Raw genomic sequence first — 57,671 nt, forward strand, 5'->3', positions numbered from 1 at the left:
GGCGTCGCTCTCAAGCCGTGGCGCGCCCGCGCGACGGAGGCGGTGCTGGCCGGCGCGGAGCCGAACGAGCGGAGTTTCGGAGAGGCGGCCGATGCGACCCTGGCCGATGCCCATCCCTCCGGCGACAATGCCTACAAGATCGAGCTGGCCCGCCGCCTGATCGTACGGGCGCTGACGCTTGCCGCCGCAGGCACACCGGAGCGCATGCCGGCGCTTCCGGCCTCCGCCTTCTCGGGAGACGCGCTCCATGCCTGACATCGCCTACGAGCAGGCCCGGCACGGGTCGAGCATCGGGCAGCCGCTCACCCGCCGCGACGGGTTCCTCAAGGTCACCGGAGCGGCGACCTACGCCGCCGATAACCGGCCGGAGGGGCTACTCCACGCGGTGGTGGCGGTGAGCCGCATCGCCCGCGGCCGGGTGGCCAGCCTCGACGTCGCCGCGGCCAAGGCCCATTCGGGCGTGGTCGAGGTGATGACGGGCACCAACGCCCCGAGGCTCGCCCAGGACCCGGACGCGAAGCACAACCCCTTCATGTTCAGGCTGGACCTGCTGCAGAACGACCGGGTCCGCTACGCCCACCAGCCGATCGCGGTAGTGATTGCCGAGACGCTGGAGGCTGCGACCGAGGGCGCCGAGTTGCTGGCCCCGCGCTACGAGGTGGATCCGCCGCAGATCGGGCTCGATGCCGGCGAACCGCAGGAGCCCGAGGGCGTCGGCGCGGGCGACAAGGCGATCGTGTCCCGCGGTGATGTCGAGGCCGGGCTGGATCAGGCCGAGCGCCGGGTTGAGACGACATACGAGACGGCGGCGCAGTATCACAACGCCCTCGAACCCCACGCCATCGTGGCGCAGTGGGACGGCGACCGGCTCATCGTCGACACGCCGAGTCAGGGATTGGCCATGGCCAAGATGCGGCTTGCCGGCCTGTTCGGCCTCGACCCAAAGAGCATTCTGGTCCGCTCGCCCTATCTCGGCGGCGGCTTCGGCTCGAAGGGCTTCCTCTCCGGTCCCCAGGTTCTCGGCGTGATGGCGGCCAAGCTCGTCGGCCGCCCGGTGAAGCTCGTGCTGCGCCGGGAGCAGATGTTCGGTCCCGTCGGCCACCGCGCCGAGACGCGCCAGACGCTCCGGCTCGGCACTGACGCCTCCGGAGCGCTGACCGCCCTCGACCACCACACTCTGACCGCGACGAGCCGCTTCGACGAGTTCTACGAGCCGGCCAGCGCCATTTCCCGCTACCTCTATGCCGCGCCCGCAGTCTCGACACGCCATTCCGGCGTGCGGGTCGATACCGGCACGCCGCTCTTCATGCGCGCGCCCGGCGAGGCTTCGGGCAGCGTCGCGCTGGAGGGCGCCATCGACGAGATGGCGGAAGCCTGCGGCCTCGATCCGCTTGAATTCCGGCTGCGGAACTACGCCGAATCCGAACCGATCTCCGGCCGGCCCTTCTCTTCGAAAGCCCTGCGAGAGTGCTACGCGCAGGGCGCCGCTCGCTTCGGGTGGGACAAGCGCGGCCCGGTCCCTCGTTCCATGCGCGATTCCGCCGGCCGCCTCATCGGTTATGGCATGGGCACGGCCCTGTTCCCTGCTCTGATGATGCAGGCAGAGGCGCGGGCCGAGATCCGGGCCGACGGCACCGGCACGGTGGCCCTCGGCGCTCACGACATGGGGCAGGGCGCCTGGACCGCGCTGGCACAGATCGCCGCCGATGGCCTCGGAATCGACCTCGACCGGCTCGATTTCCAGAGCGGCACCTCGGACCTGCCGAATGCCGGCATCGCTGGCGGCTCTGCCCACACGGCTACCGCCGGCACAGCGATCCATTCCGCCGCCGCCGCGGTGCTCGCGCAACTCGCCGACCTCGCCACCAACGACGAGCGCTCGCCCCTCTACGGGGCCGGCAATGCCGGCGTTTACGCCCGCGGCGGCCGGCTGGTGCGCCGGGACGACGAGGGACGCAGCGAGGCGTTCTCCGAGATCCTGAACCGGGCCGGCCGGACCTCCGTCTCGGCGCAAGGACAGGGCGCCCCCGACCCGGCCTCCCGCGAAGCCTACGCCATGCACGCCCACGGCGCGGTCTTCGCCGAGGTCAGCATTGATCCCGATCTCGGTCAGATCCGCGTAACCCGCCTCGTCGGCGCCTTTGCCGCTGGCCGCGTCGTCAACCCGCGCCTCGTCACGAGCCAGTATTACGGCGGCATGATCTGGGGCGTGTCCTTCGCGCTCCACGAGAAGGCCGTAGTCGATCCTCGCTCGGGCCGCGTGATGAACGCCAATCTCGGCGAGTACCACGTGCCGGTGAATGCCGACGTGCCGTCGATCGATGCCATCCTCGTGGACGAGCACGACCCGCACGTGAACCCGCTCGGCATCAAGGGCGTCGGCGAAATCGGTATCACCGGCACGGCCGGCGCCATCGCCAACGCGGTGTATCACGCGACGGGGATCAGAGTGCGCAAGACGCCGATCACGCTGGACCAATTGCTGGGATAGGGGCGAGCGTCGTTGCGAGGCGGAGCCGAAGCAATCCAGCGCTGGCCCTATCCGGGGATGTCGCGGTGCTGGATCGCTTCGCCATTCGGCTCGCGATGACTGCGGAGACCAACCGCCTCCTCCAGCAACTCCACAGCTTGAGCTACCGAAAGGCGGCGGATCTCCGTCCGGCCCGGATCGCCGAAGCGCCGCTCGACGTGGCGGGTGGCTCCGCCCTTCGCCGCAAGCCCGAAATGCACCAGCCCGATCGGCTTGGCGTCGCTGCCGCCGCCCGGCCCTGCAATGCCGGTAATCGAGACCGTAACGTCGGCCCGTGACGCCTTGAGCGCGCCCTCCGCCATGGCGCGGGCCACAGGCTCGCTCACTGCGCCGTGCGCCGTGATGAGGTCTATCGGTACGCCGATCGACTCGACCTTCGCCTCGTTGGAGTAGGTCACGAAACCCCGCTCCACCACCGCGGAGGAGCCGGCTACCGCCGTGAGCAATCCGGCGACAAGACCGCCGCTGCAGGACTCGGCCGTCGCAATTTTAAGGCCCGCCGCCGCGTAGGCCCGCACCAGCACCTCGGCGCGGGCGAGCAGGGCGGCGTCGGCGATCACGAGCGGCGCTCGTTGGTCTCCGCCTCGGTCTCCAGCTCCGCACAGACCTCCGGCAGGCGCACCGTGGCGGCGGCCTGGGCGGCAAGCCCCTCGGCGCGGCCGACGAAGCCGAGTTTTTCCGTCGTCGTCGCCTTGATCGACACCGAGGAGAGCGGCACGCCAGCCACCTCGGCGATGCGCTGGCGGATCGCTTCGCGATGCGCACCGATGCGGGGCGCCTCCGCCAGCACGGTCACGTCGAGGTGGTCGATCTTGCCGCCGCGCGCCCGTACCAGCTCGCAGGCATGGGCCAGGAACTGGTCGGAGGCCGCCCCGCGCCACTTCTCGTCGGAGGGCGGGAAATGGGTGCCGATATCGCCGTCGGCGATGGCGCCGAGCAGCGCGTCGGTGAGCGCGTGCAGGGCCACGTCGCCGTCGGAATGGGCGAGCACGCCCCGGTCGGCGGGGATCTTCACGCCGCCGAGCCAGACATGGTCGCCCTCCGTGAAGGCGTGGACGTCGAAGCCGGTGCCGAGGCGGGTCACGTAAGTGGTCATGGGGTCATCAGATATCGCGGGTGCCGTGGCAGAGAAAGCCCGGTCGGAAAATGCCCGATCGGCCTCGACCAAGTCCGCGGCCTGGGTGATCTTGCGGTTTCGCGCGTCGCCCTCGAACACCACGACCGGCAGTCCGGCCCATTCGGCGAGCGCTCCGTCGTCGGTGAAGCCGTCGCGTCCTTCGGCCAACGCCCGGCGATGGGCGTCGAGGAGCAGACCGAAGCGGAAGCTCTGCGGCGTCTGCACCGCGCGGAGATTTTCGCGGGCCGGGGTCTCCTGAACGCGGCCGATGCCCGGCGCGATCTCCTCCACGAGCTTGATCGTATCGGAGACCGCGACGCCCGGCACCGATGCGCCGTGCTGGCTCCCCGCCGCGATTGCGCGGGCGATGAGCGCCTCATCCACGAAGGGCCGCGCCGCATCGTGGACGAGTACGAGGTCGGGTCCGCCTACGCGCGCGAGCCCTTCGAGTCCGGCCGCCACCGATTGCTGGCGTGTCGCCCCGCCCGGCACCGGTTCGGCGAGCTTCTCACGAAGAGCCGGTTCGAGGTCGGCGAGGCATTCGCGGTAGAAGTCCTGCGCGTCCGGCGCAATCACTGGCTGGATCCGGGCGATGCGTGGGGAGGCCGCCAGCGCCGCCAGCGTCCGCGTTAGGACCGCGCGACCGCCGACGCGGCGATACTGCTTCGGCAGGTCACCACCGACGCGCAGGCCCTTCCCGGCCGCCACGACGACCGCCGCCACCGTGTCATCCCCGGAGCCACTCGCATGCGGCCACGCGGCTTCATCGGACATGCTGGGGCCTCGAACAGAAATCATCTGGGGATGGATGGGGGTCGACGCGTCCTTATGCGTCAAGAAGCGCGAAGGCAAACGCCGAAGACGCTTGCGTCTGCCCGGCATTTGGCTATTTCTTGTGCACAATGACACCTGATCATTATTTAAGCGCGCTGCGCGGGGCTGACGACCGGGGGGGCGAAAGCCCACCCGTACTGCTGGCGCCGCTGTCGGGAGTCACCGACCTCCATATGCGCCGCCTCACGCAGCAGCTGGGCGCGAGTGCCGTCGTTTCCGAGATGGTTGCGGCGGCCGAACTTGCGAAGGGCGACGCCGAATCGCAGGTCCGGGCCGACGGCGCAGGCGTGAACCCGCACGTGGTGCAGCTCGCCGGCTGCGCGCCCGAGCCGATGGCGCAGGCCGCTCGCATCGCCGTGGCGAACGGCGCGGACGCCATCGACATCAACATGGGCTGCCCGGCCAAGACCGTGACCGGCGGCGAATCCGGCTCGGCCCTGATGCGTGACCTCGACCACGCCACACGCTTGCTCGGGGCGGTGCGCGGGGCGGTGGATGTGCCGGTCACCGTGAAGATGCGGCTCGGCTGGGATCACGCGAGCCTCAATGCCGCCGAACTTGCGCGTCGCGCCGAAACGCTCGGGTTGAACGGGGTGACCGTCCACGGTCGTACCCGGCAGCAATTCTACAAGGGCCAGGCCGATTGGTCGGCGATCCGGCCGGTGGCCGAAGCGGTGCGCATTCCCGTTATCGCAAATGGTGACGTGACGAGCCTGGACGAGGCCCGCGCCTGCCTCGCGCAATCCGGTGCAGCGGGCGTGATGGTTGGGCGCGCGGCGGTCGGCCGTCCCTGGCTCGTCGGCGAGATCGCCGCCGGGCTCGCCGGGCGCGCGGCCGTGCCGCTCACGGCCGAGCAGCGCGCGGCGATCGCCGCCGAGCATTACGAGGGGCTGATCGCGCTCTACGGCGCGGCGATGGGCGTGCGCCATGCCCGCAAGCATCTGGCGGCCTACGCCGATGAGGCCGGTGGATTGAGACCGGATGACCGGCGCCGCCTCGTCACCACTCACGACTCCGCGGAGGCGCTGCGTCTCCTGCGGCGTGCCTTTCTCGAACCGGCCGGGGCGGCGAAGACACCCCTCGGCGAGGCGGCCTGATGCCCTTCTCCGACGAGCCCGCTCCAGAATCGCTGCCGCCGGCCGAGGCGGTGCTGAATTCGCTGCCGCTGCCGGTTCTCACCATCGGGCCGGACGAGCGAATCCTAAGGGTCAATCACGCAGCCGAACTGTTCTTCGACGCCTCCGCCCGGCTGATGCTGCGGGGACGGCTTCGCGACATCATCCCATTCTCCTCGCCGATCATCGCGCTCGTCGCCGAGGTGCGCCGCCGCCGCTCCTCCGTGTCCGAATACCGAGTCGAGCTGGTCCAGCCGCGCTCGGGGCAGGAGCGCAGCGTCGATGTCTTCGCCACGCCGCTTCGCGATGAGGATGACTCCGTGGTGCTGATGCTCCAAGAGCGCACCATCGCCGACAAGATGAACCGCCAGCTCACCCATCGCGGCGCCGCCCGCTCGATGATCGCGCTCGGCGCCATGCTCGCCCACGAGATCAAGAACCCGCTCGCCGGCATCCGCGGTGCGGCACAACTCCTCGAACAGGAGCGCGACGAAGAGGATCGCCTCCTCACCCGACTCATCTGCGACGAGTCGGACCGGATCGTGCGTATCGTCGAGCGCATGGAGCTGTTCGGCGACGAGCGACCGGTGGAGCGCGGTCCCGTCAACGTCCACGGCGTGCTCGATCAGGTGAAGCGCTCCGCGCAGTCCGGCTTTGCCCGCCATATCCGCTTCGTCGAGAACTACGACCCCTCACTGCCGCCCGTCCTCGGCAACCGTGACCAGCTGATCCAGGTGATCCTGAACCTCGTGAAGAACGCGGCCGAGGCGATCGGCACGGACACGGTCGAGGGCGAGATCACCCTCTCCACCGCCTTCCGCACGGGACTACGCCTTCAGATCCCCGGCTCGCGCGAGCGCGTCAGCCTGCCCATCGAGGTGGCGGTACGCGACAACGGGCCGGGCATCCCGCCCGACATGCTGTCCGACCTGTTCGACCCCTTCGTCACCACGAAGGTGCAGGGATCCGGCCTCGGACTTGCATTGGTGGCCAAGATCGTCGGCGATCATGGGGGCATCGTCGAATGCGATCCCGTTCCCCGCCGCACCGCCTTCCGGATCCTGCTCCCCATGTCGAGCGCCCGCGACGGGCGTGAATCGGCTGCGGAGCGCTGAGTCGAGAGCCATGCCCAACGGCCACATCATCGTCGCGGACGACGACGCCGCGATCCGCACCGTGCTGAACCAGGCCCTCTCCCGGGCCGGCTACGAGGTACGCACGACCTCGAATTGCTCGACGCTCTGGCGCTGGGTCGCTCAGGGCGAGGGCGACCTCGTCATCACCGACGTGATGATGCCCGACGAGAACGTGTTCGACCTCTTGCCGCGCATCAAGCGTGTGCGGCCGGAACTGCCGATCATCGTCATGAGCGCGCAGAACACCTTCATGACCGCGATCCGCGCGTCGGAACGCGGCGCCTACGAGTACCTGCCCAAGCCCTTCGACCTGAAGGAGCTGACGGCGATCGTCGGCCGCGCGCTCTCCCGTCCCCGCGGCACGCCCGCGCCCGGTGCCGGGCCGGAGAACGAGGACATCCCGCTGGTCGGACGCTCGCCCGCCATGCAGGAGATCTACCGGGCGCTCGCCCGCCTGATGCCGACCGACCTCACCGTGATGATCACGGGCGAGTCCGGCACCGGCAAGGAGCTGGTGGCCCGCGCGCTGCACGATTACGGTCGTCGCCGCACCGGGCCGTTCGTGCCCGTGAACATGGCGGCGATTCCCCGCGACCTGATCGAATCGGAGCTGTTCGGCCACGAGAAGGGCGCCTTTACCGGTGCGCTCTCCCGCTCGGCCGGCCGTTTCGAGCAGGCGGAGGGCGGCACGCTGTTCCTCGACGAGATCGGCGACATGCCGATGGAGGCGCAGACCCGGCTGCTGCGCGTGCTTCAGCAGGGCGAGTACACCACGGTCGGTGGGCGCGTACCGATCAAGACCAACGTTCGCATTATCGCTGCGACCAACAAGGATCTGCGCGTCTCGATCCAGCAGGGCATCTTCCGCGAGGACCTGTTCTTCCGCCTGAACGTGGTGCCCTTGCGTCTGCCGGCCCTGCGCGAGCGCTCGGAGGACGTGCCGGACCTGATCCGCCACTTCTTCGTGCTGGTCGAGCGCGAGGGCCTTACGCGAAAAACCCTCGACGCCGACGCCATGGAGCGGCTGAAACGCTACCGCTGGCCCGGCAACGTGCGCGAACTCGAAAATCTCGTTCGCCGTCTCGCCGCCCTCTACCCGCAGGAGACGATCACCGGACCGGTGATCGAGGCGGAACTCGACACCCTGCCGCTCGCCCAGCCCACCGCCATCAACGGCAGCGGCGCGGCGCGCAAGAATGGGGCCTCCGATAGCGAGACGCTATCCGGCGCGGTCGAGCGGCACCTCGCCGACTATTTTTCCGGTTACCGCGACACGCTGCCTCCACCCGGCCTCTATCACCGCATCCTGCGCGAGATCGAAGGGCCGCTGATCGGCGCGGCGCTCGCCGCCACCCGCGGCAACCAGATCCGTGCGGCGGAACTGCTGGGGGTCAACCGCAACACCCTGCGCAAGAAGGTGCGGGATCTCGATCTGCAGGTGTTTCGCACTTCGCGGTGAAGCCCCCCGTCCGGCATTGACGACTCCCAACGAACCGATCCTTCACAGTCGTTCCGGGGCCGCGCAGCGGAACCCGGAACCCACCCGTGATGCAACGCCGAAGCCGGGCATCGGGGCCGGTGATGGATTGCACGCGTCCGGCGCGCCCCTTCGGGTCCGGGTTCGCTGATCAGCGACCCGGAATGACGCGCCGTAACAGGGTGATGGGTCTCTTGGATATCGTGAGCACCGAGCTCGCGATCACTCTGAGCCCCATGCGCCGCGTTTCTCCTCTGTTCTCCACGGCCGCGCTTCGTTAAAGGCGCGCCATGCTGCGCCTCCGTGAGTACCAGCGTGCCGCCCTCGACGCGCTTGATCGGCATTGGGACCAGGGCGGCGGCCCCGGCCTCGTCGTGCTGCCGACCGGCGCGGGAAAGGCGCTCGTCATCGCTGCCCTGATCCGCGAATGGTTGGCGCGGGCGCCGAGCGCACGGATTTGCGTCCTGACCCATGTCCGTGAACTCGTGGTGCAGAACCACGGCGAGCTGCTGGCCTACTGGCCCGACGCGCCCGCCGGCATCTTCTCGGCCGGCGTCGGGCGGCGCGAGGCCGACGCACAGGTCACCTTCTGCTCGATCCAGTCGGTGCGCGACCGGGCCGAGATGTTCGGCGCCGTCGACCTCGTCGTCGTCGACGAGGCCCATCTCGTGCCTCGCGCGAGCGAGACCGGCTACGGCCGATTCCTCGCTTCAGCGAGGGCCGGCAACCCGGCTCTCAAGGTCGCGGGCTTCACCGCCACGCCTTACCGCCTGGATTCGGGCCGGCTCGACGAGGGCCCGGGCAGGGTGTTCGAGCGCATCGTCCACGAGTCGCTGGTCGGCGACTTGATCCAACAGGGTTTCCTCGCGCCCCTCGTCTGCAAGGCGACCGCCCTCGCCCTCGACGTGTCGGGGGTACCCAAGCGCGGCGGCGACTACATCCCTTCGGCACTGGAAGCGGCGGTCAATCGCGAGTGGATCACCCGCGCCGCCGTCGAGGAGATGGTCGGCTACGGGCGCGAGCGGCGGGCATGGCTCGCCTTCTGCGCCGGGCTCGCCCACGCGGCCTCCGTGCGCGACGCGATCCGGGCGGAAGGGATCTCCTGCGAGACGGTGACCGGCGAGATGGGAAAGCGCGAGCGTGACCGCATCGTGCGCGACTTCCGCGAGGGCAAAATCCGCTGCCTCGTCTCGGTCGGCGTGCTCTCCACGGGCTTCAATGTGCCGGAAGTCGATCTCATCGCTCTGCTGCGCCCGACTCAATCGGCCGGGCTCTACGTGCAGCAGGTCGGCCGGGCCCTGCGCCGGGCACCGGGCAAGGCGGACGCGATCGTGCTCGATTATGCGGGGCTGGTGCGGATGCACGGCCCCGTCGATGCGGTGAGCGCCCGAAGCGTGGCGCTCGGGCCGGCAGCCCCGGGGCTTGCGCGGGCGAAGCCCTGCCCAGGCTGCGGCGCGTTGATCGCGTTGAATGCCAGCACTTGCGAGGTCTGCTGGGTCGAACCGGAGGCGGAGGATGAGGAGGTGCCCCACGCCGCCAGCGCCGAGGACGCCCTGCCGATCCTGTCCGAGTCAATCTCGCCCTGGCGCGAGGTGACTGGCTGGTGCCTCGATCGCGGCCCGGGCGGCTCCGGACCAGATCGGCTCGAAGTGGCCCTGCGCTGGCGGGGTGGCGGTTGCCGGGTCGAAGTCTGCCTGGAACATTCGGGTCATTCCCGCGAGAAGGCGGTGCTGTGGTGGCGTGCCTTCGGCGGCGCCGAACCTGTGCCGATGTCCGTCGCAGCGGCTCTGGAGCGAGCCGACGAGCTGGAGCGGCCGGAAAGCCTGAAGATTGATGCCGCGGGTCGCCTCTCCGAGAGTGTGACGGTGCGTTTTTCCGACGGCCGCCGCTTCCGCGACCTGCGCCGTTGGGGCACGCTGGCCGCCTGATCGGGACTTCCGAAGCATCGTCCCGAGAGGCGGCCACGGGCCTTCGGAAACGGCGATGCAAAAACAAGAGGCGAGATCATCGTCCTGGATCCGATTTCAAGGATGATGATCTCGCCGGCCTGATTCGTATTAATTTCGCCACACTGTTGTGGCCCCGCATCAGCAATGCCGCTTCTGTCGCGACGTTCTCAAAAGGTGCCGACCGATGCCCCGTCCGTGGAGGACGGAGCGGAAGCGGTGGTGCGCCGGTTCGACTCGCCCCCGCGGGGGCCGGGGTGGATCGGAGCGGCCGTGGTGCTCACGGCGCTGATCTCCGCCTCGGTCACCTTCCTCATCCTGGCGGGCATCATCCAGATCACGCGGACGCCGACCACAGGCGTCGCGCTTCTCTCGGTCAATGCGGCTCTGGTCCTCGCCCTCGTGGTGGTGATCGCCTGGGAGGCGCGCGTCTTCCTGCATGCCCGCCGCACCCACGCCTCGGTGGCGCGGCTGCACACCCGCATCGTCGGCCTGTTCAGCCTGATCGCGATCCTGCCGACGATCCTGCTCGCCATCGTCGCCTCGGTGACGATCGATGTCGGCCTGTCGCTGGGATTCACCGACCGGGTCCGCGACGTGGTGCTGAAATCCGTGCAGGTCGCGGACGCCTACCAGGAGAACCACTGCCAGTCGCTCGCGCGCGAGATCCGCATTTTCGCCGACGACCTAACCCGCGCACGGCCGAACTTCGACGTGAACCGCGATTGGTTCGAGAACTTCATGACGACCCGCGCGCAGGCGCTCGGCCTGCCGATCGTCAAGATCATGCGCGGGCCGAACGAGGTGGTGGCGCGCGCCAACATCGACGTGCTCAAGCAGACGCGGCTGCCCTCGGCGGCGGCCTTCGAGGATGCGGCGAAGTCGAGCGATCCGATCTGCCTGCTGCCGAACGAGGGCCGGGTCTTCGCCGCGCTGATGCGGATGCCGGCCTACGACAACGCCGTGCTGCTGGTGCAGCGCGAGGTGAGCCAGCTCGCCATCGACTTCCCCGGCGTCGCCCGCGCGGCGGCGGCCGAGTACCTGACCTACGACGAGCTGCGCCGCTATGTGCAGATCGCCTTCGCCTCGGTCTTCATCCTGATCGCGCTGATCACGCTGCTCTCGGCGGTCTGGTTCGGGCTGAACTTCGCCAACCGCTTCGTCGCCCCGATCCGCCGGCTCATCAACGCCGCCGACGAGGTCGCCGCCGGCAACTTTTACGCCCGCGTGCCGGCCCGCAAGTCGGATGGTGACCTCGCCCATCTCGGCGAGAGCTTCAACACGATGACGCAGGAGTTGCGCCGCCAGCACGACGGATTGCGGGCGGCCAGCGAACTGATCGACCGCCGTCGCCGCTTCACCGAGGCCGTCCTCTCGGGTGTGTCGCCTGGCGTGCTCGGCGTCGATGCCGACGGGGTCATCACCATCGCCAATCCGGGCGCGGAGCGCACTCTCGGGCTCACGGCCAAGGAGCTGGTCGGCCAGCCCCTGACGAGCGTCGTACCGGAGATCGCCGCCTTGTTCCCCGAGGCCGAGGGTCGACAGCGCGCCCTGCAGCAGCAGATCCAGCTCGTGCGCGGCGGGCGAGAGCGTACCATCGCCGTGCGGGTCACCAGCGAGCAGGCGCAGGGCGAGGCGCGGGGTTACGTGGTGACGCTCGATGACATCACCGATCTGGTTACGGCGCAGCGCACCTCCGCCTGGGCCGACGTGGCCCGCCGCATCGCCCACGAGATCAAGAATCCGCTGACTCCGATCCAGCTCTCGGCCGAGCGTATCCGCCGCAAGTACGGAAAAGTGATCACCACCGATAAGGAGGTGTTCGAGCAGTGCACCGCCACGATCGTGCGCCAAGTGGACGAGATCAAGCGGATGGTGGACGAGTTCTCCTCCTTCGCCCGGATGCCCAAACCGGCCATCACGCAGCAGGATCTTGCCGAGATCGCGCGTCAGAACCTGTTCATGCTGCGCATGGCCCATCCGGACTTGGATTTCCCCTTCGAGACGGTCGGCGCAGACGAGAAAGGACGCGTCATCGCGGCTTTCGACGTGCGGCTGTTCTCTCAGGCGCTCACGAACATTCTCAAGAACGCTGTCGAGGCGGTTCAGGCCGTGCCCGAGGCAGTGCTGACGGCGGACGGAGGACAGGGCCGGGTCGCGCTCAAGCTGGTCGTCGAGGATGCCTTCGTGGTGATCGAAGTCACCGACAACGGAAAAGGCTTTCCGGCAGAGGGGCGCCAGCGCCTGCTCGAACCCTATATGACGACCCGCGAGGGCGGGACCGGCCTCGGACTCGCGATCGTCTCCAAGGTGCTCGAGGAGCATGGCGGGGGGATCGAGCTGAACGACAACCCGGAGGGGCGCGGCGGCCAAGTCCGCATGCGGCTGCCGCGGGAAGTCGGGCGGCAGGACGGACAGAATTCCGGGACCGGCGCGGGAGGGGAGCGGGGTCGCTCCGCGGCGCCGGACGCGCGTGACGGGACAAAGATGGACAAGAACACGGAGGACGCCATGGAAGCGCGACGCGTCGCGGAGATGCAGCCATGAGCGCCGACATTCTGATCGTCGACGACGAGGCCGACATCCGCGATCTCGTCGCGGGCATCCTGGACGACGAGGGGCACCGAACCCGCACGGCGGCGGGCTCCGACGAGGCGCTGGCGGCGATCGAGTCGCGCCGGCCCCACCTCGTCTTCCTCGACATCTGGCTCCAGGGGTCACGCCTCGACGGGTTGCAGGTGCTCGACCTGATCAAGGCGGGCCATCCCGACCTGCCGGTGGTGATGATCTCGGGCCACGGCAACATCGAGACTGCAGTCGCGGCGATCAAATCGGGCGCCTACGACTTCATCGAGAAGCCGTTCAAGGCCGACCGCCTGATCCTCGTGGCCGAGCGAGCACTTGAAGCCTCGCGCCTTAAGCGCGAGGTGCGCGACCTCAAGGTCCGCTCAGGGCAGGCGAGCCGCATCGTCGGCGCCTCGGTGGCGGTCAACCAGTTGCGCCAGACCATCGAGCGCGTGGCGCCGACCAATGCCCGCGTGATGATCTCGGGCGCGCCGGGCGCCGGCAAGGAACTCTCGGCGCGCACCCTGCACGCCGCCTCCTCGCGGGCGAGCGGTCCCTTCGTCGTCATCAACGCGGCCACCATCACGCCCGAGACGATGGAGGCCGAGCTGTTCGGCGTCGAGGGCGGCGAGGGCCGGGTGCGGCGCGTCGGCGCCCTGGAGGAGGCCCATGGCGGCTCCCTCTACATCGACGAAGTCGCCGATATGCCGAAAGAAACGCAGAGCCGGATCCTGCGCGTCCTGGTCGATCAGAACTTCCAGCGCGTCGGCGGCACCGCACGGGTGCATGTGGACGTGCGCATCATCTCGTCGTCCTCGCGAGACTTGACGGAAGAAATCGCAGCGGGCCGCTTCCGCGAGGATCTGTTCCACCGTCTTTCGGTGGTGCCGATCCGGATTCCCTCGCTCGCCGAGCGGCGCGAGGACGTGCCGGAGCTGATCACCTTCTTCATGGAGCAGATCTCGGCCGCCACCGGCCTGCCGCGGCGGCGCATCGCCGAGGACGCGATGGCGGTGCTGCAGTCCCACGACTGGCCCGGCAACGTGCGTCAGCTGCGCAACAACGTCGAGCGGCTGATGATCCTGACCCAGAGCGATCCGGAGCAGGAGGTCACGTCCGAGATGCTGCCGACCGAGATCGGCGCGCTGGTGCCGACGACGCCGACGGGCGCGGGCGGCGAGAAGCTGATGAGCCTCGCGCTGCGCGAGGCCCGCGAGATCTTCGAGCGGGAATACCTCATCGCGCAGATCGCGCGCTTCTCCGGCAACATCTCCCGCACCGCCGAATTCATCGGCATGGAGCGCTCGGCCCTGCACCGGAAGCTGAAGTCTCTCGGCATCGGCCCGTGACGCGGGCCGCCGCCGGTTCACGCGGAAGAATCGGCGGCGGGTGCGGTTGCAAGGGGTGGATATTGACGCTCTGCGCCGCGGGGGACCTCTTGCATCGCGGCAAGCTTCGCCCTGTAATGGAAACGCCCGGCAGAGCGGTCCCAACACGAGAGAGTCGCCTGTCCGCGACTCAAGGCACGGGACCCCATTGAGCCGTGGTTGCGGTCTCGAAACAAGGATAACAAGAAATGGCGGGCGAGCGCGCTCAGAACCTCCAGGACACGTTCCTGAACCATGTCCGCAAAAACAAGATCCCGCTGACGATCTTCCTCGTCAATGGTGTCAAGCTTCAAGGTGTCGTGACCTGGTTCGACAACTTCTGCGTCCTGCTCCGGCGCGACGGGCACTCGCAGCTCGTCTACAAGCACGCGATCTCGACGATCATGCCCGGCCATCCGGTGCAACTGTTCGAGCCGGACGAGACGGCGCCCGAGAAGGCCTGATCGTCTTCTGTTTCTGAAGCGCTCTCCCGCGCCGGACCTGCCTCCAATTGGGGCCAGAGCGTTTGGCGCGACGATTTCCGTCATTTGCGGGAGCCGGTGGATGCAAAATGGCGTCATCGTTCCGACATAAGGGAGCGATGACACGGAGACGCCATGACTGAAATCCTTCCGCCCGGCGAAGCCCGCCTGCAGGCGAAGGCCGCCCCCGAGGGCGAGATCGCTGCCGCGACCCGCACGCTGGTGCTCGGCCCCTACCTCACCCGCGCCGCCCAGCGTCCTACACCCGGGCAGACGGAGACCGTGCGCTCCGACGAGGCGCGGCTCGACGAGGCGGTGGGCTTGGCGGCTGCGATCGACCTCGACGTGGCCCAGGCGATCTCGGTGCATCTCCAGCGCCCGCGCCCCTCGACCTATCTCGGCAAGGGCCGGGTGGAGGAGATCGCGGGGCTCATCAAGGCTGAGGAGCTCGGCCTCGTGGTGATGGATTGCGCCCTTTCACCGGTGCAGCAGCGCAACCTCGAAAAGGCCTGGGGCGCCAAGGTCATCGACCGGACCGGCCTGATCCTTGAGATCTTCGGGCGGCGCGCTTCGACCCGTGAGGGCACGCTTCAGGTCGAGCACGCCCATCTCGCGTATCAGAAATCCCGCCTCGTGCGGTCCTGGACCCACCTGGAGCGGCAGCGCGGCGGCTTCGGCTTCCTCGGCGGCCCCGGTGAGACCCAGATCGAGGCCGACCGCCGGATGATCCAGGAGCGGATGACCCGGATCGAGCGCGATCTCGAAGCCGTGACGCGCACCCGCGGCCTTCATCGCAAGAGCCGCGCGCGGGTGCCTTATCCGATCGTCGCGCTCGTCGGCTACACCAATGCCGGCAAGTCGACCCTGTTCAACGCCCTGACCAAGGCCGAGGTACGGGCCCAGGATATGCTGTTCGCGACCCTCGACCCGACGGCGCGGGCCACCAAGCTGCCGCACGGCGAGACGGTGATCCTGTCGGATACGGTGGGATTCATCTCGGACCTGCCGACTTCGCTGATCGCCGCCTTCCGCGCCACGCTGGAGGACGTGATCGAGGCCGACATCTTGCTCCACGTGCGCGACGTCTCGCATGGCGACACCCAGGCGCAGGCGGAGGATGTCGAGGGCGTGCTGCGCGAACTCGGGATCAAGCCGGACGCCGAGCGGATCATCGAGGTCTGGAACAAGGCTGACCTTCTGGACGAGGGAGAGCGGACGCGGCTGGTGAACCTCAGCGCCGCCCATCGCGGCGCCGGAGCGGCGCCGATCCTTGTCTCGGCCCTGACAGGGGAGGGGCTGACGGCGCTGACCGAGCGGATCGAGGGTCAGGTGGCGCGAGCACGCTCGACCTTTGCTGTGACGCTTCCGCCGGAAGACGGTGCCGCCCTCAACTGGCTCTACGAGAACGCCGAGGTGCTCGACCGGCAGGCCGAGACCGGCGGTGCGATCGCACTCACCATCCGCATCGCGCCGGAGAAGGAGCCGCGCTTCCTCAACCGGTTCGAGGCGGCCCAGCGCATCGGCGGCCCGGAGGGCTTGCCGGCCGCGTAGGGGTCTCGGATCGTTTCCGGTTGGTCTCTTCGTTACCGCCTTCCCCGTCATCCCGCGGCCGCGCAGCGGAACCCGGGATCCATCCGTGATGCGGCGCCGAAGCCGGGTGTCGAGGCCAGCCATGGATTGCACGCCTCCGGCGCGCCCCTTCGGGTCCGGGTTCGCTTATCAGCGCCCCGGAATGACGGAGATGGGGGCTGAATACTCGCTCATCCTCGGACGCTGCGAAGCGCGAGGATTTCGTGATGGTCAAAGGAAAAGGGCCGGTGCCGCGATCTGCGGCACCGGCCCTTTTCATGTCTCCGCTCCTCCAAGTCAGTCCTTCGGCGCGGCGTGGGCGACCATGGCGAGGCTGTGGTGGAGGCCGCTCGCGCCGCCGCCGACGATCTCGATGCGGGCGCCGGACTTCGCCCGCCGCGTCGCCCATTCCCGGATCATCTCCAGGCAGGTGTGGTCGACGTGGCGCAGTTCCTCCGCTTCGAGGCGGACCGGGGTGCCCTCCGGCGTGCGCTCCAGCGCCGCGTTGAGGTGCGGCAGTTGCAGGAAGGTTGCCGAGCCCGACAGCTTCAGCTCCGGCACTGCCTGGACGGCGCCGGCCTGCACCGTCTGCGCCGCGCCGCCCTCGATCTTGAGCGGACCCCGAATGTAGTGCGGGATCACCTGGGCGAGGCTGAGCGCGAGGCCCGTGAGCACACCGGTCAGGAGGTCGGTGGCGACGACCATCACCATCGTGGCAAGCCAGATCGCGGCGGTGGGCAGGCCGTAGCGCTCGTGCAGGTGGAAGACGTGGGCGGGGCTGACGAGGCGCCAGCCCGTCACCACGAGGATGCCGGCCAACGAGGCGGTCGGCACCACCTTCAGCACCATTGGCAGGACCAGCAGGAAGGCGAGGATCCAGCTGCCGTGCAGGATCGTGGAGGCCCGCGACACCGCACCCGCCTGGACGTTGGCGGAGGAGCGCACGATCACGCCGGTCATCGGCAGGCCGCCGGCCAGGCCGCACAGGATGTTGCCGACGCCCTGCGCACCGAGTTCGCGGTTGTACTGCGTGCGCGGGCCGTCATGCATCCGGTCCACCGCCGCAGCCGAGAGAAGGCTCTCCGCGCTGGCGATCACCGCGAGGGTGATCGCCATCAGGATCATCGCCGGCTCGGTCAGTCGGCTCCAATCGCCCGCGCCGGGCAGGGCAACGGCCGAGAGGATGTTCTCCGGCACCTCGACGCGCTTGACCGCCATGTCGCCGACGACAGCCACGAGGGTGCCCGCCACGACGCCGACCAGGGCGCCCGGGATCAGCTTGAGCTTGAGCTGACGGATCTTCTCCCAGCCCAGCATCGCGACGATCGTGACGAGGCCGACGGTCACGGCCCCGGGGCGGTTGCCGTCAGGGCTGGAGACGAAGTTGAAGAAGGCCCCCGGAATGGCGACGAGGTTGTCGAGGCCGCTGGCCTTGGGCAGCGCGTCGGTCAGCACGTGGATCTGCGCCAGCACGATCAGGATGCCGATGCCGGCGAGCATTCCGTGAACCACCGCCGGCGAGATGGCCCGGAACCAGCCGCCGACCCGCAGCGCCCCGGCCAGGAGCTGAATGGCGCCGGCCGCGACAAGGACCGGTCCGAGAGCGTCGATGCCGTGCTCGCGCACGAACTCGAAGACGATGACGGCGAGACCGGCGGCCGGACCGCTGACCTGAAGCGGCGAACCGGCGAGAAAACCGACGATGATGCCGCCGATCACGCCGGTGATGAGGCCGCGTTCGGCCGGCACGCCGGACGCGATGGCGATCCCCATGCAGAGCGGCATCGCCACGAGGAATACGACGAAGGAGGCCGGGAGATCCCGGCCGAGGGATGATGGCATCAGCCTGGCAAGGGAGCCGAGCATAGCAAACTCCTACTCCGCCGCGATGGCATGGGGCCCGGCGAATTCCGGGGTGGCGATCCGGGCCGCCGAAGCCTGAGCGACGGGGACACTCGCGGCTTCGTCGATGGGGACGAAGCGCCCGCGCTCGCCGCAATAGGCGAGCACCTGGCCGCTCTCTATTTCGAAGAACCAGCCATGAAGGCGCAGCTTGCCGCGGGCCAGCGCCGCCGCCACGCTCGGGTGGGTGCGCAGGTTGTTGAGCTGCACCACGACGTTCTCGAGTGCGAGGGCGCGGTGGCGCTCCTTCGGGTCCATGCCCTCGGGATAGGCTTCACAGACGATCTGGTTCGCCGCATGGCTGTGGCGGAGCCAAGCCGCCACGTTTGGCATGTTGCCCAAGGCCTCGGGGTTCATGAGGCCCTTCATGGCGCCGCAATCGGAATGGCCGCAGATCACGATGTCCCGCACGCCGAGTGCGACGACCGCATATTCGATCGCGGAGGAGACGCCGCCGTTCTGCTGCGAGAAGGGCGGCACGATGTTACCGGCGTTGCGGCACACGAAGAGGTCGCCCGGACCGGATTGCGTGATGTGCTCGGGCGAGACACGGGAATCGGCGCAGGCGATGATGAGTGCCTGCGGCTGCTGACCGTCGCGGACCAGTTGCTGATACATCTGCTGCTGGCCTGGGAAGACCGTTCCCCGGAAGTTCGAAAGACCTTGAATGATGCCGTCCACGGCAAACCTCGCTCTCCGTCGCCACGCGTGAGCAGCCGCGTCGGGACGTGTGAAATGCTGGCTGGATGACAGACGGTGATCCGCCTGCCGGGTCGCGAAGTCCGAGGCGACCGGACGCGGCGAAGCCATTGCCCGTGTCGGGCACAAGACCGCCCGCGCCGCGGCGAGAACCGCGACGGCGTACAAGCCGGTCCGTTGTCGTCCGGAGTGTTCGGCCGCCCCGAAGCAGAGCGACCGACGATGGATGCGGGGAAGTGGCCGGCGGCGCGGGCTGAGAGGCGTCGCCGGCCGGGCTCTGCCTACCGCGCCCGGCGGCGTGGCTCGGTGCCGGCGGACCAGTGCGGCTCGACCGAACCTCGGCGAACGGCTGTGCGGGCGACGCCACCCTTGGCACCAGCATTCTCGCTGAGCATCGGTGCGCCGAGGATCTGGCCCGTCCCCATCCGCTGCGAATGGACCGAGCGGGGGTCGTGATAGGGATCGTCCACGTAGCTGCTCATGAAGGCGCCGCCCGCTTGCTGGCGGCTACCGCTGCCGCCGTCCTGTGCTTGAGCCGCGATCGGCAGCGCAACGGTCATCGCCGCCAGGAAACCAACCATCATCATGCGTTTCACGTCGAAATCCTCTTATAATCCCTGAGTCGCGAACTTTTTTGTCTTATTTCTTGCTGCACAGAGACAGTAATTCCGAGATTTATATTTTGGAAGTGCGTTTTATCACTGAAATATACATAAAATTTAATCCCGGTCAGGCGCCAGCTTAGTGCGCAAGTGCACCTCGCATTCATGAATTCCATGTGGGTAGAGGATGAAAATCGAACTTGTTCCGTCGTGATTTAATCCGTCTACGCGACAACAAAGCGTACTCTCGTCTTGTCGTCGCAAGATGCAGCGGATGCTCGCGGTGCTGGAGAGAGGCTGTGTGCCCGGCGCGATCGATCCCGGTCTGACCGAGCGGCGTCAGAGTTTGACAGCCGGATGCGCAGCGAAGAGCGCGACGAGCATCCGGCGCGCCTGAAGGACAGAGGAAATCAGACTTCGCAAGCGATAGATTGGTAAGTAATAATGTTATTTATCAATAAGTATCGGGGTGGAAATCGCAGAGCAGCGCTTGCCGTCCACTTCGATCTGGCCCGGCTTCAGAAGATCCGTGCCCCGATGAGAGCCGATCGCGCTCGCAAGTGAACAGGCACCGGCCTCCCATCGGTTCGCGGCTGCCTCAGCGGCTCTTCGTGTCCTGCTTGCGCTTCAGGAAGGCTTCCATCTGCGCGATCTCGGTGTCCTGTGCCTTGACGATGTCTTCGGCAAGTTTGCGGACCTCGGGATCCTTTGAATGTTGGAGCGCAATTTTCGCCATTTCGATCGCCCCGCGGTGATGTGGGATCATGCCGCGCATGAAATCGACATCAACATCATTGGTGTAGCGGATCTCCATCTCGCGATGCATGCGGGCATCGGCATCGCGAAAGGCATTCGTCGCCGCGCTGTCGCTCGCCATTGAGTTCGCGTCCAGCCGGCCGTGCCCGTGGTGATGATGTCCATCCCCGCTCTGGGCCGGAGCGGCAAGAAGGGCGAGGAGGAGGGCAGCAGCAAGAGCTTTCATCATCGCGTTCATCCTTGGATCGAAGAGGGCATCAGTCGAAACGGGCACTGGCGGTGAGACCGTCGGGCCCCGTGATACGCACGGCGCCGGTCGGGCGATCTCCCAGGACAGACTCGGCCTTACCGGCAAGTCGGTTGCCCTCGGGACTGAGAGGAATGCGGGCGACCTTCGCGCCGGACTTGAGGATCGCGACGGCCTTGAATCCCTCGACCGGCAGCGACTTGCCGGCGCCGTCACTCAGGTAAACCACGACGGTCTCGGCCCGCGTCACGAGTTCGGCATGCCACGGTCCCGCATCCTCGATGCGGCCGCCGTTGGGACCAGGCGGGTGGTCGTGGTCATGCTGGGCGCTCGCCGGCGCCGCGAACAGGGTCAGCACCAGGGCAGCGCATCGCATCGCGCAACTCATCGGTCGTCTCCTTCAACTCAACGGGTCAAAAAGCCTCGCGCACCGGAGCGGTCAGGCTGTCGGTCGGCGTCGGCGCGTGGAGCCGGGCGAACGCACCGCGCCCGAACATCAGGACCAGGACGGGCGTCAGCACGGCATCGAGCAGCGTTGCGCTCATGAGCCCGCCGAAAATGGTCACCGCCACGGGGTGCAGGATCTCCTTGCCCGGAGCCGTGCCGTCGACGAGGAGCGGTACGAGCGCGATACCGGCCGAGAGCGCCGTCATCAGCACCGGCGTCATCCGCTCGAGGCTCGCCCGCGTCACGAGAGCGGGCCCGAGGGCGAGCCCCTCGTCGCGGGCGAGGTTCAGCATGTGGCTGATCTTGAGGATGCCGTTGCGGGCGACGATGCCGGTGAGCGTGACGAAGCCGATCATCGAGGCGACCGAGAGCGGGAGGCCGGCGAGCCAGAGCCCGAGCACGCTGCCGATCAAGGCCAGTGGCACGTTGGCCATCACGATCAAGGCCAGCGGCACCGAGCGGTAGCGCCCGTGCAGCAGGGCGAAGACGAGAGCGAGCGAGACGAGGCTGAGCGCGCCGATGGTACGCGCGGCCTCGCCTTGTGCCTCGTAGCTGCCCTCCAGCCGGGCGCTCACCCCCTCGGGCAGGCGGGACTCGTCCAGAACGCGGCGGATGCCGGCGACGATCGCCGCCATGTCGGTGCGGCCGTCGGAGTTGGCCTGCACCACGATCCGGCGCCGCCCGTTCTCCCGCAGGATCTGGTTCGGACCATCGGTTTCGCGGATGTCGGCGATCTCGCGGGCCGGCACCCAGCCGGAGGGCGTTTCGATCAGGAGGTCGCCGAGCGCCTGCGGGCTGCGCTGGGCCTCGGGAAGGCGCAAGGTCACGTCGAAGCGGCGCGGCCCATCGGCGATGGTGGAGAGGGTGCGCCCGTTGGCCAGCCGAGCGATGGTCTCGACCACGGTCGAGGGCGAGACGCCGTAGAGCGCGGCGCGGCCGTAATCGATCCGGATGTCGAGCTGCGGGATGCGCACCTGCCGCTCGACCTGAAGGTCGGTGACGCCGGGTACCTTCGCCGCGATCCGCTCCCGGATGGTCTCGGCCGCGGAGCGCAGGGCGTCGAGGTCGTCGCCGAATAGCTTCAGGGCGATTTCGGCGCGCACGCCCGAGAGCATGTGGTCGAGCCGGTGTGAGATCGGCTGGCCGACATTGACCGACACCGGCAGGACCGCGAGCCGTTCGCGGATCTCGGCGATCACCGTTTCGCGCGGCCGGCCGGCCTTCAGCCGCACTTCGAGGTCGGAGGAGTGGACGCCCTCGGCATGCTCGTCGAGTTCGGCGCGGCCGGTGCGGCGCCCGACAGTGGCGACCTCCGGCACGTCGAGGACCAGCCGCTCGGCGACGGCGCCCACCCGGCTGCTCTCTGAGAGCGAGATACCGGGGCGGAAGGTGACGTTGATGGTGAGCGATCCCTCGTTGAAGGCCGGCAGGAAGGCGCGCGGCAGGTGCGCAGCGGCGATTCCTGCCGCGACGACGCCGAGGGCGACGCTCGCGACCAGCACCCGCGGATGGGCGAGGGCGCGCTTCAGCAGCGCCGCATTGCCGGCTTTCAACTGCCGCACCAGGGCCGGCTCGTGCTCGGCGAGGGACTTCATGCCGGGCAGCAGCCAGGAGGCGAGAACGGGCGTCAGCGTGACGGAGACGAGCAGGCTCGCCAGGATCGCGACGATGTAGGCTTGACCCAGCGGCGCGAAGAGCCGCCCCTCGATGCCGGAGAGCGCGAACAGCGGCACGAAGACGAGCACGATGATCGCCGTGGCGTAGACGATGCCGGAGCGCACCTCGCTGGAGGCGGCCACTACCACGTCGAAGACGCTGCGGGGTGAGCCCTCGGCCCGGTTCTCGCGCAGCCGGCGAAAGATGTTCTCGACATCGACCACCGCGTCATCGACCAGTTCGCCGATCGCGATGGCGAGTCCGCCGAGCGTCATGGTGTTGATCGAGAAGCCGAGCGCCCAGAACACCAGGGCCGTAGTCAGGATCGAGACCGGAATCGCGGTGAGCGAGATCAGCGTCGTGCGCGCGTTCATCAGGAAGGCGAATAGCACCACGGCCACCACCGCGACCGCCTCCATCAGCACCCGCTCGACATTGGCAAGCGAGGTCTCGATGAAGTCGGCCTGCCGGAACAGGATCTTTTGGGCGTCCATGCCTTTCGGAAGGGTCGGGGCGATCTCCTTCAGCGCCGCCTCGACGGCCTGCGTCAGGCGCACGGTATCGATGCCGGGCTGCTTCTCGACGGAGAGGATCACCGCAGGCTCGCCGCGATAGCCGCCATCGCCGCGCTTCGGCCGAGCGGCGAACGCGACCTCGGCGATCTGGCGCAGGTAGACCCTGCCCTCGATCGCCGGATTGCCGGTGCCGGGCAGATCGGCCGAAGCGGTCGCGCCCTGGGGACCCGTCGGGATCACGAGATTGCGCAAGTCCTCCAGGCTCAGGGTGCGGCCGATGTTGCGGATCAGGATCTCGCGGGCATTGGCGTCGGCAAACCCGCCGCCGGCATTGGTGCCGAAGCCGGACAGCGCGTTGGCCAGCGCCTCGTTGCTGACGCCGAGCGCCCGCATCGCCGCCGGGTTCGGGCTGACGCGGAACTGGCGCACCTCGCCACCGATGGGAATCACCTGAGCCACGCCCGGTATCGAGAGCAGGCGCGGCCGGAGAATGAAGTCGGCGGTCTCTCGCACCTGCATTGGGCTCGACGTTTCGCCCGTCACCGCGACGAGCAGGATGCCGCCCATGATCGAGGCGATGGGCCCCATCTGCGGCGTAACGCCCGCGGGCAGTTCGGAGCGCACCAGGGCGAGGCGTTCGGCCACGAACTGGCGGTCGCGGTAGAGATCGGTGTCCCAGCCGAACTCGACGGTGACGATGGAGAGCCCCGCGCTCGACACCGAGCGGACGCGGGTGACGCCGGGCAGGCCGTTCATCCGGGTTTCGATCGGGTAGGTGACGAGCTGTTCGACCTCCGGCGGAGCGTAGCCCTCGGCCTCCGTCATCACCGTGACGGTGGGGCGATTGAGGTCGGGCAGGACATCGACGGGCAAGCGCGTCAACGCGAGGCCGCCCGCCAGTACGAGCGCGAGGCAGAGTGCCAGGACCAGCACCCGGTTGAGCAGGGCGGCGCGGACGAGAAGAGCGAACATGGCCCGTCGTCCCTCAGCGGACCTGATCGAGCAGTTCGGCACCCTGGACGACGATGCGCCGGCCGGCGCCGAGGCCGCCTGCCACGATCACCCGCTCGGCATCCAGCGGCTCGACCCGCACGGATCGCGGTTCGTATCGCTCCGCGGAGACGTGCTCGTAGACGACCGCGCCGCCCTCGGTGCGGACAATTCCGGACCGGGGCACGGCCAGGCCCGCCACGCTCTCGCCGGTCGGTGCCAGCACAGTCACGAACTGCCCGAGCCGCACGCCCTCAATGTTCCCCGAGATCGCGAACTGCACCGGCACGGCCTGATTACGGTCGGCGAGGCCGGCACCGCGGAAGGCGAGAGCGAGGGTGCGCCCATCGGGCAGCCGTGCGGTGGCGACCGCGCCGGGCTCCAGGCCGACGAAGCTCAGGGCCTCGATGTAGAGCTTCTCAGGATCGACGACCCGGAACACCATCGTGCCCGGTGACGCCATCTGGCCGGCGACCGCCGCCCGCTCCGCGACGACGCCGTCCACGGGCGCGACCAGTTCCTCCGGCGCGCGGCGGATCGTATCGAGGGCGGCGCGGCGGTCCTTCAGGCCGGCCAGTTCGGCGCGGGCATCCTCCAGCGCCGTCTGTGCCACGGCACCGGTCGAGGCGAGACGCTCGTAACGAGCGACCTTGCGGCCGGTGATGGCAATCTGCTGATCGAGGTCGCCTTGCGTCTGGCGCATGTCGGAAAGGTCAACTGCCTGGACCGGCGGTGTCACGGTGGCGAGCACCTCGCCCTTGCGGACGCGCGCGCCGAGATTCGGGAAGCCGCCGGGCGGGGGAGCCAGGCGTCCGCCGACGGAGGATTGCACCACGCCGCTGGCATTCGGATCGGCGATGACGCGGCCGGGCAGCTCCACCGTGCGGCGATGATCGGCGATACCGGTCAGTCCGGTGCGGAGCGCGAGCAGGCGCTGCACCGATTTCGGAACGAACACCGCGCCATCCGGCAAGCGCCGGGCACGCTCGACGCCCGAAGCCACCGAGGGGGTGAGGGCAACGCCTCGCAACGGTGCGGCCTCCGGCTCAGCGTGAGCGTGGCCTTCATGAGCCAGGGCCGCCGTTCCGAGAAGCAGCGTCACGGTGACGGCGAGCACCGCCAAGGCCGGAAGCGCCCGACGGGAGCGCATCAGCATGATGACAGCGAGCCCGAGCAGGAAGCCGCCCGCGGCGGCACCGACCGGACCCTGATGGGTGAGGTGATGGCGGAGATTGGCGACCCAGGTCGGCGCCGCCGCCGGAACCGCCACGGCCGCGACCGCCGGCTCGGGCAGGTGAAGGTCGAGAGCGAGCACATCCGTGGCGCCGTCGATGCTCACCGTGGCGAGCAGGTCGTGGCGGTGGCCGCGGACGAGCCAGGGCGCCGCGATCTCATAGACGCCGTTGCCGGCGGCCGTCGCCTCCACCGGACCCTCCGGCGTCTCGATCTCAATCGCCGCGCCGTCCACCGGCTCGTTGCTGACGAAGCGATCGAGGTAGAGGCGGACCCGATCCGTTCCGGCCACGGCCACGAGTTCGAACGCGGTCGAGGCCGCTTCGGCACGGGGAGCAGCCTGCGGGGGCGGTGCCTGCACCGCGTCGCCGTGGCTGTGTCCCTCATGGGCCAGGGCTCCCCTGCCTGAGGCCGATGCGGCGGCAAGTGCGAGCGAGACGGCCAGCGCCCGGAGCGCCGCCGCGAGACGGATGGACATGTCGATCGAAACCTTCGCCGGAGAAGCAACGACGTCATCCGGCAGCGAGGCGACCGGATGGGAACGAGCGTCAGGCGAGGCGTCTGGGGGGTTCGATCTGCGCGTCGGGCACGATGCCGGACAGGCGCGGCCCGTCATAGGTGAGCGCGCGGTCGCGCGGAGCAGGCGGAGCCAGTCCGGGAAGCGGTGCGGGCGCGAGCCCGGTTGCACAGCAGGATGACGGCGCGTGCCCGCACGCACCGCCGGCCAGGCAGGCTGGGCAGGCGCAAGCGATTCGGGAGGTATCCATCACCGGAACCGCGTCGGCGCGCGTCATCAAGGACAGACCGGCAGACCGAACGTGGGCACCGACGGCAGCGAAGGACGCGGCGTCGGCCAGAGGCGCGCTGGTCTCGGGCGCGCTGACCACGTGTTCTGCCTGGGCCGCGTGCCCGTGTGCGCCGTGCGCACGTGCGCCGGACGGCATCAGCGCCGCAGTGATCATCACGATCACCGCCGCCAGCCAGAGCGCTATGGGACGAGCGGACTTCATTGCCTCTGACCCCTAGCACGGACGGGTTCTGGCAAACAGAGGTTACAAGTCCTGCCCCGGATGCGTCGCCGACGCCTCACGGCCGCGATGATCGTGAAGGGTGGCGCTTCGACGAAGATCGGCTGGCACTGCAGAGTTCGGCGGTGGACAATGAGTTCCGTCCTCACGCGACAGATTGTCCCCCACAGGTTGTATCGTCCCGATCATCGGCGCCGGATGAGCCGGTGCCGCGATCACTTTCCGGTATATCAGGCAGGTCCGACGGACTGCGCGGCTGGATGCAACGACATCCGGCCCCTTTCGCCTCGCGGATTGCGAGCACGGCGCCAAATGACGTGATCCGTTCGTAACTTGGATCCAATTCCAACGGAGGCCGTGCCGGCCATATCGCTCAAGCCGGCATGGGAAAGGTTTAGCTCTGATACACCTCTGGACCGTGCGAGCTTGGCCTCCACTTAACCTTCTACGCTTCGCCGGCAACGCTGAACTTGAGCGCGCGCCACTCAATACCCACAAGCCTGGCGTAGTTTTTTGAATTCTTCTCTTGCATCGCTGCGCATCACGTATGATCTTGCCGCCCGGGGGCCCTCGGAACGGACACGCAGAATGACGGAAGAAAACCAAAAATCGTTCAACGACTTCGTAGAATTGGCGAGCGACATTGTCTCGTCCTATGTCTCGAATAACTCAGTGCCCGCCTCCGAGCTTCCGGGCCTGATCATCAACGTTCATGCCGCGTTGACCGGCCTCAGCAGCCCCGAGGCCGCTGCCGCTCCTGCCGAGGAAGTGATCGAGAAGCCGTCTTCTGCGCAGATCCGCAAGTCTGTCACCCCGGACGCGATCATCAGCTTCATCGACGGCAAGCCCTACAAGACGCTCAAGCGCCATCTCGGCACTCACGGCCTCGATCCCTACTCGTATCGTCAGCGCTATGGCCTGCCGAACGATTACCCGATGGTCGCCCCGAACTACGCTGCACAGCGCTCCGCGCTGGCCAAGTCGATCGGCCTCGGCCGGCCGGGCGGCCGTGTCGAGGAAGAGGCTCCCGCGCCCGAGCCGAAGTCCCGCTCGCGCCAGAAGGTCGCCTGATCTGACGCTCGCCGCCGCGGCGGAAGGCCGGAACAGTCGTTCGTGAAACCTTTGCCTTCGGCGAGCGTCAACCGCATGATCGAGGTGACGAGCGGTTCCTTCGTTCGCTCCCGGCGGCGAGCCGCTCCAAGGACATGCGATGGCGGGTTTACCCACCCTTCTTCTGGATATTGCCGGCACGATCTGCGCACTGCCACGGTCCGAGATTCGCGAAATCCTCCCCTTGCCGCGCCTGCACGCACCGCCGGCCGCGGGCGGCCCGCTTGCCGGCTTTCTCAACCTGGCCGGTGAGCCGCTGCCCGTCGTCGATCTCGCCGCGCTGTTCGACCTTCGTGCAGCGGGCGATGACGATCCGTACCGGCACGTCCTGGTGGCGCGCCAAGGCGCCATCGCCTTCCTCGTCGACCGGGCGCTCGATCTCGTGCAGGTCGAGACCTATGCGCTGCGGCCGGTCGAACCCGCCCGCAGCCTGAACGGCTGCGTCGTCGGCGAATTCGCCTGGGCGGATGGGCTCGTGCATCTGCTCTCGCTCGACCGGATCCTGACCCTCGAGGAGCGGACTCGGCTCGACGCGCTGACCCGGCAAGCGACGACGCGGCTCGCCCGGTTCGAGCCCGATGGGGCGCGTCCCGCCTGAGGCCCCCGGTCGTGACGGCTCCTACAGAGCGGGCCCGGCGTGCCGCGGGCGCAGCGATCGATCCCGGCTTCCCCGCTCTGAAGGCGCGGGTGATCGCCCGGACCGGACACAATTACTACGAAGACAAGGACGACCTGCTCTACGACCGTCTGCGCAAGCGGATGCGCATTCGTGGTCTGGGCGACTGCGCCGCCTATCTCGCCCTGCTTGAGGGTGCCGCCGGCCGGGAGGAATGGGCGGCGCTCGAGGCCGAGATCACCATCGGCGAGACGTTCTTCTTCCGCTACGCCGAGCAATTCGCAGCTCTGCGGGGGACGATCCTGCCGGAGCTGATCGAGGCGCGGGCCGAGACGCGCCGCCTGCGAATCTGGAGCGCGGGCTGCTCAACGGGGGCCGAGCCCTACTCCATCGCCATTCTCATCCACGACCTGCTCGGTGAGGCGCTCACTGACTGGTCGGTGACGATTCTCGGCACAGATCTCAGTGCCGCCGCCCTGGCCACCGCCCGCGCGGCAGAGTTCGGACCCTGGGCCCTGCGCACCCTGGATACGGAGGAGCGCGCCCGCTGGTTTCGCCGTACACCCGCACGACCGGGCCTGCCGCATGGCGGCTACGCCTTGCGCCCCGCCTTCCGCCGAATGGTGCGCTTCGAGCGGCAGAACTTGTTGAGCCTGATCGATGGAAGCGATCACACGCAGACGAGCTTCGATCTCATCCTCTGCCGCAATGTCCTGATCTATTTCAGTTCAGATCACGTCAATCGCATCGTGCGGGCCTTGGGCGAGCGGCTCAACCCCCGGGGCTGGCTCCTGATCGGCCATGCCGAGCCCAACCCGGCCTTCTCTCAGTGGCTGCAGCCGGTCGCCCTGCCGGGAACGGTCGCCTACCGCCCAATCGGTACACCGACGACAGAGCCGCCGCCGGTCCTCATCCCCGCCATTCTCGACGCGGCGCCGATCCCGCTCGCTCCGCCCTTCGAACGGGTGGCGGCTCACTTTCCGAATCCAGAGCTCGATCCTCCGCCGTCCCCTCAGCGGGCGGTGATGCCGAAGCCGGTTCCGATCCCGGTCTCACCCGCGACGGATCACCCACTCTCGCCCGGCGATCTGTTGGCTGAGATCCGCGTGCTGGCCGACGCGGGTGAGACGGCGCGGGCTTGGCGCCGGCTGCACGAGGAGATCGACGGCTACGCCACCGATCCGGCCCTGCGCTACTACGAGGGACTTCTCGCCCTCGATCTCGGGCGCGAGCGGGAGGCCGAGCGGGCTTTGCGCGGGGCCCTGTTCCTCGACCGCGGCTTCATCATGGCCCATTTCCAGCTCGGTCTGCTGCTCAGCGGCGGCGGACGCCGCTCCGAGGCGACTCGCGCCCTCGACAACGCGCTGCGCCTCGCGCAAGGACTGCCGCCCGAGACCATCCTGCCGGAGGGAGACGGAGTGAGCGCCGCACGCTTGGCCGAGAGCGCACGCCGCGTCCTGGCCGGAATCACGGTCAACGACGCATGAAGATCGGCCTGACCGCCGGAGCGGATCCGAAAACACGCAATGCCGCGCTGCTCGATGCCCGCGCCGCCGCGCTCGCCGCGCGCAGGGCAGGGCAGGACGAGACGGTCGAGACCGCTGCCTACCTCGTCTGCGCCTGCGGGGCGGAGCGTTACGGGCTGCCGCTTGCCGCAGTTGCGGGCGTTACGCCTGAACGGCCCTGCACCGGTCTGCCCGGCGCGCCTCCGGCGCTCAAGGGCATCACGGCCGTGGCGGGTGCGATCGTCAGCGTGCTCGACCTCGCGGCATGCCTCGGACTTGACCATGCGGGTGAAGACGACGGTGGTCACGTGGTGCACCTGCGCGCACAGGAGCCACCGGTCGCCCTCGCGGTCGATCGCGTGCTCGGCATCGCGCGGATCGAGGCGGCGCTGGCGCGGCAGACAAAGGAGCCGGAAAGTCTGGGACGCGGGCCGCTTTCGGGCTATGCACCGCCCGGCTCGGACAGGACGGGCGACATCCGCGAGGGATTTTCCCTCGTCGATCTTCCGGCCCTGCTCGCTCGCTTCACGACCTGACCGTCCAAGTCTCGGACCAAGTCTCAAACCCTCCCCGCACCGCCTGCCGGAGCCATGTCGCCCGTGTCGCTCTCGATCGGAAAACGCATCCTCCTCGGCTTCGTGGCGGCCAGCCTGATCGTGGCGGCTCTGGGCGCCTACGCGCTGCGGCAGATCGGCAGCGTGCGCGACACGACCGACCTGATCGTCACCCGCGACGTCGGCGTGCTGCGTCAGCTCGATGACCTCGGCAACATCGCGCGCAATATGGGCCTGGTGCGCCGGAACGCGGTCATCGCCGTCCTGACCCAGGGGCAGGCGCAGTCGAACACGGCCTCGGGGTCAGCCCGGCAGGATGATTTCCTGGGGAGTTGGCGTCAGAACGTGACAGAGCTCGAGCGGCTCCTCAACACCATCACCGCCGAGGTGAAGACCTATCAATCCTCTGCGCTTTCCGCGGAGCGCATCGCGGCCTGGGGTCGCCTCGGCTCCGTTTTCACCGAGACCGGTGAGGCGTTCCGTCAGGTCCGCACCGCGAGCGAGCAGCAGCTCCGCGCCGTCGATTCGCGTGACATCGCCGCCGTCGAAGGGCGCAACGAGGAGGTCAACAGCCTCCACGACGGATTGCTGCGCAGCATCGCCAACGCCCGCACGGCCCTCGACGGAGTCATCGCGGCGGGCCAGCACAGCGTGAACGAGATCTATCGAAACAGCCTCCTTTCCGTTGCGATCACGGTCGCCGCCTCGATCCTGCTGTCGATCCTCGTGACGACGTTGATCAGCCGCGCGGTGGTGCGGCCTCTGGAGGATGTAATGCGCTTCGTCGCGCAGATCGGCGAGGGCGACCTGACCGGACGCCTGAACCGCGCCGGCAACGACGAGATCGGGCGGCTCGGCGACACGCTGAATCGGATGGTGGCCGGCCTATCAGACCTTGCCCGCACCAACCGCGCCGCCACGGCCGACCTCAACGCCGCCGCCGCCGAGATCCGTGCCTCCGCCCAGGAGCAGGCGGCGAGCGTCGAGGAGCAATTCGCCGCGGTGCAGGAGACCGCCGCGACCGTGGACGAGATCACCCATTCGGGTGCGCAGATCTCGAAGCGGGCGACCGAAGTCATCGCCACCGCGCAGGCCGCGGCGCAGACTGCGCGCTCAGGGCTACGCGCCGCCACCGACACCGCCAAGGCCATGGAATCGATCCGCGAACAGGGTGAGGCGGTCGCCGGCAACATCGTCGCACTCAGCGAGAAGACCCAGGCGATCGGCGAGATCATCGTCACCGTCAACGACATCTCCGAGCGCACCCACCTGCTCGCCCTCAACGCCGCCATCGAGGCGGCGGCGGCCGGCGAGAGCGGGCGCAGCTTCGCCATCGTCGCCTCCGAGATGAAGCTGCTCGCCGACCAGGCGAAGGGGGCGACTGCCCAGGTGCGCGGCATTCTCGGGGAGATCCAGCGCGGCATCAACGCCTCGGTGATGCTCACCGAGGAGGCGGTGAAGCGCGCCGCCGCCGGCAAGACCCGAACCGATTCGACGGTGCGCACCATTGAGGAGATGGCCGCGCGTGTGGAGGAGGGCGTGCAGACCTTCCAGCAGATCGTGGCCTCGACCAACCAGCAGCAGCTCGGCATCGAGCAGGTGATGGGGGCGCTGCAGAACATCCGGCAGGCGAGCCAGCAGACCGCCGCCGGCACCCGTGAGGTCGAGACCGCCTCGGCGAACCTCACGGAACTGGCGCAGGGACTGATGGCGCTGGCCGAGCGCTACCGGCTCTAGCGGTCAGGACGAGCGTCCCGCCGCATGGACATCCGCCAGCAGCTTCTCGCCGCCTTCGAGATCGAGCACCGCGAGCATCTCGACGCGATCCGCGCCGCCCTCGCGGCGGAGGGGCCGGTCGATTGGCACGACGTGTTCCGCCGGGCCCACAGCCTGAAGGGCGCCGCCCGCGCCGTGGACCTGCCTCCGGTGGAGGCGGTCTCGCACCAGCTCGAAACTCTGTTCGAGCGCATCAGCGCCGGGCAGCGTCCGCTCGACCGTGAGGCGCGGGCCGCGACCCATCTCGCTCTCGATCGGATCGAGGCCTACGTCGCCGCGAGCGCGGGCGGGCCCGCCAGCATGCCCGAGGATGCGCTGGCGGCGCTGAGCGCCTGCCTCGATCCAGGCGGTACGGCTGTCCCGGCGCCGGCTCGAGCCCCGGCGGCGCCCCCACCCGTCGCTATGACGGTCGATCCAGTCCCAGATCCAGCTACGCCGCCGGCGGCCGCGGCCGAAACGTCCAGCGAACCCGCGCAGGCGGTGCTGCGCATTCCCGCCTCGGCGGTGGAGTCACTGACGCGGGCGAGCCATGGCCTCTGGGCGGCTCTGCCGGGGCAGGGGACCGTGGCCGAGCGCATCGCCCGGCTCGCGGCGAACGCGACCGCGCTTCGACGCCGGACCGAGACCGTCCGTCGCGTTCCAGGCTCTGCCCCCAGTGGGGCGGAGGAATCGGAGACGGCGGCGCTGCACCGGGCGCTTGACGAGATCGAGACCGGCTTGGCGGCCCTCTCCCGAGAAGCCGCCGACCTCTCCCAGGGACACAAGGCCGTCGTCCTCTCCGTCGAGACGGCCGCCCGTCGCCTGCGTGAGGAGACCGAGCGCCTCGCGCTGGTCCCCGCCGAGACGGTGTTCGGTGGTCTCGCCCGCGCGGTGCGCGACATGGCGCGTGCCGACGGGCAGGAGGTGGACGTCACCACCCGCGGGCTCGACGTGCCGGTGGACCGGGCGATGCTCCAGGCGCTCAAGGATCCGGTGCTGCACGCCCTGCGCAACGCGCTGAGCCACGGCGCGGAGAGCCCGGAGATCCGGCAGCGACACGGGAAGCCCACGTCCCTGTCAATCATGCTCACCGTCGAGGCACAGGGCGGACGGCTCGTTCTCGGCATTCACGATGACGGAAGGGGTCCGGACCTCGCGGCGATCGAGGCGACGGGCCGCGAGCGCGGGCTGATCGCGCCGGGCGAGAGTCTCGATGCGGATGCGCTGCTCGCGCTTCCGTTCGAGCCCGGCTTCTCCACCGCCCGGGCGGTCGACGCCCTGTCGGGCCGCGGCATGGGCCTGTCGGTGGTGGCCGAGGTCGCCCGCTCCCTTCACGGGCAGGTGCAGCTCGCCCGTCGGCAACCGCACGGCACCTCGCTGATCCTCACCCTGCCGCTCTCGGCCGCACAGCGGCCGGTGCTGATCGTCTCGGCCGGCGGCACACGCTTCGCCCTGCCGAGCGGTTCGGCGGAAGCACTCACGCGGCTCGACCCCTCGGCCTTGTCCACCGTCGCAGGCCGTCCGGTCGCGCAGGTGGCGGCGGAGGGCGGCGAGGCCGTGACGCTGCCGGTCGCGGAACTCGGCGACCTGCTCGGCCTCGGCTCCGGACGCGCAGAGGGCGCGACGATCCCGGTCGTGCGGTTGCGCGGCACGCGCGGGCGCTGCCTGCTCGCCGTCGATCGGCTGGAGGAAGTGCACACGCTGCTCGTCCTGCCGGCGCCGCCGATCGGCAGCGATCCCGGCCTCGTCACCGGAACGGTCATCCTCGGCACCGACACCCCCGCCCTCGTCCTCGATCCCGACGGCCTGATCGACCGGCTCAGCCGCGCGGGCCCGCGCGGCGTTCGGTCTTCGTCGAAAGGACAGGCGGACGGCAGCGGAACGATCCCGGAAACGCGACGTTCGACGATTCTTGTCGTGGACGACTCGATCACGACCCGCACCCTGGAGAAGAGCATCTTGGAAGCGGCGGGCTACCGCGTGATCGTCTGCGTCGACGGGCAGGAGGCGCTCGATCGTCTCCGCGCGCGCATAGAGCCGGTCGACCTCGTGGTCGCCGACGTCGAGATGCCGCGCCTCACCGGCTTCGGTCTCGTTGAGGCGCTGCGGGCGGAGGAGGATTTCGCGCGTCTCCCCATCGTGCTGATGACCTCGCGCGGCGACGAGGAAGACGTGGCGAGAGGGTTGGAACTCGGCGCCGACGCCTATCTCACCAAGCAGAAATTTGATCAGCGCGAACTCCTGGATACCATCGGTCAGTTGCTGTGAACGGAGGCGGCGAGAACCCGCGCGTGCGCGTCTTGGTTGTCGAGGATTCGCTCGTCGTGCGTATCCTCCTCACCCACATCATCGCCCGTGACCCGCGGCTGGAACTGGCCGGCGCGGTCGAGTCCGGCGAGGCGGCGCTCGCAGCGATCGAAACCGTGCGGCCGGACGTGATCTCCATGGATATCCGTCTGCCGGGCATCGACGGGTTGGAGACGACCCGCCGGATCATGGCGAGCCGACCGACGCCCATCGTGGTGATCGCCGATTCGGTCGAGGATTCATCGCTCAAGATCTCGATGAACGCGCTCAGGGCCGGCGCGCTGTCGGTGGTCGAGAAGCCCGTGGCGACGACCAACGACGGCTACGAGGCGGTCGCCGGCCAGATCTGCACGCAGTTGCGCATCATGGCCGCGGTCCCGGTCATCCGCCGCCGGCCGATCGGGGCGGAATGGAACGCGCGCAAGGCCGCCCCCGCACCCGAGCTGCCGATCCTCTCAGACTCGGATGCTGCGCCGAGCGTGCTCGCGGTCGCCGCCTCGACCGGTGGCCCGCCCGCGCTCGCCAAGGTCATCGGCGGCTTGACGGCGGATTTCCCGCTTCCGGTGCTGCTCGTCCAGCATATGGGCGCGGCCTTCATGGATGGGTTCGCGAGTTGGCTCGACGGCGTTGTGCCGCTCTCCGTCGGCATCGCGCGGGACGGGCAGACCATGCAGGCCGGCCATGTCTACGTCGCCCCCGGCGACCGGCATCTCGAACTCGGCGCGAACGGGACGCTGCGGGTCAGCGATGCCGCCGCCGTCGGCGGCCAGCGCCCGGCCGCCACCGTGCTGTTCCGCTCCGTCGCCCGGCAGGCCGGCCCGCAGGGCATCGGCGTGCTCCTCACCGGCATGGGGGAAGACGGAGCCCAGGGGCTGCTCGACATGCGCAAGGCCGGCGCCGCCACGGTGGCCGAGCACGAGAGCAGCGCCGTCGTCTACGGCATGCCCGCGGCGGCGGTGCGCCTCAGCGCGGCGTCCCGGGTGCTGCCCGTCGACCAAGTGGCGCCCCATCTCGTGCGGCTCGCGCAGAGGAAGCCGTCATGACCGCGAGCGCATCGCCCTCCCGCGCATCCCCCGCCGCGCCGGGCCACCGGCTGCTGCTGGTGGAGGATTCGGAGACCCAGGCGCTCGAATTGCGCCTCCAGCTCGAAGCGCACGGTTTTTCCGTCCAGCGCTGCGCCACGGCGGAAGCTGCGCTCGACCTGCTCAATACCGATCTTCCGGATCTCGTCGTCGCCGACCATCACCTTCCCGGCATGAACGGTGACGAGTTCACCCGGCAGATGCGCCTGTCGCTGCGCACCCGGGCGTTGCCTGTGGTGATGCTCACCAGCGCCCGCAACGGAGAGCGCCACGGTTTCGAGAGTGGTGCCGACGCCTATGTCGAAAAATCGGCCGACCGTGATCTGCTCGTGCTGCGTATCCGCGCCCTCCTCCGCGAGCGCAAAAGCAGCGCGACGGAAGGCCCCTCCGGCGCAGCTTTCCGCCGCGGTCGCGTGCTGATCGTCGACGGCAGCGCCACCTATCGCGCCTTCTTCACCGGCCTGCTGACTCAGGAAGGCCACACCGTGGTCGCCGCCGCTGACCGCTCGGGGGCGCTCGCCGCCCTGGACGAACCCGGCGCCGGGTTCGACTGCGTGACCCTCGATCTCGTCGGCAGCGCCTATGACGGCATCGCGCTCTGCACCGAGATCGCCGAGCGCCGCATGAAGGCGCCGGAGGGCGGCGGCAATGCCTTCCCGCTGGTCGGCATGGCCGGTGACAAGCCGGACAAAAGCCTTCTGGTCGCCGCCTTCGCCGCGGGCGCCGACGACGTGGTCTCCAAGGCCGACGGCGAGGTTCTGGCAATGCGGGTGCGCGGCCTCGTCCGCCGCCGTCTGCTGGAGGAGGACAACCGCCGCATCTCCGGCGAGTTCGGGGACCGTGAGCGGGCGGTGGAGCGCGCCCGTGCCGAGGCCGAGGCGGCGGCCGCCCGCGCCGCCCTCGCCGACGCATTGGAGCAGGCCAATCGCGACCTTGAGGACGCCAACCGCAAGCTGACCGAAGCGCAGGCCAAGCTGGTCCAGGCCGCGAAGATGGCCTCGCTCGGCGAGCTGGTCGCCGGCATCGCCCACGAGATCAACAATCCGCTCGCCTTCATCCTGGCGCATCAGGGCACCGTGGAGCGCTTGCTCGGCGAACTGCCGCCGCCCGAGGCGCCGGAGGGGCAGCGGGCGCTCACCAAGGCGCGCGACCGCGTCGGCTCGATGCGGCTCGGCCTGACCCGAATTCAGGATCTCGTCCTCAATCTGCGCAAGTTCTCGCGGCTCGACGAGGGCGAGCGCGGCCTCGTCAACGTGCCGGAAGCGATCGAGACGGTGCTGGCGCTGATCCAGCACAAGCTCGGCACACGCATCCGGGTCGAGCGTGATTTTTCCGGACGCCCGGAGATCTCGTGCACCCCGGCGCTGCTCAATCAGGTCGTCATGAACATCCTCGGCAACGCGGCGGATGCGATTCACGGCGATGGCACGATCACCGTAGCGACCTACTCGGACGCCGAGACCGACCTGATCCGCATCAGCGATACCGGGCCGGGAATTCCAGAGGATTTGCGCGAAAAGATCTTCGAGCCCTTCTTCACGACGAAGCCGGTCGGATCGGGAACGGGCCTCGGCTTGGCGATTGCGTACAGCGTCGTTCAGGCGCATAGCGGCTCGCTGACCGTGGAGACGGCGCCGTGCGGCGGCGCGAGCTTCGTCATCGGCATTCCGAGGCAACCGGCACCGGTATGAGCAAAGGCACGATTCTGGCCGTCGATGACGAGCCGGACATCCTGATCGCTCTGGAGGATCTGTTCGAGGACGAGTACCGGGTGCTCACCTCGGCCAAGCCCGAGGAGGCGCTCGAAATCCTGCGCTCCGAGCCCGACATCGCCGTCGTGGTCTCCGACCAGCGCATGCCCGGCATGACTGGCGACGCCCTGCTGGCCGAGGCGCGGGGCTTCCACGAGGCACAAGCCATCCTCCTCACCGGCTACGCCGACATCTCGGCGGTGATCGCGGCGCTGAACCGCGGCGGCATCATCGGCTATGTCGCCAAGCCCTGGGACCCGACCCTTCTACGCGCCACGGTGCGCAACGCCTACGAGCGCCACCGCCTCGGCCGTGACCTCGCGACCGAACGAGCCCTGTTGCGCGGCTTGCTTGATCACGCAGAGGAAGCGATCTCCTTCAAGGATGCCGCTGGCCGCTTCGTGCGCCTCAATGCGCGCAAGTCCGTTCTCGTCGGCAGCACGGTCGAGGCCTGCCTCGGCCGCACCGAGACCGACGTTGCCGACACGGCCGAAGCGCGCGAGGCCGAAGCCGTGGACCGCCGCGCCATCGCGGCTGGCGAGGCCGGCTCGACGGTCATCGCCCGCGGCGCCCTCGGCGCCGAGCGCTGGTCGCACATCATCCGCGTACCGATCCGCGGCAGCGCCGGGGAGGTGACGCATCTCGCCACGATCGAGCGCGACGTGACCGAGCAGAAGAGCCTGGAGGCGCGTCTGCGCCAATCCGACAAGATGCAGGCACTCGGTACACTCGCCGGCGGCATCGCCCACGACTTCAATAACCTGCTCACGGCTATCCTCGGCAGTCTCGAACTGGTCGGCCCCAAGATCGCCGATCAGCCCCGAGTCAAGCGCCTCGTGGACAACGCCACGGGCGCCGCGCAGCGCGGCTCGGCGCTGACGAAGCGGCTCCTCAGCTTCAGTCGCTCCAACGACGCCCATGCACGGCCCGTGGACCCGAACGCGCTGATCGAGGGCATGAGCGCGCTGTTCGGTTCGAGCCTCGGCAGCCTCGTGCGCGTCGAGCGGGATCTCGAACCCGACATGCCCTTCGCCCTGGTCGATCCGGACCAGCTCGAACTTGCGGTGCTCAACCTCTGCATCAACGCCCGCGATGCGATGCCCGACGGCGGCACCGTCACCATCTCGACCCGCCGCGCCGAGATCCACGACGATCCCGATCTCAAACCCGGCACCTACGCCATCGTCACGGTCGCCGACGAGGGCACCGGTATCCCGCCGGAGATTCTGGAGCGGGTCTGCGAGCCATTCTTCACCACCAAGGCGGTGGGGCAGGGGACGGGCCTCGGACTCGCCATGGTGTTCGGCCTCGCCCAGCAGGCGGGCGGACGCTTACGCATCACCAGCGAGGTCGGACAGGGCACCCGGATCGAACTCGCCCTGCCGCGGGCCGACGGCACCGTCGAAGACAGCGAGGCGGAGGTCGCGTCGGCCGTCCCGACCGCGGCGACCCCCGCCCGCATCCTCGTGGTCGACGACGACCCGGAGGTCCGGCACGTCACCGCCTCCTTCCTCAGCGATTTCGGCTACTCCGAGACGGAAGCGGCCGATGGCCGTAGCGCGCTGGCACTGATGGAGCAGGGCCAGAGCTTCGACCTCGTGGTGGCGGATCTCGCCATGCCCGGCATGACCGGCGTCGAACTCGCCACCGCGATCCGGCAGCGCTTCTCCGGCGTGCCGGTGCTGCTGCTGACGGGCCATGCGGAGGCCGTGCAGATCCCGGAGGATCTGCCGGTGATGACGAAGCCCTTCGCCTCCGCCGAACTCGCCGCGCGGGTGTCGCAGCTTCTCGAAAATCCGGCCTGACCGCCTCTCGGCTGCGGCGCTCGTCTGAACCTCCGGCGATGACGGTGCGCAAGGCTCCCGGCGAACCGTCGCGTACGGCGTCCGTGTCACGCTCCGCAGACCCTTTCGCGCCACGATTGCACTCCGCCTCGGCTAGGGTGAAGATGATCCTGCGCCGATCTGCTTCGCGGCGTGGAAGATTGTTTTGGAAGGATGACCTCGATGGCCAGCGTCGATGTCGAGATGGTGAAATGCGCCTGCCCGGACTGCGTCTGCGTGGTCTCGCTCTCGAAAGCGGTCACCCGCGACGACAAGGCTTTCTGCTGCGACGAGTGCGCCGAGGGTCATCCGGATCACGCCGGCTGCGACCACGCCGGCTGCACCTGCCACGGTTGATCGCTTTCGACCTCGGCCGGGTGCGGCTCAGTGCGGCCCGGTCGGCTGCGTGTCGGTCGCTTTCGCGAGGAAGCGCATCAGCGCCTCGCGGTCCTCGGCGCTGTTGATCGTCTGCTCGGGCATCCGCGTGCCTGGCGTGTACCGCGCGGGGCCGACCTCGAACAGGCGGGCGACCGTCTCCGGGGTCCAGACGATGTCCATGCCCCTGAGCGCCTCGGAGTAGCGATAGCCCGGAACGGCGGCGATGCGCCGGCCGAAGAGTCCGGCAAGCGTCGGACCGGCGCGGGGCGCTTCGTCCGGCGTCAGCGTGTGGCAAGCCACGCAGGCGCGAAACACCTCCGCACCGCGCTCGCCGTGGAAGGCCGCCAGCGCATCCGCCGGACGGGGCATGGCGAGCGGACCGATCGGCTCACCGTTGCTCGCGTTCCACCGCCGCACGAGGCGGTCACTGCCGCCCGTGACGAGTTCGCTCCCGTCCGGCCGCCATGCCACCGACCAGACCGGCAGGCCCGGCCCGACCAAGTTGAACAGCACCTTCCTGGTTGCCCGCTCGATCATCGCGACGCTCCCGCCGGCGCTCGCCGCGGCGATCCGGGTGCCGTCGGGGGAGGGCGCCAACGCGACGACCGGCGCTGGGCCGAGTTCGACCTGCCCCCGCACGCTTCCATCCCGCGCGAGAAATCGCACCGTCGCATCCGCGCCTGCTGCGGCAATCTCGCCGTCAGCGGTGACGGCCAGCGCGCTGAGCGCGCTCGGCAGCGTCGCGGTCGCCACAGCCTGACCCTCCGCCGTCCAGATCCGCACGCTCGCATCGGCGCCGGCCGTGACGAGTCCGCCGCCGGGCAGGAAGGCGACGGCGTTGACGTTGCCCTTGTGCCCTTCGAGAACCCGCGCCGACCTGCCCGCGAGTGGCCAGATCCGCGCGGTGCCGTCCCAGGCGGCGGAGGCGAGCGTCGTTCCGTCCGGCGACACGGCGAGCCCGGCAACCGGGCCGGTATGCCCTTCGAGGACGCGCTCCGGCTCGGCCTGACCCAGCCGCCACAACGCAATGCGCCCGTCCTCCGAGCCGCTGGCAAAGCGCCCATCGGACAAGGCGGCGACCGCGTTCACCGCACCGTCGTGGAAGCGCAAGACGCTCAATGCCGCGCCGGTGTCGAGGCCCCAGATGATCGCCGCCTGATCGAACCCGCCGGAGACCGCGAGGCGACCATCGCCCGTGATCGCGAGCGCCCGCACCGGCCCACCGTGCCCGCGCATCTGCGCCATCGCCGGCAGCGCGAGCAGCAGGGCGGCGATCACCCCGAGAATCCGCGTCGCCCCCATTGTCATCCCAACTCGCTCCATCGCAGCGGACCATAGGCGAGAGGCCGGGGCCGTGTCCGCCCGCACGGGTGAGAGTTTCTGTCTCATGCTGCGGACGGGCGCGACGCCGAACCTTGATCCGCGACCGGCGATGGCGCATCGCTCACGACGATGAGACAGGACGGCGCCCCGCATAGCATCACCGTTCCGCGCATCGCACCGTCCGCGCACGCGGACGGCTGAGCGATGCGTGTGCCCTCCGCCGCCCTGATGCCGCTTGCCGAAGCCCTCTCCGGGTTGCGCAGACTCGCCGTGCCGGTCGCGCCGCGAACCGTCCCGCTGAGCCAGGCGTACGGATGCATTGCCGCGACGGCGGTTCACGCCGCTCAGCCCGTTCCGGCGGAACGCATCGCCCTGCGCGACGGCTTCGCCGTCGAGTCTGCAGGGGTCGGAGGCGCCTCGCCCTACGCGCCCGTGATGCTGCCGCGCGCGCCTGCCTGGGTCGAGGCCGGTGACGTCCTGCCCGCCGGCACCGACGCGGTGCTGCCCGCCGAGGGGTTGGAGGGCCGCAATGCCGTCGCCGAGGTCGGCGCGGGCGAAGGAATCCGCGCCGCGGGCGAAGATCTTTCCGAAGGCGACGTCCTTCTGGCCGCGGGCGAGCGGATCGCGCCGCGCCATCTCCTCGCACTCGCCGCCGCGGGTGTTCGCGAGGTCGCGATCCGCGCCGTCCGGATCCGCCTCGTCGTGACGGGCACGTTCGAGCCGGAGGCGCTGTCGCCGATGCTCGCCGCCCTGGTCGAACGGTCGGGCGGCAGCGCCGAGACGATCGCGGTGCCCGACGACCCGGAGCTCATCGCGCGCGCCATCGCGGCTAAGGGGAGCGACGCCACCTTCGTCCTCGGCGGGACCGGCTTCGGCCGCAGCGACCGCAGCGCGGAGGGGCTGGCCGGGGCCGGCCGCGTGATCGCCCATGGCCTTGCCCTGCGGCCCGGCGAGACAGCCGGCCTCGGTGAGGCGGGGGGACGGCCGGTGCTGCTCCTGCCCGGACGACCCGACGCGGCGCTCGCCAGCTTCCTGGCACTCGGCCGGCCGCTGGTCGCGGCTCTGGCCGGCATCGTTGAAGCGCCTTCCCGTGCCGGCACGCTCCGGCGCAAGATCACATCCACCGTCGGCCTCGCCGAGATCGTGTTCGTCCGCGGTCACGGATCGGAGATCGAGCCGCTCGGCGGGGCCGATCTGCCGTTGCGGCGGTTGATCGAAGCGGATGGCGCCGTGCTGGTGCCGCCGGAGCGGGAGGGGTATCCCGCGGGCAGCGAGGTCGAGGTGGTGCCGCTGTGAGCGCGGATCGCGAACTGGATTTCACCCGACGTCTCGCCGCGGCGGCCCGTCAGGAGCAGTTCCTCACGGTGATGAGCCGGGAAGAGGCACTCGCCGCCTTCCGCGCGGCGATTCCCCACACGGCGCTGCCTCCGGAGACCGTTTCCCTGGCGCAATCGCTCGGCCGCGTGCTCGCGCGGGATGTGGCCTCGCCGATCGACGTGCCGCCCTTCGACCGTGCCCTGGTCGATGGATTTGCCCTGCGCGCCGCCGACACCGAGGGCGCCAACGCCGCGCGGCCCCGCCGCCTCCGCCTCAACCGCGAGATCCTGGCCTGCGGCGTCGCCCCGGCGCTGCCCGTCGCCGCCGGCACCGCGACGCCGATCGCCACCGGCGGGGTGATCCCGCGCGGCGCCGATGCGGTGGTGATGGTCGAGCAGACCGAGTTTTTCGAGACCGGTGTCGCCATCGATGTGAGCAGCCCGGTCCGACCGGGGCAGTTCGTCGGCTATGCCGGCGCCGACATGGCGTTCGGCGAGACAGTCCTGCGCCGCAGCACGGTGGTGACGGCCCGCGAGATCGGGATGCTCGCCGCATGCGGACTCGCCGAGATCGCGGTGGTGCGCCGGCCGCGTGTGGCCGTGCTCTCGACGGGCGACGAACTGGTGGTGCCCGGCGAAGCGCTACGGCCGGGCGCGATCTACGATTCGAACGGCGCCATCATCGCGGCCTCGGTCATCGAGAATGGCGGCGAGCCCGTGCCGCTCGGCATCGTGCGCGACGACGAGGGCGCCCTCGAATCCGCGCTGCGCGACGCCCTGGCGCGGGGCGATCTCGTCGTGCTCTCCGGCGGCACCTCGAAGGGGGCGGGCGACGTCTCCCACCGCATCCTGTCGCGGCTGGGCGAGCCCGGCATCCTCGTCCACGGCGTCGCGCTCAAGCCCGGCAAGCCGCTCTGCCTCGCGGTGGCCGAGGGCAAGGCGGTGGTGGTGCTGCCGGGCTTCCCGACCTCGGCGATGTTCACCTTCCACGAATTCGTGGTGCCGCTGGTGCGCGCGCTCGCGGGCCTGCCGCCGCGGGAGGAGGAGGCCGTCCAGGCGCGCCTGCCGCAGCGCTTGGCCTCCGAACTCGGCCGCACCGAGTTCGTGATGGCCTCCCTCGCGCAAGGCGAGGACGGCCCTGTCGCCCTGCCGCTGCCGAAAGGGTCGGGCTCCGTCACCGCCTTCTCCCAGGCCGACGGCTTCTTTGCGGTGCCCGCCGCACGCTCCGGGGTGGAAGCCGGCGAGGCGGTCTCGGTGGTGCGCCTCGGCGCAGGGGTGCGGCCGCCGGACCTCACCGTCATCGGCAGCCACTGCGTCGGTCTCGACCGCGTGGTCGGGCTCCTCGCCGAGCGGGGCTTTCGCGCCCGCACCGTCTGGGTCGGCTCGGCCGGGGGACTCGCGGCCCTCCGCCGGGGCGAGTGCGACCTCGCCGCCATACACCTGCTCGACCCCGAGACCGGCCGCTACAACGCGCCCTTCCTCGAACCCGGCATGGCGCTGGCTCCCGGCTGGCGCCGCCTGCAGGGCGTGGTGTTCCGCGCCGGCGATCCCCGCTTCGAGGGCCGCAGCGCCGCCGAAGCGGTGAGAGCCGCACTCGCTGACCCAGAGTCGGTGATGGTCAACCGCAATACCGGTTCGGGCACGCGCCTCCTCGTGGATGGCCTCATCAGCACTGCGCGGCCCCCTGGCTTCTGGAACCAGCCGCGCTCGCACAACGCCGTCGCGGCGGCCGTGGCGCAGGGAAGGGCCGATTGGGGCGTGGCGATTTCGAGTGTCGCGAAGGCCTACGGCCTAGGCTTCCTGCCGCTGGCGCAGGAGCATTACGACTTTGCCTACCGCGAGGCGGATCGCGAGAAGCCGGCGCTCGCCGCCTTCCTGGCGCTGCTCGGCACCGACGCCGCCGACGCCGCCCTGACCGAACTCGGCTTCGAGCCCGGTGGAGGCGTTCCATGAGCGGTCTGCGCGTCATCGGTCTGGCCGGATGGAGCGGGGCGGGCAAGACGACGCTGCTCGCCCGCCTCATCCCCGTGCTGGTCGGCCGCGGCGTGCGGGTCGCAACCCTGAAGCACGCCCACCACGCCTTCGATATCGATCACCCGGGCAAGGACTCGTTCGTCCACCGGCAGGCCGGGGCGAGCGAAGTGATCGTGTCTTCCGCGCGGATCTGGGCCCAGATCCGCGAAGTGGAAGAGGGCGCCGAAGCCACCCTGCCCGAACTGCTACGGCGGCTGACCCCGAGTGGGCTCGCCCTGGTCGAGGGTTTCAAGCGCGCCGGGCATCCGAAGCTCGAAGTCTTCCGCTCGGCCAATGAGCGTCCGCCGCTGCACGGGGGGGACCCGCACATCGTCGGCATCGCCAGCGACGTGCCCTTCCCGCAGGCCGGCCTGCCGGTGGTCGAGCTCGACGACATCGAGGCCATCGCCGACCTTATCGTCGAGCGCGCCGAGGCCCTTGAAACGGTGCTCGCGCGTCTGGAAAGACCCTGAGCAATGGCACAGCTCACCGACGATTGCTTCGCCTTCGGGGGCAAGCTGATGCGGATCGAGGAGGCGGTGGCCTCGATTGCCGAGCGCTTCCCCGTGATCGCCGGCACCGAGACGGTGCCGCTCGGCCTCGCCGATGGACGGATCGCGGCGGAAGACATCCTCGCCGCGCATGATCTACCGCCCTTCGCCAACACCGCGGTCGACGGCTACGCCGTACGTTTCGCCGACCTCGCGCCGGAGGGCGAGACCGTCCTGCCGGTGGGCGGACGGCTCGCGGCCGGCGCTGCCGCCGGAGCGATGCAGGAAGGGACAGCGATCCGCATCTTCACCGGTGCGCCGATGCCGCCGGGCGCCGACACCGTGTTCATGCAGGAGGACGTGCGCCGCGAGGGCGACCGCGTCACCCTGCCGGCAGGTCTGAATCGCGGCGCCAACACGCGGCCGGAAGGCGAGGATCTGGCCCGGGGCGGCCTCGCGATCACTGCCGGGCGACGCCTGCGGCCGCAGGATCTGGCGCTCGCCGCCGCGACCGGCCATGCGCGGATCGCCGTACGCCGACGGCTCCGCGTCGCCCTGTTCTCCACCGGCGACGAGCTGACCGAGCCCGGCGCCCCGCTGCGACCCGGTGCGATTCACGACTCGAATCGCGTTCTTCTCGCAACCCTGCTGACCCGGCTCGGGGTCGCAGTGGATGATCTCGGCATCCTGCGCGATGACCCCGCGACCCTGCCGTCCCGCCTCGCCGAGGCGGCACGGGACCACGACTTGATCCTCACCACCGGCGGCGTATCGACCGGGGAGGAGGACCACGTGAAGGCGGCGGTGGAAGCGCAAGGGCGGCTGATGCTCTGGCGCCTCGCGATCAAGCCCGGCCGCCCGGTCGCGGCGGGGCTGGTGGCGGGCACGCCCTTCATCGGCCTGCCGGGCAATCCGGTCGCGGTCTACGTCACGCTGCTCTTCGTGGTGCGGCCTCTGCTCGCGCGGCTCGGCGGCGCGCTGTACGAGCCGCCGCTGTCCTGGCCGGTGCGATCGGCCTTCGCCTACCGTAAGAAGGCGGGACGGCGCGAATTCGTCCGCGTCAGCCTCGCCCGCGCGGGTGACGGTGGTCTGGAGGCGCAGAAATTCCCGCGGGAGGGGGCGGGCGTGCTGACCTCGCTCACCGAGAGCGACGGCCTCGTCGAGTTGCCCGATGACGCCACCGGCGTCGCGCCCGGCGACACGCTGGCCTATTACCCGCACGCGCTGCTGTGGTGAACGGACGTTCCGTTCGCTCCGCCCGAGAAGGCCCGATCGTGCAGGATCAGGCGGGTGGCGCGTAGCCCGACGCCCGTCCGGCCCGCTTGGATAAGTCCGCGCGTAAGGCGTTGAGCTTTTCCGCGCCGATCCTCGCGCCGATTGCGAGGAAGTAGATCTCCCAGCCCACGGGACGGTAGTCGAGGGCGAAGCGCTCGGCGACGGCGCGGGTGCCCATGCCGACATCGGCCGCCCCCGTCGCGATCAGCGCCGCCACCGCCTGGTGGGTGAACTCCTCGGTGTGATGCCCGACGATAGCCTCCGGCGTGAGGCCCGCCTCGGCGCAGAGCCGCTCGAACCAGATCCGGGTGCCGGCGCCGCGCTGACGGTTGACGAAGCGGGCCTGCCGCGCGGCGATGTCGGAGAGGGTTTCGAGCCGGAGCGGGTTGCCGGCGGCCAGCATCAGGCCTTGCTCCCGGCGAAAGAGCGGGACGACGGCGAGATCGCGATTCGCGAAAACGTCGTCGAAGGGCGACGGGGGCGGCCCGTCCGAGCCATAGTGAAAGCCCGCGGCATCGACGGTGCCGTCGCGCAGCCGCGCCAGGGCGTCGAGGCTGCCGGCGACCATCAGGTCGATGTCCCGCCGCGCCTCGATGGTCTCTAGCAACAGCGGGTCGTGGCTCGCGGCGAGACGGATGCGGGCATCAGCCGGCTCCAGCAGCCGCCGCAGACCGTCCGTGAGCGCGAGCTCCTCCGCCGCGAGCGCCGGGGCGAGACGAGTCTGCGAAGCCGTGAGCAGCGCCAGCAGTGCCGTACCAAAGGGTGTGAGGCTGGTTCCGTGTCCCTTGGTCTTCACCACGACTGGCCGGCCGAGTGCCTGTTCAAGCGCCTCGAACTGCCCCCAGGCGGAGCGGTAGGAGATCGCGAGCCGCTCTGCCGCCCCCTGCAGCGAGCCCGATCGGCCGAGCGCGTCCAGAAGCGCGTAGGCGCTCCGCAGAGCGAAGGCGGATGTCCCCTCGCACCGGCCCTCCACGTGGAGACGCACATCGAGCCGGCCCTGCTCCGAAGCAATGGGAGCTCGAGGGGCTCCATCTACAAAAATCATATGCAAGGCCTTTCCTATTGATCTTGCACCGTTCGGCGTATCATCCCGGCTCGTTCCGCGCAGCCCCGCGAGCCCGCCGCTTGAGCCAAACTCTTCAGGAGACCTTCTCTCGGCTGTGGACGCTCGACCGTGACGTCCTGGCGATCGCGTGGTTGTCGCTGCGCGTCAGCCTGACGGCTGTCGGCATCGGACTTCTGCTGGGCGTTCCGCTCGGGGCGCTGATCGCCGTGGCGCGCTTTCCGGGGCGCAACGCCCTGGTCGGGCTGCTCAACACCTTCATGGGCCTGCCGCCGGTGATCGTCGGGCTGATCCTCTATCTCGCCCTGTCGCGCTCCGGCCCGCTCGGCGCGCTCGGGCTGCTCTTCACCCCCACTGCCATGGTGGCGGCGCAGGCCGTGCTGGCGACGCCCCTGGTGGCGGCCTTGACCCGTCAGGTCATCGCCGACGCGGACGCGCATCTCGGCGAGCAGCTCCGCTCGCTGCGCCTCTCCGCGCCGCGACGGGCCGGGGTGCTGATCTACGACGCGCGCTTCTCGCTGTTCACCGCCGCACTCGCGGCTTTCGGGCGCGCGATCTCCGAGATCGGCGCGGTGCTCGTCGTCGGCGGCAACATCGACGGACATACCCGCACGATGACCACCGCGATCTCGCTGGAGACGCAGAAGGGCGATCTCAGCCTCGCCCTGGCACTCGGCGCCGTGCTGATGGGCCTCGTGCTCGCCGTGAACGCCGCCGCCGCGCTCCTGCGCGGCCATGCCGTGAAAGCCTACGGATGAGCGCGGCCCCCGCCATTCATCTGGAGAACGTCAGCCTGACGCTCGGCGGGCGGCCGATCCTCGACCGGCTCGGCCTCGACGTCGCCGCGGCCGGCATCACCGCCCTGATCGGTCCCAACGGGGCGGGCAAGAGCGTGACGCTGCGGGTGATCGACGGCCTGCTGCAGCCCGATTCCGGTATTGTGCGCCTCGCGCCCGGCCGCCGCGCCTTCGTGTTCCAGCGCCCGGCCCTGGTCCGCGCCAGCGCCGCCGCCAACGTCGCCCTCGGGCTGATCCCGCTGAACCTGTCCCGCCGCGCGCGCACCGAGCGGATCGAGGCGGCGCTCGCCCGCGTCGGCCTATCGGATCGGGCCGGCGATGCGGCGACGCGTTTCTCGGGCGGCGAGCAGCAGCGCCTCGCGCTCGCCCGCGCCTGGGCGATGCGGCCCGATCTCCTGCTCCTCGACGAGCCGACCGCGAGCCTCGACCCGTCCGCGACCGAGACCATCGAGAGCCTGATCGTCGAGATGGCACGGGCCGGCACCGCCGTGCTCCTCGTCTCGCACAATCTCGGGCAGGTCGCCCGGCTCGCCAACGAGACCATCGTGCTGGCGGGTGGGCGCGCCGTGGAGCGGGGTCCGACCCGATCCGTCCTCTTCTCACCCCGCACCGCTGAGGCGCGGGCCTACCTCACCGGAGAACTGCCTTGGACGTCCTTCGCCGCAGCTTCCTGACCCTCTCCCTCCTTGCCGCCCTCGACGCAAGCTCGCCGCTGCGGGCAGAGCCCGCCTCGATCGTCGTCGCCTCGACGACCTCGACAGAGCAGTCGGGCCTGTTCAAGCACATCCTGCCGCTGTTCAAGCAGAAGACCGGAATTGAGGTGAAGGTCGTGGCGCTCGGCACCGGCCAAGCCCTCGACGCGGCGCGTCGGGGCGACGCCGACGTCGTGCTCGTCCACGACCGTCCGGCCGAGGACAAGTTCGTCGCCGAGGGCTTCGCCAAGGGGCGGCAGGACGTGATGTACAACGACTTCGTGCTGATCGGCCCGAAGGACGACCCGGCCGGCATCCGCGGCAAGGGCGTCGACGAAGCCTTCCGGAAGATCGCAGCGTCGAAGGCGCCCTTCGTCTCGCGGGGCGACCGGTCCGGCACGCATAGCGCCGAATTGCGGAGCTGGAAGGAGGCCGGCGTCGATCTCACGGCGGTACGCGGCGACTGGTACCGCGACGTCGGCCAGGGCATGGGCCCGGCGCTCAACACCGCTTCGTCGCTCGGCGCCTACATCCTGGCCGATCGCGGCACATGGCTCTCGTTCAAGAACCGCGGCGACCTGACGATCCTCGTCGAGGGCGGCAAGCGCCTGTTCAACCCCTACGGCGTGATGCTGGTGAACCCGGACAAGCACCCGAGCGTGAAGGTGAAGGAGGGACAAGCCTTTATCGAGTGGCTGGTCTCGCCCGAGGGCCAGAAAGCCATCGCCGATTACAAGATCAACGGCGAGCCGTTGTTCTTCCCGAGCGCGAAGAAGGGCTGACCGCCATTCTCGTCATTGCGAGGCGAAGCCGAAGCAATCCAGGGCGCTGCCTTCTACGGGGAGGTCGCGCCGCTGGATCGCTTCGCTGACGCTCGCGACGACGTCCGGCTTGCCTGCTATCCAAGGCGGCAGCCGACCGAGCCTCGCGCTACCGCGGCGGTCCGGACTGCCGCCTGCGGGCGAACATCCAAATGGCCAGCACCGCGAGCGCGATCAGCACACTGGCCCAGACCCAGTTGAAATCCGTCGCCGCCGTCGTCGCCGGACCGGAGCTGGAGCCGGACGGGCCCGATTCGGGAATGGGAGGGGCCGGGTTGGTGGCCTGCGCAAGCGCCGCGTGGAGGCCGGTGAGCCAAACGATCAGGGTGAAGGCGGCGTGTCTCATGATACGCGAACTCCAAGGTCATGCCGCCTCAGGACGAGGACGGCTATCGTTTGGCCTTCTCGAACTGGAAGGCCGGTGCGTCGTTGAGCTGCGCCTTCGTCAGGCGGACCTCGGCATGGATCAGGTCATGGCCCGCGAGGACGGTCGCCGGCTTCGAATCGGGCTTCTGAGGCTCGACTGGGCCGGTCGCCTCCGTGACGCGGCCGCTATGCTGGTTCTGAACGGCCCCGAGCACCTCGGGGGAAATCTGCGCACCGGGCATCGTTCCCGGGCCGGCCTTGTCGGCGGCCTTCTCGCTCGGCGCGTTGGCGGGGGTCGCCACCGAACTGGCGCCGCCGGTGAGCGAAACGTCCTCGAAATTCCACGCAAGCTGGTCGAAGGGCACCGCGACGTATTTCTCGCCGACGCCGAGGAAGCCACCGACGCCGATCACCACCGCCTGGATGCGGCCGGTGCCGTCCACGAGCACATCCTCGATCTTGCCGACGCGGACATGGTCGGCCCCGACCACACTGACGCCGATGACCTTCGAGCCGCGCATCGTGCCGGTCTCGGGCTGCTCGATGAAGCGCGGCGAAGCCGAACTGCCCGGCGCCGCCTCGGCGCGTGCCGGGACAGGGGCGAGCGCGAGGTGAAGGGCGAGGGCGGCCAGCGCGGTGAGCGGGACGCTGGACAGATTGGGACGCATCCCTGGCTCCGGGTTCGGACGTGACGTTGCCCCGTTAACGGCCGGCAGCCCGCCCAGTTCATCGGCGTCAGGCGACGGCGTCCCACGTCTCGGTGATGACCCGCCCGGCATGCGAAAGTCGCGCGCGCAGCACCACGTCTCCTGCGGGCCAGGGCTCGGGCGGCCGAAATTCGGCATAGAGGCGCCATCCGCCAGTCTGCGGCACCCGCTCGGCATAGGGCTCCACCAGCGCACCGGCGCTCGCCGAGAGCGCCACGTCGATGGCCGCATTCGGATCGTCGGGCAGGGCCGGCCCCTCGAAGTCAATGACGTAGAGGCGCCGCCGCGGCGAGGGCGGGTTTGTCGGGCGCAGGCGCTCGGCCGAACCGACGCGGGTCGAGACGACGCGGGCGAGCGGCGGCGCGAGCGCCGCTGCGGGTTCGGAGCCGACGGTGGTGAGGGTGTAGGCCAGCCGAAGCGTCCTGCCGGCCTCGACGGGTGCCTCCGGCACGAAGGCGGCGACGATGTTGTCCGTCGCCTCCGTGCGCGACGGAATCTCGAACAGCCGCACCGCGCCGGCCGCGAAGCCGTCGCCCTTCGGCGTCACCCACAGCCCAGGCCGGTCCTCGTGGCGCGCCTGCACGTCGAGATAGGCGGCGAAATGGCGTTCGCGCTGCAGCAGCCCGAAGCCTTCAAGCGGGCTTACGCGGAACGACGAGATCTGCGGCGCCGCCCGGCCGTTGACGAGGGGCCGCCAGAGGCGATCGCCGGGCGTCTGCACCACGAGCCCGTCGGAGTCGTGCACCTGAGGGCGGAAATCATCGAAAGGCTCCGAGCCGCGTGCGCCCGGCCCGTTCTCGCCGAACAGGAACATGCTGGTGAGCGGCGCGAGCCCGAGCGCGGCGATGGCACGGCGCGGGAACAGGGCGGTCTCCACCGCGACCGTCGAGGGATCGCCCGGCGTGACGTTGAAGCGGTAGGCGCCTGTGAGGCTCGGCCCGTCGAGGAGCGCGAGAATCGTGATCGAGGCCGCATCGCCCCGCGGCTCCTCGATCCAGAAACTGGTGAAGTCCGGAAATTCCTCGCCCTGCGGCAGCCCGGTATTGACCGCAACGCCCCGGGCGGAGAGGCCGTAGACCTGATCCCTGCCGCGGATTCGGAAGTAAGAGGCGCCGAGGAAGACCAGAAACTCTTCGTGGCTCTGCGGTCGGCTCGCGTCGAAACTGGTGGCGATGCGAAATCCGGCATAGCCGAGTGTCGGCGAGTAGCGACGGCCCTGCAGCGCCGGTCCGAGATCGAACAGACCAGGATCGTAGGCGAAGGGACGCACGCCCTCGGGCGACTGGAAAAAAATCTCGACACGCTTGGCGTGCAGGTTGCCGCGGTGAAACGGCTGCATCGAGAAGCGGGGTCCGAGCGGCACGGTCGCCTCTGGACGGAGGCGGATCGCCTGGAAGGCATCGTAGTCGAGCGCGGCCAACTCCTGCGGCAGGTCGCTGCTCGAGGCGCGGTAGGGCTCCGCGGCGAGCCGCTCGGCCTGCTGCGCCAGGGCCTCGAAGGTCACCGGACGCGGCTCCGAGGTTCCCTGAGACGGGGTGTTTCCTAACGTCTGAGCCATCGTTCTGGCGGCATTCAGGTCGAAGAGGCCAGAAACGCTCAAGCCGGCCGAACCGGCAAGAGCACCCCGAGCAGCGCCACGCACGATGGCGCGCCGCGAAACGCCGATTGCCTCGGGCGCCTCGTTGTCAGCGTCCGACCGTCCTGCCATCCGTTCATCCCTCCCGCGAGTGTCGACGCCGATCATGTCCAGCCCAGACTTGCCGCAGGCGGAACGTTCCGTCGAGACGGAGGCCGGGGATGAAACCCGCCCGAGGGGCGCGGGCCCCGCACCGCGGCCGGCGTCGTTCCGGTTGCGCCGTCTCGCTTTGGCCGGGCCGACGCTCGCCACCGCCGCCGCCATTGCTGCCTTGGCGCTCGCGGCCTACGGCCTGCCGGAAACGTGGCTCGGGCGCACCGTGCTCGGCCTCTTCGTTTTGCTGATGGCGTGGCAATCCTTCACCGCTTGGCAGTATCTCTACGGGCTCATCGCCGCGCTGATGGGCGACCGCGCCCTCTCGTCGCTGGAGCGGCGCGCCGCCACGATCTCCACCCGCCCGACGGGCCTCAGCCGCACGGCCGCCGTGGTCGCGATCCATGCCGAGGACCCGATCGCGGTATTCTCGGCGATCCGCGTCATGGCCCGCTCGCTCCAGCGCGAGGGCGGCGACGGTTCGGACATCGACATCTTCGTCCTCTCCGACACCCGGGAGGGCGCGATCAGTGCGGTCGAGGAGCACGAATTCGCCCGCATCCAGGCCTGGAGCCAGCGCGAGGGCCGCGGCATGCCGCGCATCCGCTACCGCCGGCGGACGGACAACAAGGGCCGCAAGGCCGGCAACATCGCCGAGTTCTGCCAGACCTACGGGCACGAGTACGACTTCATGATCGTGCTCGACGCCGACAGCCTGATGACCGGTGCCGCCATGCGCCGGCTCGCCCGGCTGATGGAGGAGAATCCGCGCACCGGCCTGATCCAGACCGTCTCGTATGCGGCCGGCCGCGACACCCTGTTCGCGCGGATCCAGCAATTCGCCGTCCGCCTCTACGCGCCGCTTTCCCTCCGCTGCCTGGAGACGTGGCAGGGGCCGGACGGCTCCTACTGGGGCCACAACGCGATCCTGCGGATCGAGGCGTTTGCCAACAACGCCGAGCTTCCGGTTCTCTCCGGCAAGCCCCCGCTCGGTGGAGAAATCCTCTGCCACGACATCGTCGAGGGGGCGCTGCTGCGCCGGGCCGGCTGGGAGGTGCGCCTCCTGCCGGAGATGGGCGGCACCTGGGAGGAGATGCCGACCAACCTCATCGACCTGCTGGGCCGCGAGCGACGCTGGTGCCAAGGCAACCTCCAGCACATCCGAGTGCTGCCGATGAAGGGGCTGCTCGGCGCAAGCCGCTGGCACCTCGGCGTCGGCATCCTCGGCTACTGCGTCTACCCGCTCTGGATCGCCTTCCTGGCGCTCGGCACATGGCAGGCAGTTCGCTCCGGTGAACTCGGGCTGATCGGCTACGGGATCGATGGCGCCAGCGCGGCCGCCGCGGCACTCGCCGCCCTCGTCGTCGCAGTGATGGCGCTGCCGAAACTCCTGAGCCTCGGCTACGTGCTGGCCTCTCCGCGGCGCCGGGCGGATTTCGGCGGCACCCGCTCGCTCCTCGTCAGCGCGGCGCTCGAACAGGTGACCTGGGTGTTGCTCTGGCCGGTGATGGCGCTGTTCGCCGCGGGCGCCGTGGTGACGACGCTGTTCGGGCGGGTGGTCCGTTGGGACACGCAGTCCCGCGACGACCGCAGCGTGCCGTGGGGCGAGGCGTTCCGCCTTCAGAGCGACGCGATCGCGGCGGGTGGGGCGCTTGCGGTGCTGCTCGCCTTGTCCGGCAGCCCCTGGCTGGCCCTCTGGATGGCGCCGGTCGCTATGGCACTGCTGACGAGCCCGGTGCAGAGCGTGCTCACCAGCAGCACCCGCCTCGGCCTGGGCTCCAAGGCGCGCGGCCTGTTCCTGACCGAGGACGATACGCGCCCCGCCCGGGAACTGCTCGAACTGCATCAGAGCCGCACCGTCGGCGCCGATCCGGCGGCGATCGGCGCCGCATCGGCCCCTTGGCTGGCGGTTTCCATCGATGAAGCCGGTACGCCGACGCTGCGCTGAGTGTCCGGCCTCGCCTTGTCGGATTCCGAAAGCCGGATGCCGTGCGGCCTACTTCTGCTCCAACACCTCGATCGGATTGGTCCGCTGCGTGGGCACGGGCTCGCGGGTGAGGGACCTTCCGTCCTTCCTGTCGCCGCCCCGTCCGCCTCCGACATCGGACTTGGCGGGCCGGTCCACGTCCGGCTGCGCCGGCACCGTGCCGCTCGCCAGTTCCAGGCAGGTCAGCAGCTCGACGTAGGACGGGAAGCCGCCAGCCTGGAACTGTTGCGTGCACTGTGACTTGGCCGGGACCGGAAATTGGCCCCAGCGCTTCTTCAGAACATTCTCGGCACTGCGCTCGGAGTTGAGGCAGGCATCCGCGCTGGAATTGTCGCTGAGCGTGCTCTGCACCCGCTCGGCGGATTTGCAGGTCGCCTCGACATCGAGCTTCGGCGGCCCATCCTCGGCCCGGACCGCACCGGAAACGAGGCCGAGCGCGAGCGCGGCGAGAAGAACGGACTTCGATTTCGTCATGGCGGTTCGCGTCGCGGTTCGAGGCTCGTCGTGGCGACAACGCACGAAAGCCGCAACCGCACGTACGCCCTCCACAAATTTCGGAGGGCGTCAGGCATGAGGTACTAGCATGCGGCTTTAGGCCGTCGAGCCGTGCGCACCCGTCAGGGCCGCGTCGAGATCACGGAACAGATCGTCCGGATCCTCGATGCCGGTGGAGAGGCGCAGCAGGTCGGGCGGGCAGGGTGTGCCCGGTCCTTCCACCGAGGCGCGGTGCTCGATGAGGCTCTCCACGCCGCCGAGGGAGGTGGCGCGCTTCCACAGCCGCACCCGTGCGGCGGTGTCGATCGCCGCCGCCTCGCCGCCGGCCACGCGGATCGCGAGCATGAAGCCGAAACCGCCCTCCATCTGCCGCGCGGCGACCGCGTGGCCGGGATGGTTGGGCAGGCCGGGATAGAGCACGGCGCTCACCCGCGGATGCGTCGACAGCCGCTGTGCGAGGCGGAGCGCCCCGGCGCTCTGGGCGGCCGCGCGGAGGGGTAGGGTGCGCAGGCCCCGCACCAAAAGATAGGCCTCGAACGGCCCCAGGATCGCTCCCCACCCGCCGCGGATCGCCACGAGGCGCTCCCAGAAGGCATCCTTGTGCGCACCGGCGAGGACGCCGGCCACGACGTCGGAATGGCCGTTCAGGATCTTGGTGGCCGAGTGCATCACGAGGTCGGCCCCGAGTGTCAGCGGACGGGTGAGGATCGGGCTCACCGCCGTCGAATCGACCGCGACGCGGGCGCCAGCCGCGCGGGCGATCTCACTGATGCGGGCGATGTCGCTGATCGTGCAGAGCGGGTTGCCCGGCGTCTCGATCCAGACGAGCCGGGTCTTGCCCGGCCGGATCGCGGCCCGTACGGCCTCCGGATCCTGCATCGGGACGAAGTCGACCGCAAGATCGAGGCGCGGCGCCTCCTGTTGCAGCCAGCGGCGCAGGCCCCAGTACATGACCTCCGGCGCGATCACGTGATCGCCGCGCTCCAGGGCGCAGAACACGGCCGTTGCCGCCGCCATGCCGGAGCCGAACAGCAGCGCACCGGCTTCTGCCCGCTCCAGCGCCGCGATGACATCCTCCGCCTCTCGCGTCGTGGCGTTGTCGGGCCGGGCGTAGGAGAAGCCGGAGCGGTAGGCGTTGTCGGGATCGCGCAGGTATGTGGTCGAGAGGTGGAGCGGCGGCACCACCGCCCGCGTCACCGGATCGATCCGGCCGAGCGCTTGAGCCGCCAGCGTGCGCGGGCTCCACGCCTCGGGTGAAAGCCCGTGCGGTGCGGTTGCATCGGAATCGCCGTGAGGTGCGTTGGACCGGCTCATGGGTTTCCTCGCTCGAGGTCAGCTCGCATGCCGGCTTGAGCGAATCCGCCGGAGCGGGCAAGGCAGGGAAATGAGCGACGGAGCTTTGCACAGCGCATGAGCGCCCTGGACATTCCCGAGCGGCCAGCCCTGCCGCCGATCCCGCGGCTGGCCGCCGCGATCCTTCCTGTCGCCCTGGTGACTGCGGTGGGCACGCTCTCCACCGGGTCCAACATCGAGGAGTGGTACACGACCATCCGCAAGCCGGCCTTCAATCCGCCGAACTGGGTTTTCCCGCTGGCCTGGACCGTCCTCTACGCGATGATCGCAGTCTCGCTCTGGCGGCTACTCGGCGCCCGCCCGGTGCCGGGCCCTGCCCGGAAAGCGTGGTGGCTGGCGCTAGCCGCCTTCGCCGCTCAGCTCGCCCTCAACGCGACCTGGACACCGGTCTTCTTCGCCGCCCACCAACTCGGCCTCGCGCTGATCGTCGCGCTCGCCATGCTCATCATGATTATGTGGAGCATCCGCCTGTCATGGCGCTTCGACCGTGCCGCGGCGTGGCTTCTCGTGCCCTACGCCGCCTGGGTGGCGTTTGCCTGCCTGCTCAACGGAACGATCTGGCAGATGAACTGAGGTGTTACGCCGCCAGTGCCCGCGTCACCGTCGAGCGCAGATCGGCCAGGGAGAAAGGCTTGGTCAGCACGTCGGTGACGATGGCGTCGAGGCCGCGGGCACGCTCACGCTGGTCGGCGAAGCCGGTCATCAGCAGGATGGTGAGATCGGGGTAGTCGCGCTTGGCCGCAAGCGAGAGCGCGATGCCGTCCATCAACGGCATACGGATGTCGGTCAGCATCAGGTCGAAGCCGCCGCCGGCTTCCGAGAGCCGGTCGAGGCCATCACTACCATCGATGGCCGTGACAACGGTGTGGCCGTCGAGTTCCAGTCCGCGCTTGAGGAAGCCGCGGATCGTGTCCTCGTCATCCACGAGCAGGATGCGCGCCATGGTCGGGCGTCCTTTACCGTTCCTTCGATGTGGATCGCTGCGCCCGAGTGACCGTGCGGAAGCGTGGCCTGTCAAGCCTCGGGTACCGACAGAGTTCCATCGGCCGACAATTTCCGACAAGTGTCGCGGATTTATCAGGAATTTGCTCGATCGGGATTCCGGCTCAGGTACCCCCGAACAGGTCCGCGTCGCTGCTGTCGTAATCCACGAGGCCGACGAAGGGGAGCTGGCGGAAGGCATGGGCGGCATCCATGCCGTAGCCGACCACGAACACGTCCGGGCAGGTGAAGCCGACGAAATCCGCGTCGATCGTCACGGCGCGCTTGCCTGGCTTCTCCAGCAGAACCGCAGTGAGCACCCGCTTGGCGCCGCGGGCCATCAGCAAATCCTTGGCAAAGACGACGGTGCGGCCGGATTCGAGGATGTCGTCGATCAGGAGCACGTCGCGCCCACGCACCTCGCTCTGGACATCGCGCAGGATTTCGACCTGCCCCGAGGAAACGGTCGAGGTGCGGTAGCTGGAGAGATGCACGAACTCGACCTGCGGCGAGAGCCCGGCCCGGTGGAGCGACCGCAACAGGTCGGCCGCGAACATGAAGCTGCCCTTGAGCACGGCGACGACGAGCAGATTCTCAGGCTTGGCCGCGACGATCTCGGCGGCCAACTCCTCGTTGCGCTTGGCGATCGCCGCCTCGTCGAACAGGACGCGGACGCGTTTCGATGCGGTGCTCATGCGGCTCTTGATGTTTTCGCTGGATTCTCAACGGCGCGGGCCGCCCTCAGCCGTCCCGTTCCCCACCATATCATGAGCGGCCGCCTCCGCCAGCGTTGCCGGCCGACGCAACAGGGAAAGCCGCCGACCAGTCAGGCGAGATGCAAATCAGTGAAGGGTGATCGGTAGGTCGGATTTTATGCCACCCTGTGTGCCGTGGCAGCCGGAGGATCGGACATGCAATCGGCCGAGAAGATCGGCATCACCATGACGCCCGAGCAGCTCCGGGCCGTGCGCGGGAGCGTCGCCGTCGGCAGTACGCCCCGACCAGCGAGGTTCTGCGCGACGCGGTGCGGCTCTGGCAGCGCCAAGAGGATGCTGCGCGCCTGAACGTCATCCGCGCCCGCATCCGCCGTTCGCTGGACGATCCGCGGCCGGCGTTCACCGGCGAGGAAGTGCGGTCGCACATCCGGACGCTTCACGCCGAAACTTTG

At 69.5% G+C, this 57,671-nt stretch carries 48 protein-coding genes (1 of these 48 only partly in view); 29 read left to right on the plus strand and 19 right to left on the minus strand.

What is annotated here, in order from left to right:
- Both FHU13_RS02260 and FHU13_RS02265 read left to right on the plus strand, forming a co-directional pair.
- A protein-coding gene (locus FHU13_RS02260; RefSeq protein WP_183434216.1) for a xanthine dehydrogenase family protein subunit M crosses the window boundary here: on the plus strand, positions 1-255 show its end. Its footprint begins 795 nt before the window's first position; only the last 255 of its 1,050 coding nucleotides appear in the window; the start codon falls outside the window, past its left edge; it ends in the stop codon at positions 253-255.
- Positions 248-2,491: a xanthine dehydrogenase family protein molybdopterin-binding subunit gene (locus tag FHU13_RS02265; RefSeq protein WP_183434217.1), complete on the plus strand. Its 2,244-nt coding sequence runs from the start codon at positions 248-250 to the stop codon at positions 2,489-2,491. Before FHU13_RS02260 ends, FHU13_RS02265 begins: the two co-directional genes overlap by 8 nt.
- A gap of 47 nt (positions 2,492-2,538) precedes the next feature.
- Here the strand turns inward: FHU13_RS02265 and FHU13_RS02270 are convergent, their stop codons facing one another.
- Both FHU13_RS02270 and FHU13_RS02275 read right to left on the minus strand, forming a co-directional pair.
- Positions 2,539-3,090, minus strand: a complete 552-nt coding sequence (locus FHU13_RS02270; protein WP_183434218.1) for a CinA family protein — start codon at positions 3,088-3,090, stop codon at positions 2,539-2,541.
- Entirely contained in the window at positions 3,087-4,421 is a 1,335-nt protein-coding gene (locus tag FHU13_RS02275) for a bifunctional 2-C-methyl-D-erythritol 4-phosphate cytidylyltransferase/2-C-methyl-D-erythritol 2,4-cyclodiphosphate synthase (protein WP_183434219.1), read from the minus strand. The genes FHU13_RS02270 and FHU13_RS02275 overlap by 4 nt, the downstream gene beginning before the upstream one ends.
- A 128-nt stretch (positions 4,422-4,549) precedes the next feature.
- Here FHU13_RS02275 and dusB point away from each other — a divergent pair, with 128 nt between their 5' ends.
- From dusB to hflX, 8 genes are all read left to right on the plus strand, one after another.
- Positions 4,550-5,578 carry a tRNA dihydrouridine synthase DusB gene (gene dusB, locus FHU13_RS02280; RefSeq protein ID WP_183434220.1) on the plus strand — a complete coding sequence of 343 codons (1,029 nt, stop codon included), beginning with the start codon at positions 4,550-4,552 and terminating at the stop codon, positions 5,576-5,578.
- Positions 5,578-6,711, plus strand: coding sequence for a nitrogen regulation protein NR(II) (locus FHU13_RS02285; RefSeq protein ID WP_183434221.1), 1,134 nt, complete (start codon positions 5,578-5,580; stop codon positions 6,709-6,711). The genes dusB and FHU13_RS02285 overlap by 1 nt, the downstream gene beginning before the upstream one ends.
- A gap of 10 nt (positions 6,712-6,721) precedes the next feature.
- Positions 6,722-8,191, plus strand: a complete 1,470-nt coding sequence (ntrC, locus tag FHU13_RS02290) for a nitrogen regulation protein NR(I) (protein WP_183434222.1) — start codon at positions 6,722-6,724, stop codon at positions 8,189-8,191.
- Between the two features lie 308 nt (positions 8,192-8,499).
- On the plus strand, positions 8,500-10,137 hold the full coding sequence (locus tag FHU13_RS02295) for a DEAD/DEAH box helicase (protein ID WP_183434223.1): 1,638 nt from the start codon (positions 8,500-8,502) through the stop codon (positions 10,135-10,137).
- 165 nt (positions 10,138-10,302) lie between these two features.
- Entirely contained in the window at positions 10,303-12,702 is a 2,400-nt protein-coding gene (locus tag FHU13_RS02300) for a sensor histidine kinase (protein ID WP_183434224.1), read from the plus strand.
- Entirely contained in the window at positions 12,699-14,069 is a 1,371-nt protein-coding gene (locus tag FHU13_RS02305) for a sigma-54-dependent transcriptional regulator (protein ID WP_017486084.1), read from the plus strand. Before FHU13_RS02300 ends, FHU13_RS02305 begins: the two co-directional genes overlap by 4 nt.
- Positions 14,070-14,296: 227 nt before the next feature.
- Complete coding sequence (gene hfq, locus FHU13_RS02310) at positions 14,297-14,551, plus strand: RNA chaperone Hfq (RefSeq protein ID WP_003600267.1); 255 nt, start codon at positions 14,297-14,299, stop codon at positions 14,549-14,551.
- 153 nt (positions 14,552-14,704) lie between these two features.
- Positions 14,705-16,120 carry a GTPase HflX gene (hflX, locus tag FHU13_RS02315; RefSeq protein WP_183434225.1) on the plus strand — a complete coding sequence of 472 codons (1,416 nt, stop codon included), beginning with the start codon at positions 14,705-14,707 and terminating at the stop codon, positions 16,118-16,120.
- Positions 16,121-16,435: 315 nt separating this feature from the next.
- On the opposite strand, the gene FHU13_RS02320 is transcribed toward hflX, so the two are convergent.
- From FHU13_RS02320 to FHU13_RS02355, 8 genes are all read right to left on the minus strand, one after another.
- Positions 16,436-18,004 carry a SulP family inorganic anion transporter gene (locus FHU13_RS02320; RefSeq protein WP_183434226.1) on the minus strand — a complete coding sequence of 523 codons (1,569 nt, stop codon included), beginning with the start codon at positions 18,002-18,004 and terminating at the stop codon, positions 16,436-16,438.
- A gap of 9 nt (positions 18,005-18,013) precedes the next feature.
- Positions 18,014-18,721: a carbonic anhydrase gene (locus FHU13_RS02325; protein ID WP_183434227.1), complete on the minus strand. Its 708-nt coding sequence runs from the start codon at positions 18,719-18,721 to the stop codon at positions 18,014-18,016.
- A 299-nt stretch (positions 18,722-19,020) separates the two neighbouring features.
- Positions 19,021-19,326 (minus strand): hypothetical protein, encoded by a 306-nt coding sequence (locus tag FHU13_RS02330; RefSeq protein WP_210287413.1) that lies wholly within the window; start codon positions 19,324-19,326, stop codon positions 19,021-19,023.
- A 613-nt stretch (positions 19,327-19,939) separates the two neighbouring features.
- Positions 19,940-20,326 (minus strand): DUF305 domain-containing protein, encoded by a 387-nt coding sequence (locus FHU13_RS02335; protein ID WP_183434303.1) that lies wholly within the window; start codon positions 20,324-20,326, stop codon positions 19,940-19,942.
- Positions 20,327-20,354: 28 nt separating this feature from the next.
- Positions 20,355-20,732 (minus strand): hypothetical protein, encoded by a 378-nt coding sequence (locus tag FHU13_RS02340; protein ID WP_183434229.1) that lies wholly within the window; start codon positions 20,730-20,732, stop codon positions 20,355-20,357.
- Positions 20,733-20,757: 25 nt separating this feature from the next.
- Positions 20,758-23,934: an efflux RND transporter permease subunit gene (locus tag FHU13_RS02345; RefSeq protein WP_183434230.1), complete on the minus strand. Its 3,177-nt coding sequence runs from the start codon at positions 23,932-23,934 to the stop codon at positions 20,758-20,760.
- A gap of 13 nt (positions 23,935-23,947) precedes the next feature.
- Positions 23,948-25,663 carry an efflux RND transporter periplasmic adaptor subunit gene (locus tag FHU13_RS02350; RefSeq protein WP_183434231.1) on the minus strand — a complete coding sequence of 572 codons (1,716 nt, stop codon included), beginning with the start codon at positions 25,661-25,663 and terminating at the stop codon, positions 23,948-23,950.
- A 70-nt stretch (positions 25,664-25,733) separates the two neighbouring features.
- Positions 25,734-26,195, minus strand: coding sequence for a hypothetical protein (locus FHU13_RS02355; RefSeq protein WP_183434232.1), 462 nt, complete (start codon positions 26,193-26,195; stop codon positions 25,734-25,736).
- A 606-nt stretch (positions 26,196-26,801) separates the two neighbouring features.
- On the opposite strand from FHU13_RS02355, the gene FHU13_RS02360 reads away from it, so the two are divergent.
- The 10 genes from FHU13_RS02360 to FHU13_RS02405 all read left to right on the plus strand — a co-directional run bounded on the left by FHU13_RS02360 (position 26,802) and on the right by FHU13_RS02405 (position 39,073).
- On the plus strand, positions 26,802-27,284 hold the full coding sequence (locus tag FHU13_RS02360; protein WP_183434233.1) for a MucR family transcriptional regulator: 483 nt from the start codon (positions 26,802-26,804) through the stop codon (positions 27,282-27,284).
- Between the two features lie 139 nt (positions 27,285-27,423).
- Entirely contained in the window at positions 27,424-27,921 is a 498-nt protein-coding gene (locus FHU13_RS02365) for a chemotaxis protein CheW (RefSeq protein ID WP_183434234.1), read from the plus strand.
- 11 nt (positions 27,922-27,932) lie between these two features.
- The gene (locus FHU13_RS02370; RefSeq protein ID WP_183434235.1) at positions 27,933-29,426 is read left to right on the plus strand and encodes a CheR family methyltransferase; all 1,494 of its coding nucleotides are present in this window, start codon (positions 27,933-27,935) and stop codon (positions 29,424-29,426) included.
- Entirely contained in the window at positions 29,423-29,980 is a 558-nt protein-coding gene (locus FHU13_RS02375; protein WP_183434236.1) for a chemotaxis protein CheW, read from the plus strand. The genes FHU13_RS02370 and FHU13_RS02375 overlap by 4 nt, the downstream gene beginning before the upstream one ends.
- A 54-nt stretch (positions 29,981-30,034) precedes the next feature.
- Complete coding sequence (locus tag FHU13_RS02380; protein WP_183434237.1) at positions 30,035-31,735, plus strand: methyl-accepting chemotaxis protein; 1,701 nt, start codon at positions 30,035-30,037, stop codon at positions 31,733-31,735.
- A 24-nt stretch (positions 31,736-31,759) separates the two neighbouring features.
- Complete coding sequence (locus FHU13_RS02385) at positions 31,760-34,021, plus strand: response regulator (protein WP_183434238.1); 2,262 nt, start codon at positions 31,760-31,762, stop codon at positions 34,019-34,021.
- Positions 34,018-35,103: a chemotaxis-specific protein-glutamate methyltransferase CheB gene (gene cheB, locus FHU13_RS02390; RefSeq protein WP_183434239.1), complete on the plus strand. Its 1,086-nt coding sequence runs from the start codon at positions 34,018-34,020 to the stop codon at positions 35,101-35,103. Before FHU13_RS02385 ends, cheB begins: the two co-directional genes overlap by 4 nt.
- The gene (locus FHU13_RS02395; protein WP_183434240.1) at positions 35,100-36,833 is read left to right on the plus strand and encodes a response regulator; all 1,734 of its coding nucleotides are present in this window, start codon (positions 35,100-35,102) and stop codon (positions 36,831-36,833) included. Before cheB ends, FHU13_RS02395 begins: the two co-directional genes overlap by 4 nt.
- Positions 36,830-38,698, plus strand: coding sequence for a response regulator (locus FHU13_RS02400; protein WP_183434241.1), 1,869 nt, complete (start codon positions 36,830-36,832; stop codon positions 38,696-38,698). Before FHU13_RS02395 ends, FHU13_RS02400 begins: the two co-directional genes overlap by 4 nt.
- A 201-nt stretch (positions 38,699-38,899) precedes the next feature.
- A complete protein-coding gene (locus tag FHU13_RS02405) occupies positions 38,900-39,073 on the plus strand; it encodes a metallothionein (protein WP_017486100.1) in 174 nt (57 codons plus the stop codon).
- A gap of 27 nt (positions 39,074-39,100) precedes the next feature.
- On the opposite strand, the gene FHU13_RS02410 is transcribed toward FHU13_RS02405, so the two are convergent.
- Positions 39,101-40,402, minus strand: coding sequence for a c-type cytochrome (locus tag FHU13_RS02410; RefSeq protein ID WP_183434242.1), 1,302 nt, complete (start codon positions 40,400-40,402; stop codon positions 39,101-39,103).
- A 219-nt stretch (positions 40,403-40,621) separates the two neighbouring features.
- On the opposite strand from FHU13_RS02410, the gene FHU13_RS02415 reads away from it, so the two are divergent.
- From FHU13_RS02415 to glp, 4 genes are read left to right on the plus strand one after another with little or no spacing between them, the layout of a single operon-like run.
- On the plus strand, positions 40,622-41,713 hold the full coding sequence (locus FHU13_RS02415; protein WP_183434243.1) for a molybdopterin-binding protein: 1,092 nt from the start codon (positions 40,622-40,624) through the stop codon (positions 41,711-41,713).
- Positions 41,710-43,686: a molybdopterin biosynthesis protein gene (locus FHU13_RS02420; protein WP_183434244.1), complete on the plus strand. Its 1,977-nt coding sequence runs from the start codon at positions 41,710-41,712 to the stop codon at positions 43,684-43,686. The genes FHU13_RS02415 and FHU13_RS02420 overlap by 4 nt, the downstream gene beginning before the upstream one ends.
- The gene (mobB, locus tag FHU13_RS02425; protein WP_183434245.1) at positions 43,683-44,219 is read left to right on the plus strand and encodes a molybdopterin-guanine dinucleotide biosynthesis protein B; all 537 of its coding nucleotides are present in this window, start codon (positions 43,683-43,685) and stop codon (positions 44,217-44,219) included. Before FHU13_RS02420 ends, mobB begins: the two co-directional genes overlap by 4 nt.
- Before the next feature lie 3 nt (positions 44,220-44,222).
- Complete coding sequence (glp, locus tag FHU13_RS02430; protein WP_183434246.1) at positions 44,223-45,473, plus strand: gephyrin-like molybdotransferase Glp; 1,251 nt, start codon at positions 44,223-44,225, stop codon at positions 45,471-45,473.
- Between the two features lie 46 nt (positions 45,474-45,519).
- Here the strand turns inward: glp and FHU13_RS02435 are convergent, their stop codons facing one another.
- Entirely contained in the window at positions 45,520-46,557 is a 1,038-nt protein-coding gene (locus tag FHU13_RS02435; RefSeq protein WP_183434247.1) for a substrate-binding domain-containing protein, read from the minus strand.
- 80 nt (positions 46,558-46,637) lie between these two features.
- Between FHU13_RS02435 and FHU13_RS02440 the strand changes: the two genes are divergently transcribed.
- From FHU13_RS02440 to FHU13_RS02450, 3 genes are read left to right on the plus strand one after another with little or no spacing between them, the layout of a single operon-like run.
- Positions 46,638-47,333, plus strand: a complete 696-nt coding sequence (locus FHU13_RS02440) for an ABC transporter permease (protein WP_183434248.1) — start codon at positions 46,638-46,640, stop codon at positions 47,331-47,333.
- Positions 47,330-48,046 (plus strand): phosphate ABC transporter ATP-binding protein, encoded by a 717-nt coding sequence (locus tag FHU13_RS02445; RefSeq protein ID WP_183434249.1) that lies wholly within the window; start codon positions 47,330-47,332, stop codon positions 48,044-48,046. Before FHU13_RS02440 ends, FHU13_RS02445 begins: the two co-directional genes overlap by 4 nt.
- A complete protein-coding gene (locus tag FHU13_RS02450; protein WP_183434250.1) occupies positions 48,019-48,846 on the plus strand; it encodes an extracellular solute-binding protein in 828 nt (275 codons plus the stop codon). The genes FHU13_RS02445 and FHU13_RS02450 overlap by 28 nt, the downstream gene beginning before the upstream one ends.
- 148 nt (positions 48,847-48,994) lie before the next feature.
- Here FHU13_RS02450 and FHU13_RS02455 read toward each other — a convergent pair whose 3' ends face one another.
- The 3 genes from FHU13_RS02455 to FHU13_RS02465 form a co-directional block, all read right to left on the minus strand.
- Positions 48,995-49,231, minus strand: a complete 237-nt coding sequence (locus FHU13_RS02455; protein ID WP_183434251.1) for a hypothetical protein — start codon at positions 49,229-49,231, stop codon at positions 48,995-48,997.
- 43 nt (positions 49,232-49,274) lie between these two features.
- Entirely contained in the window at positions 49,275-49,919 is a 645-nt protein-coding gene (locus FHU13_RS02460) for a PRC-barrel domain-containing protein (RefSeq protein ID WP_183434252.1), read from the minus strand.
- A gap of 67 nt (positions 49,920-49,986) precedes the next feature.
- A complete protein-coding gene (locus tag FHU13_RS02465) occupies positions 49,987-51,666 on the minus strand; it encodes a glucan biosynthesis protein G (protein ID WP_183434253.1) in 1,680 nt (559 codons plus the stop codon).
- Between the two features lie 34 nt (positions 51,667-51,700).
- On the opposite strand from FHU13_RS02465, the gene mdoH reads away from it, so the two are divergent.
- Complete coding sequence (gene mdoH, locus FHU13_RS02470; RefSeq protein WP_183434254.1) at positions 51,701-53,635, plus strand: glucans biosynthesis glucosyltransferase MdoH; 1,935 nt, start codon at positions 51,701-51,703, stop codon at positions 53,633-53,635.
- 48 nt (positions 53,636-53,683) lie between these two features.
- Here the strand turns inward: mdoH and FHU13_RS02475 are convergent, their stop codons facing one another.
- A complete protein-coding gene (locus FHU13_RS02475) occupies positions 53,684-54,148 on the minus strand; it encodes a hypothetical protein (RefSeq protein WP_183434255.1) in 465 nt (154 codons plus the stop codon).
- 117 nt (positions 54,149-54,265) lie between these two features.
- The gene (locus FHU13_RS02480; protein ID WP_183434256.1) at positions 54,266-55,483 is read right to left on the minus strand and encodes a PLP-dependent aspartate aminotransferase family protein; all 1,218 of its coding nucleotides are present in this window, start codon (positions 55,481-55,483) and stop codon (positions 54,266-54,268) included.
- 96 nt (positions 55,484-55,579) lie between these two features.
- Between FHU13_RS02480 and FHU13_RS02485 the strand changes: the two genes are divergently transcribed.
- Positions 55,580-56,095: a TspO/MBR family protein gene (locus FHU13_RS02485; protein WP_183434257.1), complete on the plus strand. Its 516-nt coding sequence runs from the start codon at positions 55,580-55,582 to the stop codon at positions 56,093-56,095.
- 4 nt (positions 56,096-56,099) lie between these two features.
- On the opposite strand, the gene FHU13_RS02490 is transcribed toward FHU13_RS02485, so the two are convergent.
- A complete protein-coding gene (locus FHU13_RS02490; RefSeq protein WP_183434258.1) occupies positions 56,100-56,465 on the minus strand; it encodes a response regulator in 366 nt (121 codons plus the stop codon).
- A 163-nt stretch (positions 56,466-56,628) separates the two neighbouring features.
- Entirely contained in the window at positions 56,629-57,198 is a 570-nt protein-coding gene (gene hpt, locus FHU13_RS02495; RefSeq protein WP_183434259.1) for a hypoxanthine phosphoribosyltransferase, read from the minus strand.
- Positions 57,199-57,671: the final 473 nt, after the last annotated feature.

It is taken from the genome of Methylobacterium sp. R2-1, assembly GCF_014191355.1.
Taxonomy (GTDB): Bacteria; Pseudomonadota; Alphaproteobacteria; order Rhizobiales; family Beijerinckiaceae; genus Methylobacterium.

Excerpts from the sequence above, each read along its gene's own strand:
- hflX (WP_183434225.1), top strand. The coding sequence starts at position 14,705 with ATGACTGAAATCCTTCCGCCCGGCGAAGCCCGCCTGCAGGCGAAGGCC.
- FHU13_RS02305 (WP_017486084.1), top strand. The coding sequence starts at position 12,699 with ATGAGCGCCGACATTCTGATCGTCGACGACGAGGCCGACATCCGCGAT.
- mobB (WP_183434245.1), top strand. The coding sequence starts at position 43,683 with ATGAGCGGTCTGCGCGTCATCGGTCTGGCCGGATGGAGCGGGGCGGGC.
- FHU13_RS02465 (WP_183434253.1), bottom strand. The coding sequence starts at position 51,666 with ATGGCAGGACGGTCGGACGCTGACAACGAGGCGCCCGAGGCAATCGGC.
- hpt (WP_183434259.1), bottom strand. The coding sequence starts at position 57,198 with ATGAGCACCGCATCGAAACGCGTCCGCGTCCTGTTCGACGAGGCGGCG.
- FHU13_RS02490 (WP_183434258.1), bottom strand. The coding sequence starts at position 56,465 with ATGGCGCGCATCCTGCTCGTGGATGACGAGGACACGATCCGCGGCTTC.
- FHU13_RS02445 (WP_183434249.1), top strand. The coding sequence starts at position 47,330 with ATGAGCGCGGCCCCCGCCATTCATCTGGAGAACGTCAGCCTGACGCTC.
- FHU13_RS02385 (WP_183434238.1), top strand. The coding sequence starts at position 31,760 with ATGGACATCCGCCAGCAGCTTCTCGCCGCCTTCGAGATCGAGCACCGC.
- FHU13_RS02380 (WP_183434237.1), top strand. The coding sequence starts at position 30,035 with ATGTCGCCCGTGTCGCTCTCGATCGGAAAACGCATCCTCCTCGGCTTC.
- ntrC (WP_183434222.1), top strand. The coding sequence starts at position 6,722 with ATGCCCAACGGCCACATCATCGTCGCGGACGACGACGCCGCGATCCGC.
- FHU13_RS02340 (WP_183434229.1), bottom strand. The coding sequence starts at position 20,732 with ATGAGTTGCGCGATGCGATGCGCTGCCCTGGTGCTGACCCTGTTCGCG.
- FHU13_RS02460 (WP_183434252.1), bottom strand. The coding sequence starts at position 49,919 with ATGCGTCCCAATCTGTCCAGCGTCCCGCTCACCGCGCTGGCCGCCCTC.
- FHU13_RS02355 (WP_183434232.1), bottom strand. The coding sequence starts at position 26,195 with ATGAAGTCCGCTCGTCCCATAGCGCTCTGGCTGGCGGCGGTGATCGTG.
- FHU13_RS02480 (WP_183434256.1), bottom strand. The coding sequence starts at position 55,483 with ATGAGCCGGTCCAACGCACCTCACGGCGATTCCGATGCAACCGCACCG.
- FHU13_RS02350 (WP_183434231.1), bottom strand. The coding sequence starts at position 25,663 with ATGTCCATCCGTCTCGCGGCGGCGCTCCGGGCGCTGGCCGTCTCGCTC.
- glp (WP_183434246.1), top strand. The coding sequence starts at position 44,223 with ATGGCACAGCTCACCGACGATTGCTTCGCCTTCGGGGGCAAGCTGATG.
- FHU13_RS02320 (WP_183434226.1), bottom strand. The coding sequence starts at position 18,004 with ATGCTCGGCTCCCTTGCCAGGCTGATGCCATCATCCCTCGGCCGGGAT.
- FHU13_RS02415 (WP_183434243.1), top strand. The coding sequence starts at position 40,622 with ATGCGTGTGCCCTCCGCCGCCCTGATGCCGCTTGCCGAAGCCCTCTCC.
- FHU13_RS02285 (WP_183434221.1), top strand. The coding sequence starts at position 5,578 with ATGCCCTTCTCCGACGAGCCCGCTCCAGAATCGCTGCCGCCGGCCGAG.
- FHU13_RS02435 (WP_183434247.1), bottom strand. The coding sequence starts at position 46,557 with ATGATTTTTGTAGATGGAGCCCCTCGAGCTCCCATTGCTTCGGAGCAG.
- FHU13_RS02395 (WP_183434240.1), top strand. The coding sequence starts at position 35,100 with ATGACCGCGAGCGCATCGCCCTCCCGCGCATCCCCCGCCGCGCCGGGC.
- FHU13_RS02300 (WP_183434224.1), top strand. The coding sequence starts at position 10,303 with ATGCCGCTTCTGTCGCGACGTTCTCAAAAGGTGCCGACCGATGCCCCG.
- FHU13_RS02375 (WP_183434236.1), top strand. The coding sequence starts at position 29,423 with ATGAAGATCGGCCTGACCGCCGGAGCGGATCCGAAAACACGCAATGCC.
- FHU13_RS02265 (WP_183434217.1), top strand. The coding sequence starts at position 248 with ATGCCTGACATCGCCTACGAGCAGGCCCGGCACGGGTCGAGCATCGGG.
- mdoH (WP_183434254.1), top strand. The coding sequence starts at position 51,701 with ATGTCCAGCCCAGACTTGCCGCAGGCGGAACGTTCCGTCGAGACGGAG.
- FHU13_RS02400 (WP_183434241.1), top strand. The coding sequence starts at position 36,830 with ATGAGCAAAGGCACGATTCTGGCCGTCGATGACGAGCCGGACATCCTG.
- FHU13_RS02455 (WP_183434251.1), bottom strand. The coding sequence starts at position 49,231 with ATGAGACACGCCGCCTTCACCCTGATCGTTTGGCTCACCGGCCTCCAC.
- dusB (WP_183434220.1), top strand. The coding sequence starts at position 4,550 with ATGACACCTGATCATTATTTAAGCGCGCTGCGCGGGGCTGACGACCGG.
- FHU13_RS02335 (WP_183434303.1), bottom strand. The coding sequence starts at position 20,326 with ATGATGAAAGCTCTTGCTGCTGCCCTCCTCCTCGCCCTTCTTGCCGCT.
- FHU13_RS02475 (WP_183434255.1), bottom strand. The coding sequence starts at position 54,148 with ATGACGAAATCGAAGTCCGTTCTTCTCGCCGCGCTCGCGCTCGGCCTC.
- FHU13_RS02365 (WP_183434234.1), top strand. The coding sequence starts at position 27,424 with ATGGCGGGTTTACCCACCCTTCTTCTGGATATTGCCGGCACGATCTGC.
- FHU13_RS02330 (WP_210287413.1), bottom strand. The coding sequence starts at position 19,326 with ATGATGATGGTTGGTTTCCTGGCGGCGATGACCGTTGCGCTGCCGATC.
- hfq (WP_003600267.1), top strand. The coding sequence starts at position 14,297 with ATGGCGGGCGAGCGCGCTCAGAACCTCCAGGACACGTTCCTGAACCAT.
- FHU13_RS02345 (WP_183434230.1), bottom strand. The coding sequence starts at position 23,934 with ATGTTCGCTCTTCTCGTCCGCGCCGCCCTGCTCAACCGGGTGCTGGTC.
- FHU13_RS02410 (WP_183434242.1), bottom strand. The coding sequence starts at position 40,402 with ATGACAATGGGGGCGACGCGGATTCTCGGGGTGATCGCCGCCCTGCTG.
- FHU13_RS02485 (WP_183434257.1), top strand. The coding sequence starts at position 55,580 with ATGAGCGCCCTGGACATTCCCGAGCGGCCAGCCCTGCCGCCGATCCCG.
- FHU13_RS02405 (WP_017486100.1), top strand. The coding sequence starts at position 38,900 with ATGGCCAGCGTCGATGTCGAGATGGTGAAATGCGCCTGCCCGGACTGC.
- FHU13_RS02275 (WP_183434219.1), bottom strand. The coding sequence starts at position 4,421 with ATGTCCGATGAAGCCGCGTGGCCGCATGCGAGTGGCTCCGGGGATGAC.
- FHU13_RS02360 (WP_183434233.1), top strand. The coding sequence starts at position 26,802 with ATGACGGAAGAAAACCAAAAATCGTTCAACGACTTCGTAGAATTGGCG.
- FHU13_RS02295 (WP_183434223.1), top strand. The coding sequence starts at position 8,500 with ATGCTGCGCCTCCGTGAGTACCAGCGTGCCGCCCTCGACGCGCTTGAT.